This is a genomic window from Lentzea kentuckyensis (genome assembly GCF_002150765.1).
GTDB classification, from domain to species: Bacteria; Actinomycetota; Actinomycetes; order Mycobacteriales; family Pseudonocardiaceae; genus Lentzea; species Lentzea kentuckyensis.
This window is the reverse complement of sequence record NZ_MUYM01000035.1, coordinates 57672-115342: the sequence shown is the minus strand read 5'-3', so window position 1 is coordinate 115342 and position 57671 is coordinate 57672. Positions and strand designations below refer to the sequence as shown.

General features: G+C 68.9%; 53 protein-coding genes (2 of these 53 cut by a window edge). 22 read left to right on the top strand and 31 right to left on the bottom strand.

Features of this window, described 5'->3' with window-relative positions:
• Positions 1-1057: the 3' portion of an ABC transporter substrate-binding protein gene (locus tag B0F77_RS18365; RefSeq protein ID WP_086664133.1), read on the top strand. The gene continues 179 nt to the left of window position 1, outside the view; only the last 1057 of its 1236 coding nucleotides appear in the window; the start codon falls outside the window, past its left edge; the stop codon is at positions 1055-1057.
• Here B0F77_RS18365 and B0F77_RS18360 read toward each other — a convergent pair.
• From B0F77_RS18360 to B0F77_RS18350, 3 genes are read right to left on the bottom strand one after another with little or no spacing between them, the layout of a single operon-like run.
• On the bottom strand, positions 1054-1476 hold the full coding sequence (locus B0F77_RS18360; RefSeq protein ID WP_086664147.1) for a VOC family protein: 423 nt from the start codon (positions 1474-1476) through the stop codon (positions 1054-1056). The genes B0F77_RS18365 and B0F77_RS18360 overlap by 4 nt on opposite strands.
• A gap of 10 nt (positions 1477-1486) precedes the next feature.
• Complete coding sequence (locus B0F77_RS18355) at positions 1487-1933, bottom strand: helix-turn-helix transcriptional regulator (protein ID WP_211293858.1); 447 nt, start codon at positions 1931-1933, stop codon at positions 1487-1489.
• Positions 1934-1981: 48 nt separating this feature from the next.
• Positions 1982-4240, bottom strand: a complete 2259-nt coding sequence (locus B0F77_RS18350) for a glycosyl hydrolase family 18 protein (protein ID WP_245848362.1) — start codon at positions 4238-4240, stop codon at positions 1982-1984.
• A 180-nt stretch (positions 4241-4420) separates the two neighbouring features.
• On the opposite strand from B0F77_RS18350, the gene B0F77_RS18345 reads away from it, so the two are divergent.
• The gene (locus B0F77_RS18345) at positions 4421-4867 is read left to right on the top strand and encodes a hypothetical protein (protein ID WP_086664132.1); all 447 of its coding nucleotides are present in this window, start codon (positions 4421-4423) and stop codon (positions 4865-4867) included.
• Between the two features lie 4 nt (positions 4868-4871).
• Here B0F77_RS18345 and B0F77_RS18340 read toward each other — a convergent pair whose 3' ends face one another.
• On the bottom strand, positions 4872-5324 hold the full coding sequence (locus B0F77_RS18340; protein ID WP_086664131.1) for a DUF4396 domain-containing protein: 453 nt from the start codon (positions 5322-5324) through the stop codon (positions 4872-4874).
• A gap of 87 nt (positions 5325-5411) precedes the next feature.
• On the opposite strand from B0F77_RS18340, the gene B0F77_RS18335 reads away from it, so the two are divergent.
• A complete protein-coding gene (locus B0F77_RS18335; RefSeq protein ID WP_158102740.1) occupies positions 5412-6077 on the top strand; it encodes a glycosyltransferase family 2 protein in 666 nt (221 codons plus the stop codon).
• Positions 6078-6099: 22 nt separating this feature from the next.
• Here the strand turns inward: B0F77_RS18335 and B0F77_RS18330 are convergent, their stop codons facing one another.
• The 5 genes from B0F77_RS18330 to B0F77_RS18315 are packed head-to-tail and all read right to left on the bottom strand — an operon-like array spanning position 6100 to position 10644.
• Complete coding sequence (locus B0F77_RS18330) at positions 6100-7095, bottom strand: YdcF family protein (RefSeq protein WP_245848360.1); 996 nt, start codon at positions 7093-7095, stop codon at positions 6100-6102.
• 22 nt (positions 7096-7117) lie between these two features.
• Entirely contained in the window at positions 7118-7297 is a 180-nt protein-coding gene (locus B0F77_RS18325; protein ID WP_086664129.1) for a hypothetical protein, read from the bottom strand.
• A gap of 36 nt (positions 7298-7333) precedes the next feature.
• Positions 7334-7486, bottom strand: coding sequence for a hypothetical protein (locus B0F77_RS48705; protein WP_169730946.1), 153 nt, complete (start codon positions 7484-7486; stop codon positions 7334-7336).
• Positions 7487-7510: 24 nt separating this feature from the next.
• Entirely contained in the window at positions 7511-8248 is a 738-nt protein-coding gene (locus B0F77_RS18320) for a phosphotransferase (protein WP_086664128.1), read from the bottom strand.
• On the bottom strand, positions 8245-10644 hold the full coding sequence (locus B0F77_RS18315) for an ATP-binding protein (RefSeq protein WP_158102739.1): 2400 nt from the start codon (positions 10642-10644) through the stop codon (positions 8245-8247). The genes B0F77_RS18320 and B0F77_RS18315 overlap by 4 nt, the downstream gene beginning before the upstream one ends.
• Before the next feature lie 37 nt (positions 10645-10681).
• Here B0F77_RS18315 and B0F77_RS18310 point away from each other — a divergent pair, with 37 nt between their 5' ends.
• Together B0F77_RS18310 and B0F77_RS18305 are read left to right on the top strand one after the other, a co-directional pair.
• Complete coding sequence (locus tag B0F77_RS18310) at positions 10682-11434, top strand: IclR family transcriptional regulator (RefSeq protein ID WP_086664126.1); 753 nt, start codon at positions 10682-10684, stop codon at positions 11432-11434.
• Positions 11435-11473: 39 nt separating this feature from the next.
• Positions 11474-12919: an aldehyde dehydrogenase family protein gene (locus B0F77_RS18305; RefSeq protein WP_086664125.1), complete on the top strand. Its 1446-nt coding sequence runs from the start codon at positions 11474-11476 to the stop codon at positions 12917-12919.
• Between the two features lie 122 nt (positions 12920-13041).
• Here the strand turns inward: B0F77_RS18305 and B0F77_RS18300 are convergent, their stop codons facing one another.
• From B0F77_RS18300 to B0F77_RS18270, 7 genes are all read right to left on the bottom strand, one after another.
• Positions 13042-13671, bottom strand: a complete 630-nt coding sequence (locus B0F77_RS18300; RefSeq protein ID WP_086664124.1) for a response regulator — start codon at positions 13669-13671, stop codon at positions 13042-13044.
• Complete coding sequence (locus B0F77_RS18295) at positions 13668-14531, bottom strand: sensor histidine kinase (RefSeq protein ID WP_086664143.1); 864 nt, start codon at positions 14529-14531, stop codon at positions 13668-13670. The genes B0F77_RS18300 and B0F77_RS18295 overlap by 4 nt, the downstream gene beginning before the upstream one ends.
• The gene (locus B0F77_RS18290; protein ID WP_086664123.1) at positions 14528-15742 is read right to left on the bottom strand and encodes a serine hydrolase domain-containing protein; all 1215 of its coding nucleotides are present in this window, start codon (positions 15740-15742) and stop codon (positions 14528-14530) included. Before B0F77_RS18290 ends, B0F77_RS18295 begins: the two co-directional genes overlap by 4 nt.
• Before the next feature lie 96 nt (positions 15743-15838).
• The gene (locus B0F77_RS18285) at positions 15839-17383 is read right to left on the bottom strand and encodes an MDR family MFS transporter (RefSeq protein WP_086664122.1); all 1545 of its coding nucleotides are present in this window, start codon (positions 17381-17383) and stop codon (positions 15839-15841) included.
• Entirely contained in the window at positions 17380-18006 is a 627-nt protein-coding gene (locus B0F77_RS18280) for a TetR/AcrR family transcriptional regulator (RefSeq protein ID WP_158102738.1), read from the bottom strand. Before B0F77_RS18280 ends, B0F77_RS18285 begins: the two co-directional genes overlap by 4 nt.
• 73 nt (positions 18007-18079) lie before the next feature.
• A complete protein-coding gene (locus B0F77_RS18275; protein WP_211293857.1) occupies positions 18080-18847 on the bottom strand; it encodes a DUF427 domain-containing protein in 768 nt (255 codons plus the stop codon).
• A gap of 40 nt (positions 18848-18887) precedes the next feature.
• A complete protein-coding gene (locus B0F77_RS18270; protein WP_086664120.1) occupies positions 18888-19871 on the bottom strand; it encodes a ribose-phosphate diphosphokinase in 984 nt (327 codons plus the stop codon).
• Between the two features lie 423 nt (positions 19872-20294).
• Here B0F77_RS18270 and B0F77_RS18265 point away from each other — a divergent pair, with 423 nt between their 5' ends.
• Positions 20295-21779: an alpha/beta hydrolase gene (locus tag B0F77_RS18265; RefSeq protein ID WP_086664119.1), complete on the top strand. Its 1485-nt coding sequence runs from the start codon at positions 20295-20297 to the stop codon at positions 21777-21779.
• A 36-nt stretch (positions 21780-21815) separates the two neighbouring features.
• A complete protein-coding gene (locus B0F77_RS18260; RefSeq protein ID WP_086664118.1) occupies positions 21816-23321 on the top strand; it encodes an alpha/beta hydrolase in 1506 nt (501 codons plus the stop codon).
• Between the two features lie 66 nt (positions 23322-23387).
• Here B0F77_RS18260 and mmuM read toward each other — a convergent pair whose 3' ends face one another.
• From mmuM to B0F77_RS18220, 8 genes are all read right to left on the bottom strand, one after another.
• Positions 23388-24275, bottom strand: coding sequence for a homocysteine S-methyltransferase (mmuM, locus tag B0F77_RS18255; protein WP_281252525.1), 888 nt, complete (start codon positions 24273-24275; stop codon positions 23388-23390).
• Positions 24276-24333: 58 nt separating this feature from the next.
• Entirely contained in the window at positions 24334-25365 is a 1032-nt protein-coding gene (locus B0F77_RS18250; RefSeq protein ID WP_086664117.1) for a LacI family DNA-binding transcriptional regulator, read from the bottom strand.
• 237 nt (positions 25366-25602) lie between these two features.
• Positions 25603-26946, bottom strand: coding sequence for an endo-1,4-beta-xylanase (locus B0F77_RS18245; RefSeq protein ID WP_086664116.1), 1344 nt, complete (start codon positions 26944-26946; stop codon positions 25603-25605).
• 17 nt (positions 26947-26963) lie between these two features.
• On the bottom strand, positions 26964-28697 hold the full coding sequence (locus tag B0F77_RS18240; protein WP_086664115.1) for a glycoside hydrolase family 6 protein: 1734 nt from the start codon (positions 28695-28697) through the stop codon (positions 26964-26966).
• A gap of 19 nt (positions 28698-28716) precedes the next feature.
• Positions 28717-29172 (bottom strand): hypothetical protein, encoded by a 456-nt coding sequence (locus B0F77_RS18235; protein ID WP_086664114.1) that lies wholly within the window; start codon positions 29170-29172, stop codon positions 28717-28719.
• The gene (locus tag B0F77_RS18230) at positions 29169-30413 is read right to left on the bottom strand and encodes a lytic polysaccharide monooxygenase (protein ID WP_211293856.1); all 1245 of its coding nucleotides are present in this window, start codon (positions 30411-30413) and stop codon (positions 29169-29171) included. Before B0F77_RS18230 ends, B0F77_RS18235 begins: the two co-directional genes overlap by 4 nt.
• A gap of 11 nt (positions 30414-30424) precedes the next feature.
• Positions 30425-33301, bottom strand: coding sequence for a glycoside hydrolase family 48 protein (locus B0F77_RS18225; protein ID WP_086664113.1), 2877 nt, complete (start codon positions 33299-33301; stop codon positions 30425-30427).
• 256 nt (positions 33302-33557) lie between these two features.
• Positions 33558-34469 (bottom strand): pectate lyase family protein, encoded by a 912-nt coding sequence (locus B0F77_RS18220; RefSeq protein ID WP_245848358.1) that lies wholly within the window; start codon positions 34467-34469, stop codon positions 33558-33560.
• 192 nt (positions 34470-34661) lie between these two features.
• Between B0F77_RS18220 and B0F77_RS18215 the strand changes: the two genes are divergently transcribed.
• Complete coding sequence (locus tag B0F77_RS18215) at positions 34662-35426, top strand: pectate lyase (RefSeq protein WP_086664111.1); 765 nt, start codon at positions 34662-34664, stop codon at positions 35424-35426.
• A 47-nt stretch (positions 35427-35473) separates the two neighbouring features.
• Here B0F77_RS18215 and B0F77_RS18210 read toward each other — a convergent pair whose 3' ends face one another.
• From B0F77_RS18210 to B0F77_RS49840, 5 genes are read right to left on the bottom strand one after another with little or no spacing between them, the layout of a single operon-like run.
• Positions 35474-36619, bottom strand: a complete 1146-nt coding sequence (locus tag B0F77_RS18210; RefSeq protein WP_211293855.1) for an enolase C-terminal domain-like protein — start codon at positions 36617-36619, stop codon at positions 35474-35476.
• Positions 36616-37887 carry an ABC transporter substrate-binding protein gene (locus tag B0F77_RS18205; RefSeq protein ID WP_086664109.1) on the bottom strand — a complete coding sequence of 424 codons (1272 nt, stop codon included), beginning with the start codon at positions 37885-37887 and terminating at the stop codon, positions 36616-36618. The genes B0F77_RS18210 and B0F77_RS18205 overlap by 4 nt, the downstream gene beginning before the upstream one ends.
• Positions 37888-37894: 7 nt before the next feature.
• On the bottom strand, positions 37895-38776 hold the full coding sequence (locus B0F77_RS18200; protein ID WP_086664108.1) for a carbohydrate ABC transporter permease: 882 nt from the start codon (positions 38774-38776) through the stop codon (positions 37895-37897).
• Entirely contained in the window at positions 38773-39648 is an 876-nt protein-coding gene (locus tag B0F77_RS18195) for a carbohydrate ABC transporter permease (protein WP_211293854.1), read from the bottom strand. The genes B0F77_RS18200 and B0F77_RS18195 overlap by 4 nt, the downstream gene beginning before the upstream one ends.
• Positions 39645-41828 (bottom strand): pectinesterase family protein, encoded by a 2184-nt coding sequence (locus B0F77_RS49840; protein WP_245848356.1) that lies wholly within the window; start codon positions 41826-41828, stop codon positions 39645-39647. The genes B0F77_RS18195 and B0F77_RS49840 overlap by 4 nt, the downstream gene beginning before the upstream one ends.
• Before the next feature lie 404 nt (positions 41829-42232).
• Here B0F77_RS49840 and B0F77_RS18185 point away from each other — a divergent pair, with 404 nt between their 5' ends.
• The 6 genes from B0F77_RS18185 (at position 42233) to B0F77_RS18165 (ending at position 48466) form a co-directional block, all read left to right on the top strand.
• Complete coding sequence (locus B0F77_RS18185; protein WP_143466794.1) at positions 42233-43090, top strand: cellulose binding domain-containing protein; 858 nt, start codon at positions 42233-42235, stop codon at positions 43088-43090.
• Between the two features lie 40 nt (positions 43091-43130).
• Positions 43131-44129: a TerC family protein gene (locus B0F77_RS18180; protein WP_086664106.1), complete on the top strand. Its 999-nt coding sequence runs from the start codon at positions 43131-43133 to the stop codon at positions 44127-44129.
• A 97-nt stretch (positions 44130-44226) separates the two neighbouring features.
• Positions 44227-45654 carry a hypothetical protein gene (locus tag B0F77_RS47935; RefSeq protein ID WP_158102737.1) on the top strand — a complete coding sequence of 476 codons (1428 nt, stop codon included), beginning with the start codon at positions 44227-44229 and terminating at the stop codon, positions 45652-45654.
• The gene (locus B0F77_RS18175; RefSeq protein ID WP_158102736.1) at positions 45651-46262 is read left to right on the top strand and encodes a VOC family protein; all 612 of its coding nucleotides are present in this window, start codon (positions 45651-45653) and stop codon (positions 46260-46262) included. The genes B0F77_RS47935 and B0F77_RS18175 overlap by 4 nt, the downstream gene beginning before the upstream one ends.
• Before the next feature lie 42 nt (positions 46263-46304).
• Positions 46305-46883, top strand: coding sequence for a TetR/AcrR family transcriptional regulator (locus tag B0F77_RS18170; protein WP_086664104.1), 579 nt, complete (start codon positions 46305-46307; stop codon positions 46881-46883).
• Positions 46880-48466, top strand: a complete 1587-nt coding sequence (locus B0F77_RS18165; protein WP_086664103.1) for a CocE/NonD family hydrolase — start codon at positions 46880-46882, stop codon at positions 48464-48466. The genes B0F77_RS18170 and B0F77_RS18165 overlap by 4 nt, the downstream gene beginning before the upstream one ends.
• A 2-nt stretch (positions 48467-48468) precedes the next feature.
• Here the strand turns inward: B0F77_RS18165 and B0F77_RS18160 are convergent, their stop codons facing one another.
• Positions 48469-49563, bottom strand: a complete 1095-nt coding sequence (locus tag B0F77_RS18160) for a serine/threonine-protein kinase (protein ID WP_086664102.1) — start codon at positions 49561-49563, stop codon at positions 48469-48471.
• A gap of 179 nt (positions 49564-49742) precedes the next feature.
• Between B0F77_RS18160 and B0F77_RS18155 the strand changes: the two genes are divergently transcribed.
• Positions 49743-50156 carry a hypothetical protein gene (locus B0F77_RS18155; protein WP_086664101.1) on the top strand — a complete coding sequence of 138 codons (414 nt, stop codon included), beginning with the start codon at positions 49743-49745 and terminating at the stop codon, positions 50154-50156.
• Between the two features lie 15 nt (positions 50157-50171).
• On the opposite strand, the gene B0F77_RS18150 is transcribed toward B0F77_RS18155, so the two are convergent.
• Positions 50172-51179: a LacI family DNA-binding transcriptional regulator gene (locus B0F77_RS18150; RefSeq protein ID WP_245848354.1), complete on the bottom strand. Its 1008-nt coding sequence runs from the start codon at positions 51177-51179 to the stop codon at positions 50172-50174.
• A gap of 125 nt (positions 51180-51304) precedes the next feature.
• Between B0F77_RS18150 and B0F77_RS18145 the strand changes: the two genes are divergently transcribed.
• The 7 genes in view from B0F77_RS18145 to B0F77_RS18115 are tightly spaced (at most 17 nt apart) and all read left to right on the top strand, a layout consistent with a single transcriptional unit that may run on beyond the window.
• The gene (locus B0F77_RS18145) at positions 51305-52804 is read left to right on the top strand and encodes a sugar ABC transporter ATP-binding protein (protein WP_086664100.1); all 1500 of its coding nucleotides are present in this window, start codon (positions 51305-51307) and stop codon (positions 52802-52804) included.
• Complete coding sequence (locus B0F77_RS18140; RefSeq protein WP_086664099.1) at positions 52801-53835, top strand: ABC transporter permease; 1035 nt, start codon at positions 52801-52803, stop codon at positions 53833-53835. The genes B0F77_RS18145 and B0F77_RS18140 overlap by 4 nt, the downstream gene beginning before the upstream one ends.
• Entirely contained in the window at positions 53828-54787 is a 960-nt protein-coding gene (locus B0F77_RS18135; protein WP_086664098.1) for an ABC transporter permease, read from the top strand. Before B0F77_RS18140 ends, B0F77_RS18135 begins: the two co-directional genes overlap by 8 nt.
• A complete protein-coding gene (gene rhaS, locus B0F77_RS18130) occupies positions 54784-55848 on the top strand; it encodes a rhamnose ABC transporter substrate-binding protein (protein ID WP_086664097.1) in 1065 nt (354 codons plus the stop codon). Before B0F77_RS18135 ends, rhaS begins: the two co-directional genes overlap by 4 nt.
• 1 nt (position 55849) lies before the next feature.
• Positions 55850-56161 carry an L-rhamnose mutarotase gene (locus tag B0F77_RS18125; protein ID WP_086664096.1) on the top strand — a complete coding sequence of 104 codons (312 nt, stop codon included), beginning with the start codon at positions 55850-55852 and terminating at the stop codon, positions 56159-56161.
• A gap of 17 nt (positions 56162-56178) precedes the next feature.
• Positions 56179-57333: an L-rhamnose isomerase gene (gene rhaI, locus B0F77_RS18120; protein ID WP_086664095.1), complete on the top strand. Its 1155-nt coding sequence runs from the start codon at positions 56179-56181 to the stop codon at positions 57331-57333.
• 2 nt (positions 57334-57335) lie between these two features.
• Positions 57336-57671 carry the 5' portion of a bifunctional aldolase/short-chain dehydrogenase gene (locus B0F77_RS18115; protein WP_086664094.1) on the top strand. The gene runs 1689 nt beyond the window's last position, so the window shows 336 of its 2025 coding nt (coding positions 1-336); its start codon is at positions 57336-57338; its stop codon lies beyond the right edge, outside the window.

Genomic DNA, 57671 nt, shown 5'->3' with positions numbered 1-57671 from the left:
CATTCGCGGTTATGAACTTTATCTGGACTTGATCAACAAACGTGGCGGCGTGTGCGGTCGACGGGTGGAACTGAAGCAGAAAGACCACGCCTACGACGTGGAGAAGGCGCTCGCCGGCTATTTCGAGCTCGAACCGCAAGTGCTCGGTTTCATCGACGTCACCGGCCAGCCGATGACCGCGGCCATCGAGCCAGACCTGATGCAGACGCGGGCGCTGACCGTGCCCGCCTCGTGGGCCGCCTCCCTGCTCGGCAATCCGCACATGATGGTCGTCGGCACCACTTACGACCTCGACATCATCAACGGCCTCGACTACTACAAACGCAAGGGCACGCTCAACGCCGGCGACACGATCGGTCACCTGCACCTGCGCGGCAGCTTCGGCGACAACGCGCTGGAAGGCAGCAGGTTCGTCGCCGAGAACTGGGGCATGAAGATCTCCGAGCAGGCCGTCACGGAGACGACGGCCAATCTCCTCGCGCAGATCACCGCGTTGAAGGCGGCGGACGTCAAGGTGCTCACGCTGAGCCTGACCCCGCCGCAGACTGCGGCAGCGGTGGGCATCGCCGCGCAGCTCGGGTGGACCGTGCCGATCCTGACCAGCGCCGTCAGCTACGACCCGGCGATCATGGATTCACCGGTCGCGCCGGTGTTCGCCAAGCAGGTCCTGATCACCTCGCCGGTCGCGCCGTGGAACGCCGACGTGGACGGTGTCCGCGAGCTGCGCGAAGGCTTCCAGCAACGGTGGCCGAGCGAGCAGGGCTCGTTGAACACGGTGCACGGCTACACGGTGGCGACCGCGTTCGTCGCCGTGCTGGAGAAGGCGTGCGAGAAGAAGGACCTCAGCCGTGACGGCGTGTTGAGGGCGTTCCACGACACGAACGCCCTCAACACCAGGGGCCTCACCGGTCAGCTGCGGTTCTCGCTGGTGGGCCGGCCGTCGGCGACGCAGTCGTACCTGAGCAGGCCGGACCTCAAGGTGCCCGGCACGCTCAAGGTCGAGGAAGGCCTCTTCGAGTCCGAGCTGGTGAAGCTGAAGGGCACGCGAGCCCGTTAGAGCTGGTTGATGCGGACCAGGTTGCCCGCCGGGTCGCGGAACGAGCAGTCGCGCACGCCCCACGGCTGGTCCTCGGGCTCCTGCAGCACCTCGCCCACACCGGACTTCTCGACCCATGCGCGCGCACGGTCGAACGTGCCCTGCAGGTCCTTGGTGGCGAGCGAGAGTGCCGTGTAGACGCCCTTGGCCATCAGGACGGCGATCGTGCGACGCTCCTCGTCGCTCACGCCGGGGTCGGCGGCGGGCGGGTGCAGCACGATGCCGGTCTCCGGCTGGTCGGGCGGGCCCACGGTGATCCAGCGCATGGTGCCCTGCCCGACGTCCTGGCGGACCTCGAAGCCGAGCGCGTCGCGGAAGAAGCCGAGTGACTTCTCGGGGTCGTCTGCGGGCAGGAACGCCGCGGCGATGATGACTGACATGGCGGTCAACCTAATCCGACGGACCGGTCGCCGCTTCTCGATTCCTGATCGGCCGCATCACTGCCTTGGCCAGGCAGTTCGGGATGCCCTGGCCGTCGGAGGCCGCGACCTTCTTGTACTGGCTCGGCGACATGCCGACGAGCTCGGAGAAACGCGTGCTGAACGTGCCGAGCGAGGTGCAGCCGACCTCGAAGCAGACGTCGGTGACGGACATGTCGCCGCGCCGCAGCAGCGTCATGGCCCGCTCGATTCGGCGGGTCATCAGGTAGCTGTAGGGCGACTCGCCGAACGCAGCGCGGAAAGCGCGCGACAGATGCCCCGCCGACAGGTGCACGCCACGAGCCAGCGCCGCGACGTCGAGCGGTTCGCGGTACTCGCGGTCGATCCGGTCGCGCACCTTGCGGAGCAGGAGCAGCTCCTGCAGGCGCGGGTCCTGGGCGGTCACAGCGTCCTTCACACCGAACAGCCTAAGCCCCGCGCCTGACAGATCGCTGACTTACAAGGGCTAGCAGGCGCCCTGGTCGCGCCAGACGCCCCACTCACCCGTGGTGCCGGGTTCCTCGTTCTGCGTCCACCACTGGGCCTTCCACCTGCGGCCCTTGTGCGACACCTCGTTGCCACCGGTGTAGACCTTGCCGCTCTCCCACGCGGGCAGCGAGCAGACCGGCGGGTTCGAGGTGGTCGTCGTGGTGGAGGTCGTGGTCGACGTCGGCGGGTTGCCGCCGCCGATCCGCGGGTAGTCGGCCGAGATCGCGTAGGACTGACCACCGAACGTGAACACGAAGTTCGACGGCGTCGAGATCGGCAGCTGGTAGCTGACCGTCATCTCGATCGACGCGCCCGGTGCCAGCGACTGCCACGACGGCAGCGTGAGCTCCGCCTTCTGGAAGTCGCCCTTCAGACCGCCGACGTTGGACCCGCTGTGGCCCTTCGTCACGACCCTGAGCCCGAACCCGGACTGGTCGGCCATGCCGCCGGGCGCGCTGGTGCCGTAGTCGAACGCGATCTTCGTGCCACCGGGGATGGTGACGGTGGACCGGTTGGTGAACTTGATCTTCGGCGTGATCGGGTAGTTGTTGTCGCCCAACGCGAAGCCGTACACGTCCACGTCGACCGCCAGCGACTGGGTCTGCTGGGTGGAGGCCTTCGCGGCACCGTAGGGCGCGGCACCGTTGAGACCGCTGTTGATGGTCGACAGCAGCGTGTCGCCGATGAAGTACTCCTTCTTGGCGGAGTCGTACCCGTAGTCGCCGGCGAGTTCCCAGATCATGATGCCGCCGAGGCCCTTGTCTCGGACGTACCTGGCCTTCTCCGCGATCGACTGTTCGGTCTCGGTGGAGAGGAACACCTTCTTGTCGTTGTTCCACAGCCACGGCGACTTCAGCGTCGAGTCGTAGTACGGCGTGTACGTGCCGGTCAGGCGGTCCGTCGGGTCGTTGACCGGGTCGAGGCCGTACTGCGCGGAGTACGAACCGGTGACCTTGGCTTCGAGGTTCTTGGTGTGCCACAACGGGTTCACGCCGGACGGCACCTCGGCGCCACCGGCGGTGACGTCGTGCCAGATGTTGTCGACGCCGGTCGCGCCGTTGCCGCACGGCGTGGTCGAGCCGACCGACGAACCGGTGCCGGGCGGGCACTTCGACTGGTCCGGCAGCGCCGCCTTGCCCCACAACCCGTTCGTGCCACCCGTGACGCCCTGCCAGCCGCGCGAGTAGAACGGCACACCGAGGTTGATGCGTCCGGCCTGCATCGCACCGCGGTAGTAGTGGTACGCCCAGTCAGCGTTGAGGTAACCCATGCCCTCGTACTGCGGTGCCGTGTACACGCCACCGGCGGAGAGTTCGCCGTCCTTGCCGTCGTCGTAGAGAGCGGCGTTCGGGCCGACGAAGTGGTTCCACGAACCGTGCAGGTCGTAGCTCATGACGTTGAGGTAGTCGAGGTACTTGACGACCTGATAGGACTCCTGGCCGCGCAGCAACCAGCCCGACGCGGGCACGGCGGCGGTCAGCAGGTAGTGCTTGCCGTCGGCGGCACCGGCGCGGTCGAGCTTCTCCCGCAGCGTCTTCATGATCGCCTGGTAGCCGGCCCACAGCGTGCCGCGGTTGGCATTGGAGATCCAGAAGTCGTCGGGGTTGCCCGCGTGGTTGTTCGACGTCGCGTACTCGTAGTCGATGTCGGCGCCGTTGAAGCCGTACTGGCGCAGGAACGCGACGACGCTGTCCGCGAACGTGTCGATCGCGGCCTGGTTCTGGCCGAGCTTGTAGAAGCCGCCCGACGCGTTGCGCGTGCCGTCCGCGTTGAAGAAGCCACCGGTCTCCGCCCAGCCGCCGACCGAGATCAGCGTCTTGACGTCCGGGTACTGCTTCTTGAACTTCGTCAGCTGGTTGAAGTGCCCCTTGTAGGGCAGCGACGGGTCCATCTCGGCACCCGCGACGCCCGGCCACTCCATGCCGATCGACGAGTTGTTCGCGTTGTTGTCACCGACGGAGATCCTGTTCTGCCCGTCGATGTGCGCGAACGCGTAGTTCAGGTGCGTGACCTTGGTCCAGGGGATGTCCTTGGCGAGGTAGCCCGACTGGTTGTTCTTGCCGGTGCGCCAGCTGGTGAAGTACCCGATCACCCGGCGGGACTTGTCCGGACCGAGGTTCTCCCGGCCCGCGGTGTCGTACACGGTGCAGTAGGGCGACTCGACGCCCGGCGTCTTGTACAGCCCGTCCGGCCGGCAGTCCTCGTGGGCCGCGGCCGCGGTCGGCGCGGTGGTCACAGCTATCAGGGTCCCGGCTAGCAGGGCTAGTACCGGGACCACTCTGGCGAGCAGGCGCAAGGGAAGGACCTCCTGGCTAGGGCGGCGGCCCTGCCAGGAACGGTAAAATGGTCCAGACCTTTAGGTCAATAGTCGATCACTGACATTCGTTGTCAGTGATACCGGTTTAGCGTCCGTCCCATGAGTGAGAACGATTTCGACTTCTTCCACGGGCGCTGGCGAGTGGTCAACCGCAAGATCGCCGACATTCCCGGCCGCGGCACCGAGTGGGTCGAGTTCGACGCGGAGGCCGAAGTCAGGCCGATCCTGGGCGGCGCGGCGAACATCGACAGCCTGCACGCGGACGGCTGGGAGGGCATGACGCTGCGGCAGTACGACCCCGAACGTCAGGTCTGGCGGATCTGGTGGGCCTCGACCCGCGCCCCCGGCCACCTGGACCCGCCGCTGGAGGGCCGGTTCAGCGACGGGCACGGGGTGTTCCTCGGTGACGACGTGGTCGGCGGACACGCGGTGAAGGTGCGGTTCGACTGGACCGCCGGCGAGGAACCCGTCTGGCAGCAGCAGTTCTCCTACGACGACGGCGAAACGTGGGAGAAGAACTGGGAAATGCGGTTCGTGCGGGCCTGACCGGTCAGTGGTGGTGCTGGTGGACGACCGCGTGGCCCTTGCCGCGCCCGATCATCCAGCGGTTCACCGGCACCGTCACCACGAAGGCCACGGCCAGCGAGAACGCCAGCGCCACCCAGAACAGCCAGTTCGTGAGGCCGGCCTCCATGGCGCCGGGCACGAGCACCATCACAGCGTTGTCCACGACCTCCATGACCGCGATCGAGACCGTGTCCGCCGCCAGCGCGACGCCCAGTGCCGCCTTGAACGCGAGACCCGAACGCAGCACCGGGCGGATGGTCAGCGAGTAGCCGAACACGAACGCGAGCACCACGGCCAGCACGATCGTGGCGAGGTTTCCCCAGCCCAGCGCCGTGCCGATGACCATGCCGAGCACCTCGCCGATCGCGCAGCCGGTGAGGCAGTGCAGCGTCGCGGAGATCGCCTGCCTGGTCAGGCTCGTGGGAGCGTGGTCCATCTCGTCCTCCTTCAGGGTCGAGCCCGACCATACCCCTAGGGGGTATGAGCGGCAAGCGGTCCCCCGGCCCGTGCGATCATGGCGACCATGAAGCTCACGTTCGCGGTCATCCCCACCCACGACCGCCCGGCCGAGCTGCGGCAGACCATCTCGAGTCTCGCTCTCCCGCCCGAGCGGGTCCTCGTCATCGACAACGCGAGCACCCCGCCGGTGGCCGATGTCGCCGCACAGGTCGTCCGCGACGAGGAGCAGCCGCCGAACATCAGCCGGTTGTGGAACATCGGCCTGGACTGGGCGCACGAACAGGCCGCCGGCGAGAAGTACGCGGTGGCCGTGCTGAACGACGACCTGGTGCTGCCGCCGGGTTTCCTGGACGCGATGACCGGCGCGCTGGAGCGGTACGGCGCCGCGATCGCCTACCCGGACCGGTCCGGCGACAACCCCGACTGGCACAACACCGAGCAGGGCCCGGTGCTCAAGCCGCACCGGATGACCGGGTACGCGTTCGTGGTGGACGGACAGGCGAACCTGCGCGCGGACGAACGCTTCCGCTGGTGGTACGGCGACGACGACCTGGAGTGGCAGGCCCAGGCCGCCGGCGGCACCGTCCGGGTCGGTGGCGTGACCGTGGAACACCTGTACAGCAACGCTTCCACGTACGGGAACCCGGTGCTCAACGCGCAGACCGAAGTGGACGCTCAGTCGTTCATCGCGAAGTGGGGCCGGCCGTCCTGGATCTTCCCGGTCGTTTGACCGATCTGGCTGACCGATCCGGCTAACCGATCTGGGTCAACGCCAGCCCGCCCGCCATCAGCACCGCGCACGCCAGTCCGTGCACGACCGGGTTGCGGACCAGCAGCGCCACGAACTCCCGCAGGAACGCGCTCGGCACGAAGTACCAGGCCGTCGGGGCGCCGATGACCTGCAGCCGCAGGCCGGTCTTGCGCGACAGCACGGCGGTGCGGAACACGTGGTAGTTGTTGGTGACCGCGACGACCCGGCCGGTGTGCCCGCGTTCGGCCAGCAACGCCTTGCTGTAGCGGAGGTTCTCCTCGGTCGTGGTGGCCTGGTCCTCCAGCACCACGTCGGCGTCCGGCACGTCGCGTTCGAGCAGGTACTGCCGCATCGCGAACGCCTCGGAGACGTCCTCGTCAGCGCCCTGGCCGCCGGACACGACGATCACGGGTGACCGTCCCGCGGCGAGATCGCGCCGGTAGAGCCTCAGCGCGCGGTCGAGCCGTGAGGCCAGCAACGGCGGCACCCGTGAGCCGACGAGCCCGGCGCCGAGCACCACGATGCCGTCGAACCCGTGCCGGCGCCCGGTGCGGCCGTAGACCACCGAGTACAGCAACAGGCTCACGAACAGGAAGGCGATGTAGGCCGACACCAGGAACAGGCCGATCGCGCTGCCGCGGATCCAGTCGTTGGGCTGGCTGATGCCCCACGTGAAGTAGACCATCTCGCCGAGCAACGCCAGACCGGCGAGCAACGACAGCAGGTTGCCCAGCGACCGGCCCTCCCGGCGGACCATCACCAAACCGTTGGCCAGCAACGCGAGCGGGAGCAGCAGCAGGCCGACCACGGCCAGCACGAACGCCAGCAGGAGCGGCAGGCTCAGCACCGGGTTGTCGCGACCGGCCTCCGCCAGCAACAGCAGCAGCATCACCAGCGTGATGCCGAGCCAGATCGCGTTGCTCAGCCTGCGTCGGTCGCGCACCATCCCGTAGCCGAAGAAAGTGGCGGGGATCAGGCACAGCAGGGCGGCGAGCACCGGCCAAGGGTAATACCGGTGATCACTCCGTGCTGTCAGGTTCCCCAACAGGCTCCGGGGTGGGCTTCGGGCGCGGCCTCAACCGCACCGCGCCCGCCGTGAGGTCGAGCGGTCCGGTCTCCTCGTAGTCCTCACCGGTGCCGGAGTCCGTCGCCTCGCTGCGGAGTTTGCGTCCCGGGAACAACTCACCCAACTGTCCCATGTTCCCGACAGTACCCGCCCCAGCTCAGCACCCGGCTCAGAACAGGGCGATGAGCAGCAGGATCACGGCGATGGCCACGACCACGGGAATCAGGAACCCACCGGCCGGCCTGCGGTAGTGGCTGCGGACCGTGGTGGAGCGGAACCAGCTGTACGGAGCGCTGCGGCGGTGCCGGCGAACCCAGGGCATGTCTCCTCCTGACACGGGTGGCTTTCACATCGGGATTACCCCGATTCCGAGCCGCTCACGCACTCCGTCCAGTCCGTCCGCCGCCACCGCCGGGTCGCCGATGTCGTTGCCGTACAGCACTTCGTGCCACGGTCCGAGCTGATGCCAGATCAACGCCCGCTCGCGCAGTGCGTTCGTCACGCCGTACGCCTCCGCGAGAGAGTCAGCGAACTCGGGCGGTGTGGAGTGCAGCGCCCACGCCAGGTCGATCGCCACGTCGCCGACGTGCAGGTCGCCGAAGTCGATCACGCCGGTCAGCACGCCGTCGTGGCCGAGCACGTGGTCCGGGCCGAGGTCGCCGTGCACGAGCGTGTCCGCGGGCAGACCGCTGATCCTGGCGAGCAACGCCTCGCCGCCGGGCACCCGCACCTCGGCGCGGAAGCGCTCGACCGGCAGCGGCCTCCGCCCGACGCCGCGCCGCACGGCTTCCGCGACCGGCACTGCGTGCAACGCCAGCAGGAACTCCCCCAGCTGCCGGCCCTGCACCGCGTTCAACTCGTGCACTTCTTCGCCAGGTATCAGCTCGTGCCGCACCACGAGCGGTTCCCGGGACACGACAACAGGAACCGGCACGGGCAACGGCAACCGCGGCGCGAGCCAGGGCATCACCACCGACTCACGCACCAGCTGCGGGCCGATCTCCGGACGGCGCGGCCGCCGTTCCACCCACCGTTCGTCGAACAGCTCGGCCGTGCTGTCCCAGCCCTCACCCAGGTACGTCACGCACCCAGTGTTACCAGGAACGATCGTGCGTCCGAAGCGACTTTCGCCTGGCTGTGTTCCTCTGCCGTCTTGAGTGCTTCTCGTGCCGTGTCGACGTCACGCGTGATGCGCGCGCGAGCCAGCAACGCCCGTGAGTGGTCCATGAGGCTGTCGGTCTCACGGATCGTGGTGAGCACTTCGTCGATCAGCTCCACCGACTCCGTGGCCTGGGCGAGCAGGATGGACGCGGTGATCACGCCGGGTTCGTAGCCGATCTTGCGACCCAGCTCGACGGCCTCCCCCGCGTGGTGCTCCGCCTTCTCCGGCTCCAGAGCGACCATCGCGACCAGGCAGTCGATGCGCGACTTGGGATGTTCGGCCTCCCGCGCGACCTCGAAGCACCGCTGGGCCACCGCCAGCCCCTCCTCGATCTCCCCGCGTTCGGCGCGGATGCGGGCGAGGCTCGCCAGGGCGTTCGAGAGGGCCCGCTGCTGACCGTTCTCGACGTGCAGGCGGACGGACTCCAGGCTCGCGGTCAGCGCCCGGTCCAGTTCGCCCAGCTCGAAGTAGGCGACGGACAGGTTGTCCAGGACGAGCGCGCTCTGGTTGCTCATGCCGAGCCGCGAGCAGACTTCGTAGCACTCCTCGATGTACCGCGCCGCCTCACGCAGCTCTCCCTTGGCGCCGTAGGAGATGCCGAGATTCATGAGGGTGCTGGCGGCCGCGCGTTCGTCACCGATCCGCCGCCGCAGCGCGAGCGCCTCGGTGAGGTTGGCCCGCGCCTGCGCCACCTCGCCGAGCTCCAGGTACACGAGCCCGAAGTTGTTCTTGATCGCCGCGATCGCGGCGGGCTCGTCCGCCTGTTCCAACGCCGTCCCGTAGTGGTGCAACGCGTCGCGGTACTCACCGCGCCCCCACGCCGACATGCCCAGCCCGAACGACGCGGCGCACTGCCCGGCCCGGTCGCCCGCCTCCCGCGCCGCCCGCAGTCCGGCCCGGAACACCAGCGCCTTGTCGATCTCGAACCGCCCGACGTGCAGGTAGAGCCGCACGACGTCGGCGAGCTGCTGCGCGAACGGCGAGGGCGCGGCGAGCACGGCCGCGACGAGGTTCGAGTGCTCCTCCTCGAGCCACGCGGCGGCGTCGTCCCGGCCCTCGAACTCCAGGCAGGCTCCGGTGAGGTCGGGGTCGGTGATCAGGCTCAGCTCGGGGATCACCACGAGGATGGCGTTGTACGCCGTCCTCAGGTACCACGCGTAGCCGTGGAGCAGCCTCGCCCGGTCGTCGTCGTCCGCGGCGTCAGCGGCAAACAGCCTGATGAGGTCGTGCAGCTGATAGCGAACGCCGACCTGGTCGACGAGTCCGGCCCGCACCAGCTCGTCGAGCTGCGGTTCGGGGTCGCTCCCCGCGAGCGCCGTGGCCGCGTCGAGCCCGATGTCCGCGCCGGGTGGCAGTCCGAGCAGCCGGAACACGCGCCTGGCCGCGCTGCTCAACGCCCGGTAGGACAGTTCGAACGTGGCCCGCACCGCCGCGTCGCCGTCGATCTCCAGCACGTCCAGCCGGTCGCCGCGCAGCTCGTCGAGGTAGTCCTCGATGTGCCCGTGGGCCACGTTCGCTCCCGCGATGCGCAAGGCGAGCGGCAAATGCGCGCACAGGCGTACGAGCTCTGTGCGTTCGTCAGCCGTGCCTTCCACACGCATGTTCGTGAGCAACTCGTGCGCGGCATCATCGCCCAGGACGTCGAGCCTCAGCTGGCCGGGCAGGTCGTGCCGGCTGGTGACGATGGTGAGGCAGCCGGGCTGGTCCGGCACGAGCGGCTCGATCGCGTCCTCGACGGCGTTGTCGAGCACGACCAGCACCCGTTTGCCTTCGAGCTTCTTGCGGTAGAGCTCGATCTGGGCGTCCAGGCTGGCCGGAATCGCCGGCTGCGGGACACCGAGCGCCTTCAGGAAGCCGCTCAGGGCCTGTTCCGCGGTGACCGGCGGCCCGGAGGCGAACGCGCGCAGGTTCACGTAGAGCTGGCCGTCTAAGTACCGCTCCCGCAACCGGTGCGCGAGCCGCACGGCCAGCGCGGTCTTGCCCACGCCCGGCGCACCAGTGATCGCGATGACGCCCTCTTGCCGTTCGAGGCGGTCCAGCTCCTGCTCGCGGCCCACGAAGTCCGGCAGGTCCGCGGGGAGCTGGCACGGTCCGGGGGTGCGGACCTTGAGGCGGTAACCGGACGCGTCGGTGACTATCTCGTCCGGAATGGACCGCCGGAGGCGCTTCACGAGCGTGCGCAACGCCGGAAGCGGGCCCGCGGGTGGTTGCTCGCCCCAGACCGCGTTGATCAGGTCGGCGAACAGCACTGGTTGGTTGGGGTGCGCGGCGAGTGCCCGGTGCAGCGCACGGAGTCTTCCCTCTGGTGTTCCGGCCACCGCGCCGATGGTAGATCGATGTGGGCAGAATTCGTGGATGGCCGTCACCGTCTCCTCGAAGCTGCTGTCGCTGCTCGGCACCTTCGACGCCCGCCACCGCCGCCAGACGCTCAGCGGCATCGCGCGGCGCAGCGGGTTGCCGGTCAGCACGGCGCACCGGTTGCTGGCCGAACTGGCGGCGTGGGGTGCGGTGCGGCGGCTGGAGTCCGGGGAGTACGTCATCGGGCGGCGGATCTGGCGGCTCGGGCTGCTCGCCGCGGGCGAGGTGGATCTGAGCCGGGTCGCGGAGCCGTTCCTGCACGACATCCACGCCGCGACGCGGGCGGTGGTGCACCTGGCCGTGCGGGAGGGGACCGAGGTCCTGTACCTCGACCGGGTGTCGGGGCATGCGTCCGTGCCGATCGTGAGCTCCACGGGCAGCAGGTTGCCGTTGCACTCGACCGGCGTGGGCAAGGTGTTGCTCGCGCACGCACCGCCGGAGGTGCAGGAGGAGGTACTGCAACACGGTCTGACGCGGATCACGGCGTACACGGTCACCGAGCCGGGCCGGATGCGGGCTCAGCTGCACCGGATCAGGCGGGACGGGTACGCGCAGACGTTCGAGGAGATGACGCTCGGGGCGTGCAGCGTGGCGGTGCCGGTCGAGGTGGACGGGCAGGTGGTGGCGGCGCTGGGGATCGTGGTGCCGGATTTGCGCAACGTGCGGGCGCGGCTGGTGGCGGCGTTGCAGGTGGCGGCGAGCGGCATCGGCCGGACGTTGCAGCCGGGTTTCCACCCACCGGAAGCCTGACTTGGATGATTCCGGTCCGGAACGCTTGAATCTTCAACCGTGGCAACCGAAAAGCGTCAGCTATTCATCGGCGGCGAAAGCGTTCCCGCGCTGGACGGCCGCACCACCGACGACCTAAACCCGTACACGGGTGAGGTCCACGCCGTTGTCGCCGCTGCCGGCGTCGCGGACGTGACGCGCGCCGTCGACGCGGCGCAGGAGGCCTTCGCGGAGTGGTCGGCGTTCTCGCCGTCGCGGCGGCGCGGGATCCTGCTCAAGGCGGCGGACGGCCTGGAGGCCAGGACGTCCGAGGTCATCGGCCTCATGGCGGCCGAGGTCGGCGGCGTCGGCGGCTGGGCAGGGTTCAACGTCATGCTGGCGGCGAACATCCTGCGCGAGGCGGCCGCCGCGGTCACCCAGCCCGTGGGCGAGGTGCTGACGACGGAGACGCCGGGACAGCTGTCGCTCGCGGTGCGGGAACCGCTCGGCGTCGTCGCGGCGTTCGCGCCGTGGAACGCCCCCGTCATCCTCAGCACGCGGGCCGTCGCCGCGCCGCTCGCCGCCGGCAACACGGTGGTGCTCAAGCCGAGCGAGGACGCGCCGATCGCGGCCGGGCTGTTCATCGCCGACGTGCTGCACGAGGCCGGGCTGCCGGCGGGCGTGCTCAACGTCGTGACGAACGCTCCCGAGGACGCCGCCGAGATCGCCAAGGCGTTGATCACCGACACCCGCGTGCAGGCGGTGAACTTCACCGGGTCGACCGAGGTCGGGCGGATCGTCGGAACCCTTGCAGCGCAACACCTCAAGCCGGCCGTCCTGGAACTCGGCGGCAAGAACTCGCTGCTGGTCCTCGACGACGCCGACCTCGACCACGCGGTGAGCGCGGCGACGTTCAGCGCGTTCTTCAACGCGGGCCAGATCTGCATGTCGGCCGACCGCATCCTGGTGCACCAGGCGGTGGCCGAGGAGTTCACCGCGAAGCTGGCCGCGAAGGTCAACTCGCTGCCGCACGGCGACCCCGCGGACCCCGGCACCGCCATCGGCCCGGTCATCAGCCCGCGCGCCGCCGAACGCGTGGCGGCGCTCGTCGCCGAGGCGGTCACCGAGGGCGCCCAGGTCCGGGCCGGCGGCAACGGGACCGCGACCGTGCTGGACGGCGTGACGCCGCGGATGCGGATCTTCCAGGAGGAGATCTTCGGCCCGGCCGTCATGGTCATCCCGGTCGCCGACGACGACGAGGCCGTGGCCATCGCGAACGACACCGAGCACGGCCTCACCGCGGGCATCCTCACCGAGGACTCCCGCCGCGGCTTCGCCCTCGCGCGACGCATCCGCACCGGCATCGTGCACGTCGGCAACCAGACGGTCGACGACGAGCCGCAGGCGCCGTTCGGTGGCGTGAAGTCCAGCGGGTACGGCAGGTTCGGCGGCCGGTGGGGCCTGGAGGCCTTCTCCGCGACCCGCTGGGTCACCGTGGCAGGAGGCCACGGCCACTTCCCGCTCTAAACCCTCACCCGCAGCGCCGTTCACCCACACAAACCCCACCAGCCCCATTTTTCGGCACGCGGGGACCCCGCGTTTCCCTGGAGGGAACGAAGGGGCCCCGCGTGACCGCCGGCCAACGGGGGTTAGAGGGCTGCTTCGTGGGCGACGATGGCCGCTTGTACGCGGTTCTCCGCGCCGAGGCGGGTCAGGATGGCGCTCACGTGCCCCTTGACGGTGCCCTCGACCAGGTCGAGCCGCCGCGCGATCTGCGCGTTCGACAGCCCCTGGCCGAGCAACGCCAGCACGTCCCGTTCCCGCGCGGTCAGCGACGCCACGCGGGAACGGGCCTCGCTGACCCGGCCACCGCGGAACCGCGTGATCATCCGTGCTGCCACCTTGGGTGCGAGGTAGGCGCCGCCGGACGCCAGCGCGTGCACGCCCGCGATGAGTTCGCGCGGATCGCCCGACTTCAGCAGGAAGCCGCGGGCGCCGCCGTCCAGCGCCTGTTCCAGGTAGCCGTCGTCGTTGAACGTCGTCAGCATCGCGACGCCGAACCCCAGGCGCGCCAGCTCTTTCGCCGCCTCCAGGCCGTCGAGGCGGGGCATCCGGACGTCCAGCAGCACGACGTCCGGCCGGTGTTTCAACGCCAGGTCGATCGCCTCGCGACCGTCCGACGCCTCCGCCACCACCTCCAACCCGGGGTCGGAGCCGAGGATGGCGCGCACGCCCGCGCGCACCATCGCCTCGTCGTCGGCGAGCAGAACGCGAATCACAGGTCCCCCGAGTGCGGCAGCGTCGCGACCAGCTCGAACCTGCCGCCGCCACGACTGATCCGCAGCGTACCGCCCGCGAGCCGCACCCGTTCCCGCAACGCGACCAGCCCCAACCGGCTGCCCGCGCCCCGCCGCAACCCGGCGTCGTTGTGCGCCTCCACCACCGTGGTCGCGTCGGCCGTGGTCACCCTCAGCACCACCGCGGACTTCGGCGCGTGCTTGGCGGCGTTCGTCAAAGCCTCCTGCACCACGCGATGCACGGTCTGCTCCACAGTGGACGGAATCGCACCCTCCACTGTGAACTCGACCCGCAACCCGGCCGCCACCGCGCGATCCACGAGGTCCTGCAGGCCCACCACGGCCGGCGGCTCGCCGTCACGCAGCAGGAACACCAGGTCCGCCAGCCGTTCGGTGGCACCCGAGGCGGTCTCCCTGAGCTGGGCGGCGGCCGCCTGGTGCTCAGGAGGCAGGTTCATCTCCAGCGCGCCCGCCTGCAGCGCCAGCAGGCTGAGCTCGTGCCCCAGCGTGTCGTGCACCTCGTGCGCGATCCGGGTGCGTTCGCGCAGGTGAGCGGACTCAACGGAAGCCGCGGCCAGCGCGGCCTGCTGGCCCGCGACCCGGCCGAGCACCCACGGCAGGGCCGCGGCCAGCGCCACGACGATGAGCCCGGTGAGGTTGATGAGTCCCGCCGCGACGAACAGGATCACGGGCCAGCCGGGCGCCATCCGCCGCCCGAGCAGGAAGGCGGCGACGAACACCGCGGCGCACACCACGACCGTCCACGGCGGCACGGTCTCGGTCATGAAGAACGACATGCCGAAGGCGGTGGCGACACAGGCCGCGAGCGCCAGGATCCTCATCGCACCCACCTCACGACCGCCACGCTGATGTTCATCACGCTCGACACCCCCAACCACACCACAAGCGGCAACGAATAGTGCATCAGTTGGTAGAACGAGATGTCCCGCCCGCCGCCGTACAGCAGCCCGATCAACGTCGGCAACGCCACCAGCACACCCAGCGGCACGAACCTGAGCACCTGCCACGCCTTGTGCAGCTTTCGCGGCCGTCGCAACGCACGAATCCCCAGCGCCAGCGACAACAGCGTCAGCCCGGCCAGCACGAGATCCGTGATCAACCGGTACGACGTGGGCTCGGCAGGAGTCCTGCCGTCGAGCACGTCCGCGATGCCGTTCTCCAGCCCGTAGGTGCCCTCGTTGCCGAGCCCGATCCCGCTGTTCGACATGACCGCGATCCCGTAGCCGGACGAGGTCAGCAGCTGGCCGGCCGTGGCGGTGAACCAGATCCCGCTGTGCCGCAGCTGTCCCTGAGAGTCGGCCTGCCACCCCATGCCGTCCCGCGGCGCGAGCTTCGGTTGTGCCGCGAGCCATTTCGCCATGTCCGCCGCCGTGGTGATCACGCCGTCGGACCCCGTCACGAACCGGTCCGGCTCGGTCAGCGGGACCGAGAACCCGTAGGCGTACCCGTAACCCTTGCGGTAGTCCGGCGGCAGATCGCGTGGCGTCACGTCGATCGCCACGGTGTCCCGCATGCCCAACGGCTCGAAGACGTGCTTCTGCAGGTAGGAGTTGAACTTCTCACCGGACGCCAGCTCGACCAGCCGCGCGGCCAGGTGGTAGTTCGTGTTCGTGTAACGGAACTGGCCGTCGGGCACCGCGTCGCGCAACACGTCGCGAGCCCGTTCCACCGCCGCGGCAGTGCTGTCCGGCTGCGGCAGGCTCTTCTCCGGCAACGTGCGATCGCTGATCCCGGACTTGTGCTCGAGCAGCTGACGCGGCGTGATCCGCGAGTCGAACACCGGCCGGTCCAGGTCGAGCTTCCCCTCGTCGGACAGCTGCCGGACGGCGAGCGCCGTGAACGACTTGCTGACCGACGCGATCGCCATCTTCGTGTCCGCCGTGATCGGCGCGCCCGCCGAGTCGTGGCCGTACCCCTCGACCGCGATCACCTGGTCCCCCTTGGTGATCGCCACCGCCACCCCCGGATACGAGGCCTCGCCCGCGTAGGTGGAAACGAACAACGCGACTGCCGCCCCCAAGATGATGTTCATGGGAGAGAACGTAAAGAGCGCGGCGGCCGGATACCCGACCCGAAAGACAGACCGGACCCCTGACGAAAGTCAGGGGTCCGGTCAGGACGAACCGAGTCAGTGACCCGCGGCCATCTCCGCCGCCAGCCGGTCGTCGCCGCTCTGCTCCTTGAGCGGCTTCTCCTTGATGAACACCACCGCGAGCAGCGCCAGCACCGCGAACGGCGTACCCACCAGGAAGATCTCCGCGGTCGCCGTCGCGTAGATGTCGGCGATCACGGCCTTGATCTCCGGCGGCAGCACCGAGATGTCCGGCACCGCGCCGTCGCCGCCACCCATCGGGCCGAACTTCTCGGCCGCCAGCGACGACACCTTGCTCGCCAGCACCGCGCCCAGCGCCGAGACGCCGATCGCGCCGCCCAGTGAGCGGAAGAACGTCAGGGTGGACGTCGTCGCGCCCAGGTCCTTGGCCGGCACGTCGTTCTGCGCCGCCAGCACCAGGTTCTGCATCATCAGACCGACGCCGACGCCGAGCACGAACATGTGCACGGACACCATGAACACGGTCGTCTGCGCGGTGATCGTGGACAGCAGCAGCAGGCCGCCGATCATGGCCACGCCGCCGGACACCAGGAACGCCTTCCACTTGCCGTACTTCGTGATCAGCTGACCGGCGACGGTCGACGAGACCAGCAAGCCGAAGATCAGCGGCAGGCCGAGCAGGCCCGCCTGGGTCGGCGTCTTGCCGAGCGACAGCTGGAAGAACTGCGAGAGGAACACCGTGCCGCCGAACATCGCGACGCCGACCAGGGCGCTGGCGATGGTCGCCAGCGCGACCGTGCGGTTGCGGAAGATCGACAGCGGCACGATCGGATCGTGCGCGGTGGCCTCGACGCGGACGGCCGCGGCCAGCAGCAGGACGCCGAGCGTCACCAGGATCGCGGTCCAGCCCGACGCCCACTCGAACTTCTGCCCGGCCAGCGAGGACCAGATCAGCAGCGTCGAGACGCCGGACACGATCAGGATCGCGCCCAGGTAGTCGATCTTCGTGTCGGTCTTGCGCACGACCGGCAGGTGCAGGGTGCGCTGAAGCAGGTAGATCGCGGCGAGGGTGAACGGGATGCCGATGAAGAAGCACCAGCGCCAGCCCAGCCACGAGGTGTCGACGAGCAGGCCGCCGATCAGCGGGCCCGCGACGGTGCCGACGCCGAACACCGCGCCGAACATGCCGGAGAACTTGCCGAGCTCACGCGGCGGGATCATCGCGGCCATCACGACCGTCGCGAGCGCCGTGACGCCGCCGGCGCCCAGGCCCTGCACCACGCGGCTGATGATGAGCATCTCGATGTTCTGCGAGAAGCCCGCGATCAGCGAGCCGACGACGAACAGGCTCAGCGACGCCTGGATCAGCAGCTTGCGGTTGTAGAGGTCGGCGAGCTTGCCCCACAACGGCACGGTCGCCGTCATCGCGAGCAGCTCGACGGTGACGATCCAGGCGAAGATCGACTGCGAGCCCTGCAGCTCGGCGACGATCCGCGGCAGCGCGGTCGAGACGATGGTGCTGGCCAGGATCGAGACGAACATGCCCAGCATCAGGCCCCACATGGCCTGCACGACGTCGCGTCTGCTGTGGATTGGTGCCACTTCGGTCTCGGTGCTCATGATCCCCCTTCGTGGTGGTGCTGCGGCACGTGAACCAACCCGGTGCCGAACAGGTCGAGTGCGTCGCCGACCAGGTCACCCAACGCGACGTTGTCGTCGAGGGCCCAGCGAGTTACCGCACAGCGGAACGCGGCGCTGCCGGCGGCCACCAGCAGGCGCGGGTACAGGTGGGACTCGGGCAGCCCGGCCCGCTGCCCCACCGCGCTCGCGAGCAGCTGCTCGGACTCGGCGCTGTTGGCGAAGGCCCGGACCAGCAGGTCCGGCCGCTGCATCAGGACTTCCTTGCGCAGCAGCCACAGATCGCGCGCGTTGTTCAGCTCGTCGGTGATCTCGGCGAGCACCGACCGCCGGTACGCCTCGAAGGGCGAGACCTCGTCCGGCGCGGCCAGGATGCGCTCGGCCATCCGCGGCCCCGCCTCGGGGTCCGCGCCGATCAGCGCCTCGTCCTTGCTCGCGAAGTAGTTGAAGAACGTGCGCATCGAGACGTCGGCCTCGGCGGCGATCTCCTCAACGGTGACGTGGTCGTAGCCCCGCTCGGCGGAAAGACGCACGGTCGCCCGCTCGAGCGCGGCACGCGTGCGGCGCTTCTTGCGGTCGCGAAGGCTCTCCTCCGGCTGGTTCACAAGGGAAGAGTACAGGATCGTTTTGCAGTCACTGCAAGTTTGCAGATTGTGAAGTACGACTCGCTGTGAGTGGCTACGACCAGGGCGTCTTCGGCTTCGCCTGGAGCTCGCCGTCGACGAAGAGGTCGACGCGCTCGCTGTAGAAGCACGCGAGCCCCGCCACCTTCTGACTCTCCGGCAGCGGTGACCGGTAGATCCACACGAGGTCGTCGTGCACAACGCCGTTCACCTCGACCGACCAGTACGTGGCCGTGCCCTTGTAGGGACACTCCGTCCGGGTGTCAGACGGCCTGAGCAGATCGAATCGAACGTCGCTCAAGGGCAGGTAGAACCGCGGTGGAAGGCTCGTCTCGAACAGGATGCGCGGCTGCGACGACGCCGCCAGCGTCACCCCGTCGAGCGCCACGCGCACGTGCCGTGAGCTGTTCAGCACGTCGACGCGCTTGTACGGGTCACGCGGGTGGACGTAGATGGGCTCGTCCTCTTCGAGCCACTCGTCCATGGCGGCGAACTCGAACCGGACGAGGTCGCGCAGCTCCTCGATCGGCGAGTCCGGGTAGACCAGCGCCGCGCCCTCGGCCGTGCCTCCCGCCGTGACGACGTCGTGGAGCACGCCGTCGCCCCTGCTCGGCGAGTGCTTGGTCTCCCCCGTCGGCTTCAGCTCGACGCGCACGGAGGACAGCGGCAGGTAGTAGGCCGGGTAGTACGGGATCTCCCAGACGAGACGTGGCGTCGTCGCGTCCGCGACCAGTTCGCCACCGAAGTACGTGCGCACTCGCTTCGCCGAGTTCTCGACCCGAACCCGGCCACGCTGCGCGGTGTTTCCCATGTCGTCGCCCATGTCACATACCAACACGGGACGGCGGGCATCGCTTCCCGCGTCAAGCGTTGCCGTCGAACAGACTGGTCACCGACCCGTCCTCGAAGACCTCCTGGATCGCCCGCGCGAGCAGCGGTGCGATGCTCAGCACGGTCAGGCCGGGGAACCGCTTCTCGGGCGGGATCGGCAGGGTGTCGGTGAGGATCACCTCGCGCGCCTTGCTGGCGACGAGCCGGTCGTGGGCGTCGCCGGACAGCACACCGTGCGTGGCCACCAGGACGACGTCCTTCGCGCCCTGCTCCAGCAGCTGCCTCGCCGCCGTCGTGCTCGTCATCGCGGTGTCGATCATGTCGTCCACCACGACGCAGGTGCGTCCCTCGACGTCGCCCACGACCCGGTTGGCCATGATCTCGTTGGGACGCAACGGGTCCCGCGTCTTGTGGATGAAGGCGATCGGGCAGCCGCCGAGCAGGTCCGCCCACTTCTCGGCGAGCCGGGTGCGGCCAGCGTCCGGCGAGACGATCGCGAGGTTCTCGCCCTGGTAGTGCGCGCGGACGTGGTCGGTGAGCAGCCACATCGCGTGCAGGTGGTCCACCGGGCCGTCGAAGAAACCCTGCGCCTGCGCGGTGTGCAGGTCGACGGTCACGATGCGGTCGGCGCCGGCGGTCTTGAACATGTCCGCGACGAGCCGGGCCGAGACGGGTTCCCGGCCGGCGTACTTGCGGTCCTGCCGCGCGTACGGGTACGAGGGCACCACGGCGGTGATCCGCTTCGCCGAGGCGCGTTTGAGGGCGTCGACCATCAGCAGCTGTTCCATCAGCCAGTCGTTCACCGGCGCGGTGTGGCTCTGCATCACGAACGCGTCCGCGCCCCGCACCGACTCCTCGAACCGCACGAAGATCTCGCCGCTCGCGAAGTCGTAGGCCGCCTGCGGGGTGATCGCGACGCCGAGGTGCTTGGCCACCGCCTCCGCGAGTTCCGGGTGCGCCCTGCCGGTGAGCAGGATGAGCTGGCGCTTGGCCACTCCCGGTTTGCCGCTGACCATCGTCCACGCTCCAGGTTCGTCCGGCGATGAACCCGATCGTTCAGCATTGCCACGAGATCAGGCAACGGCGTGTCCGGCCGGTGAGATTCCACGTTGCTGGGGAAATTTGTGTAATCACATCGGGCACACCCACAGGTAGTCACATAGCAGGGGTTGACTCGTACCCTCGGTATAGATCGGCTGATTCCGATTCACCTCATGGGGTATGTCGAGTGTGATTTCTTGATCAGCGTGCTTGAGGGGTCAATGACCATGCCTACCCTCCTCACATGCCTGCAGACCAGGACACCCCCGGACCGACACCGCCGGTACCGCCTCCGGGCCCGATCGTGATGAGCACTCCCATCCACGACCAGATCGCCGACCGCCTGGGAGTTCGCCAAAAGCATCGACGGCCGGATTGACAGCGGATATGAAGGCCGCATGCGTCTCCCCCTGCTCGGCGCCGTGGTCGCGCTCCTGATCGTCCCCGTACCGGTGGCCCACGCGACTCCGTCGATCGAGTGGTCGACGTGCGGGCCGGAACGTCCTGACTTCGAGTGCGCGACGTTCACCGTGCCGCTCGACCACGACCAACCGGGCGGTGCGACGACCACGGTGGCGTTGACGCGCAAGCCCGCCACCGACAGGGCACGGCGCATCGGGTCGTTGCTGTTCAACCCCGGCGGGCCCGGCGCGTCCGGTGTCGAGGCCACCTGGTTCTTCGGGAACAGGATGTCGGCGGGCACACAGGGCCGGTTCGACGTCGTGGGCTTCGACCCGCGCGGGATCGGCAGATCGGATCCGTTGCGGTGCTTCGCGAACGACCAGGAACGGGCGCGGTTCCTGGCGGCCGGGCCGATCTTCCCGTACGAGGCGGCGCAGGAGCGGCCCTTCTTCGACAGGTACCGCTCGCTGGCCGCCAAGTGCGACAAGCCGATCGCACGGCACATGAGCACCGCGGACGTCGCACGCGACTTGGACCTGCTGCGCCGCGCACTCGGCGACCGCAAGATCACCTACTTCGGCCACTCGTACGGCTCGTACCTCGGCACGACGTACGCGAACATGTTCCCGAACAACATCCGCGCCCTGGTCGTCGACGGCGTGCTCAACCCCGAGCTGTGGTCGAGAGGGCGGCAGATCGAGTCGGACCGGGTCGCGGCTCGCAAGGTCCTCGACGAGTTCTTCCGGCTCTGTGACGAGGCCGCCTGCGTGTTCGGCCCGCAGTCTTCGAAGCGCTGGGACGCGTTGCTCGCCTCGGTGCGCACCAAGCCGATCACGCTCAACGGTGAGGTGTGGACCTACGACCGTGTGATCGAGGCGGGTCTCTTCGCCGGGTACGCCTCCGAGAGGTGGACCGACGTGGCTTCCTTGCTGGACCAGCTGTCCGACGCGGCCGCGGGCACGTTGGCCGCTGCTGAGCCGGTTTACGACAACTTCTTCGACGCGAACCTCGGCAACATGTGCGCGGACATCGAGTTCCCGCGCACCTTCGGCGCGTACCGGGCGGTCTCCCGGTACGCCGCAGCGGGTTCGGAGTTCGGGCCCTACTGGTGGTGGAGCACCAGTGCGTGTGCGGACTGGCCGGTGAACGAGGACCGCTACACCGGACCATGGCGTGCCCGCACTTCCGCGCCTGTACTGGTGGTGGGCACCTACTACGACGGCTCGACGGACTTCGCAGGCGCACAAGCCGTTGCTGAGCAGTTGCCGAACAGCCGTTTGCTGGCGTACGCGGGTTGGGGGCACATCGCGTACCGGCGCAGTCAGTGCTCCATCGACTACATCCACGAGTACCTGCTCAACGGCGCGTTGCCACCGGTCGGGACCGTGTGCCCGGCGAACCCGAACCCGTTCTCCGACCGTGCGTCCCATTTGGCCGAACGCGACTTTCGTCGGTCGACGCCGGGACGCGTCAGCAGGTAGGAATGGCGCGTCTGCGGACAAGAGGGGAGCTTGTCGATGCGAATCACCGTGCTCGCCGCGGCGGCCGCACTCCTGCTCACCGGTGCGCCCGTCGCGCTGGCCGACAACGGGGTGCCGCGAATCAACTGGCAGGCGTGCGGACCGGAACACCCCGGCTTCGAGTGCGCCTCCGTCGAGGTGCCGCTGGACTACGACCACCCGCGCGGCGCGACCACCTCCGTCGCGCTGGCGCGCAAACCCGCGACGGACCAGGCCCGCCGGATCGGGTCGTTGTTCCTCAACCCAGGCGGACCGGGCGGGTCCGGGGTGGACTTCGCGCTCGGCGCCGGCACCAGGCTGTCGGCGAACCTGGAAGGCCGGTTCGACATCGTCGGCTTCGACCCGCGCGGGATCGGGCGGTCGGATCCGCTGCACTGCTTCGCCAGCGAGGCGGACCTCGACAAGTTCTTCGAGGGCGTGCCCGGCTTCCCGTACCAGGCGGCGCAGGAGCGGCCGTACTTCGACCGCTACCGCTCGCTCGGCCCGGAGTGCCGCGACGACCAGCCGATCGCACAGCACATGAGCACCGCGGACGTCGTGCGGGACATGGACCTGCTGCGCCGCGCCGTCGGTGACCGCAAGATCTCGTACCTGGGCTTCTCGTACGGCTCGTTCCTCGGCGCGACCTACGCGAACATGTTCCCGAACAACATCCGCGCCCTGGTCGTCGACGGCGTGCTCAACCCCGAGCTGTGGTCGAGCGGACGGCAGATCGAGTCCGACCGGATCGCGACCAAGGAGGAGTTCCGCGAGTTCCTGCGCAACTGCGACGAGGCGGCGTGCGTGTTCGGCCCGCGGTCGGAGCAGCGCTGGGACGCGTTGCTCGCCTCTGTGCGGGCCAAGCCGATCCAGCTCGGCGACCAGGTCTACACCTACGACGCGGTGATCAACGCCGCGCTCGGCGCGATGTACTCGCCGGGCGACTGGCCGGACGCGGCGGTGCTCTTCGACCAGCTGTCCGACGCGGCCGCGGGTCTCGCGGTGGAGGGTCGTTCGGTTTCCGTTGCGGCGGAACCGGATTACCCCAACGGGTTCGACGCCTACAACGGCAACGTGTGCGCGGACATCGAGTTCCCGCGTGACTTCGGTGCGTACCGTGCGACTGCCCGTTACGCCGCAGCGGGTTCGGAGTTCGGCCCGGCGTGGTGGTGGGGCAACGCGGCGTGCGCGAACTGGCCCGTGAACCACGACCGCTACAACGGCCCGTGGCGCACCCGCACGAACGCGCCGGTTCTGGTGGTGGGCAACTACTTCGACGGCGTCACGGACTATCGCGGCGCACAGGCCGTGAACCGCCAGATCGCCGGCAGCCGCCTGCTCTCCTACGCGGGTTGGGGACACACGGCGTATGGCGTGAGCAAGTGCGCCACCGACCACACGAACGCATACCTGCTCAACGGCACGTTGCCACCCGTCGGCACCGTGTGCCCGGCGAACCCGAACCCGTTCCTGCCCGCGGTGGCTGCTTCAGCCGAACCGCTGTTCAAGCCCACGCACCGGTGACAACGTCTGCAAGTACCACCAACCCACCGGTTGGTGGTACTTGCAGACGCCCTCAGCCCCCGCTGCTCAGCTGGTGAGGGCTCGTGCGAGCACCTCGATGGCGTCCGGGCCGGTCCGGCAACATCCGCCGACCAGCCTGGCGCCGTCGCCGGCCCACTCCGCCGCCAGCGCGGTGAACCCCGTGCCGTCGCCGGTCCACGCACGCTCGTGCGCGTCCCACTCCTCGCCGCTGTTCGGGTACACCACCACAGGCAGCCCGGTCTTCCCGGCGGCGGTCACGGCGGCCGCGACGTCCTCGGGCGCGCAACAGTTCACGCCCACCGCGACCACCTCGTCGATGCCCGCGGCCACCTCGAACGCCTCCTCCAGCGACTGCCCGGCGCACGTGCGGTCGCCACGAATGCTGTAGGACAGCCACACCGGCACGCCGCTGCCCCGGACGACCTCCAGCACCGCCTCGGCCTCGTCGACATCGGGAATGGTCTCGACGGCGAGCACGTCCGGCTCCGCCTCCGCCAGCACCTCGATGCGCGGCCGGTGGAACTCCACCAGCTCCTGCTTGCTCAACCCGTAGCGGCCGCGGTACTCCGAACCGTCCGCGAGCATCGCGCCGTAGGGCCCGACCGAGGCCGCGACCCAGCGCTGTCCGTCCACATCGGAGGCAGCGGACCGAGCCAGCGACACACTGGCGCGCAACAGCCGCGCGGTCTCCTCGGCGCCGATGCCGTGCCGGGCGAACCCGTCGAACGTCACCTGGTAGCTGGCCGTGATGGCAACCTCGGCGCCGGCGCGGTAGAACGCCAGGTGCGCGTCACGCACGGCGTCCGGATCGGACAGCAGCAGCCGGCCCGACCACAACGCGTCGGACAGGTCGTGCCCGGCCAGTTCCAGTGCCGTCGACATGCCGCCGTCGAGGACGACCACTCGCTGCGCCAAGGCGTTCCTCAGTTCCACCCCGGCGATTCTACGGTCAGCCCGAAGTCGCGGCCGCCACGACCAGCGAGTTGACTGGTCAGCCCGACGCCGCGCCCAGCCGGGGCGACGGCAGTTCCGGCGTGCTCACCCGGCGCAGCAAGCGCGGCGGCAGCAACAGCAGTGGCGGCACCGCGCGTCCTTCGAGCTTGCCCACCAGGAGCTCCACCGCGTGCCGGCCCAGCTCGTCCACCGGCAGCCGCACCGAGCTCAGCGGGGGCGACACCTGCTCGGCCAGCTCGTCCGGGCAGATCGCCACCACGGCCACGTCGCCGGGCACCTTTCGGCCGGACGCGCGCAGGCAGGAGCTCACCCACGGCAGCGCGGCGTCGTTGTGCACCACCAGGGCGGTCATGGCCGGATGGGCACGGATCAGCGCCTGCACCGACCTCAGCACCGACTCGTAGTCCTCGTCCGCCGGCATGGCGGTGGTGGCGATGCCGCGGCGCATGGCCGCGGCGCTGAAGCCCGCCATCGCGCGGTGGGCGAAGCCGGTGTTGCGGCGGTACACGGCGCTCGGTGCGCCGAGGAAGCCGATCGAGCGGTGGCCCAGGTCGGCGAGGTGGTCGACGCATTTCGCGCCGGCCGCCTCGAAGTCCAGGTCCACGCAGGTGAGGCCCTTGGTGGCCGCTGGGTGTCCGATGAGGACGGACGGCTTGGCGAGCTCGCGCAGCAGTGGCACGCGGTCGTCGTCCATCTCCACGTCCATCACCAGGAAGCCGTCGGCCAGGGCACCGTCCGCGGCCTTGCGCAGGGCGGAGGCGCCGTGCTCGGCGGTCATGAGGAGCACGTCCATGTCGTGTCTGCGGGCGGCCGTGACGGCCGCGGTGACGAACCGCATCATGACCGGGAGGTGCAGGCCGGCGCGCAGAGGCAGCACCAGCCCGATCACGTTCGCCCGGCCCGCGCTGAGCGTGCGCTCACCCGCGTGCGGGTGGTAGCCCAGCGCCCTGATGCTCTCGCGCACCCTCGACTTGGTGTCCGCCGAGATCGACCGCTTGCCCGTGAGCACGTACGAGACAGTGCTCGGGGCAACACCCGCGTGTCGTGCGACGTCCGCGATGGTGACCACACCGACCCCTCTCGCGAACCCACTTCACCCGATGTGTCCCGCCACGATAGGGAGCACGTTCAGGTGAACTCAAGGGTAATGTTCGCGTTAACATTGTTTGTTTTCCGTGGTCCAGACGAATCACGGCTTTGGTAAAGTTCCTGAACAAAAGCCCTGTGCAGCTCAACGGGCCTGCGCCCACGCTCCGGGCCGGAAATCGTGGCCGACACGGAGCGTGAGCACGTTCACATCACACGGTCAACTGAAGGCCGTAACGAGCGCCTGGTAGGCCGGTTTGGGAGCGAACGCCGCGTCGAACGGCAGTGCGGCCCCCTCCCCCGGGAACACCGACGGGATCCACGAGTGCTTGTCGGAAAGCGACCACGTCGTCATCCCCACGCACCGCGCCACGGCGAGGCAGGCACGAGCCACCGCCGCGTAGTCCGTGGCCTGAACCGCGAGCTTGGCGGAGTCCGCCGGCAGGTTCATGCGCACGTCCAGCTCGGTGATCGCGACGTCCACGCCGAGGTCCGCGAACCGCTGCAGGTTCTGCTGCATCGAGGACGGCACCCCGCCCAACAGCAGATGCGCCTGGAACCCGACGCCGTCGATCGGCACGCCCTGCTGCTTGAACGACCGCACCAGCTCGTACACGGCGTCACTCTTCGCGCCGAGCCCGTCGGTGTTGTAGTCGTTGTAGTACAGCTTGGCGTCCGGATCGGCGGCCCGCGCCGCGCGGAACGCCTCGGCGATGTAACCGTCGCCGAGCTTCTGCTGCCAGAACGACTGCCGACGCGTGCCGTTGTCCTCGAACGCCTCGTTGACGACGTCCCAGGCGAACACCTTGCCCCGGTAGTGACCCGCCACGGCGCTGATGTGGTCGAGCATCGCCTGCCGCAACTGGTCCGCGGGCAGGTTCTGCACCCACTGCGGGGTTTGGTTGTGCCACACCAGGGTGTGCCCGCGCAGGCGTTGGCCGGCGGCGACCGCACCCGCCGAAATGCGGTCGCCGCCGGTGAACGTGAACTGACCACGAGAGGGTTCGGTGGCGTCCCACTTCATCTCGTTTCCGACGGTGATGACGCCGGCCTCGCGTGCGGTCAGCTCACGGTTCTGGGTGTCCTCCAGTTCGGACACGGTCATGGCACTGCCGAAGTACTTGTTCTTGGCCGCGGCCAAGTCCCGCAGCGGCTTCGCGACGGGAGCAGTCCCGTTGCACAGCTGGCCGTTGAGCCGGAACTCGGCGGGCGGGCTGTTCGTGCCGCTGTAGGTGGCGTTGAACCCGAGCCCGCTCAGCGTCGCTCCGGGTGCGATGGTCCTGTTCCAGTCGAGCGCGGTGGCCGAGGTCTGGCTCCACGTCGCGTTCCAGCCGTGGGTGATCCTCTGGTTGCCGGGGAAGGAGAACGTGAGCGTCCACCCGTTGATCGGTGTGCTGCCGGTGTTCGTGATGGACACCGCGCCGGTGAACCCGGAGTACCAGTCGCTCGGGACGCTGTAGGCGACCTTGCACGGCCCGCCCGGCTCCGCCGCCGCCGTCGCCGCCGGGGAGGCGACGACGACGGCGGACAGCAGCAGGACAAGCGCACAGAAGAGACGTTGCATGTGCGCGTCTGTCCTTTCTAGAGGGCCGGGTACGCGTTGCGCATGAGCTCCTGGAACTGCGCGGAGAACCAGTGGCCGGACAGCGGGGCGTCGGCCAGCGAGCCGGACATGCTGTTGCCGTTGCGCGGGTTGCCGGTGTACGTGGGGTCGCACATCCGGTCGAAGCCCTTGCCCTCGTTGTTCGGGATCTCCTTGCTCGCGCCGTCGGACTCACCCGGCGGCTTGATCCACACGTAGGCGTCGATGCCGCTCTCCGGCGCCGCCTTCGGGCGTTCGCCGATGCCCGCACCGGACTGGTTGCACCAGTTGCCGAGGTGGATGCGCCGGTCGAGCCGGCCGCCGTTGACGTACGCGTCCGCCGTCGTGCGCGGGCCGGGTCCGGTCGGTCGGGCCGCGCCGCCCCAGCCGTTGCGGCTGGTGTCGATCAGCATGCCGACCCCGGCGTCGAAACCCGCCTGGACCGCGCGCTGCCGGAACGCCTGCGCGTAGCCGAGCTCGTCGATGTAGCGGTTCCAGTCGACCCACTTGGCCTTCTCGCGGACGACCTCGCCGTTGATGTTGTCGTCGATCTTGAAGTACGGCTCCTTCAGGATGCCGTAGTTCGCCGTGTTGGCGATGAAGCCGTGCACGTTGGCCTTGGTGCTGCCCTGGGCGTTGGCCGCCTGGAAGAGCAGCTCGGCCGTCGGGCCGAAGTTGTCGTCCCAGCCCAGCCAGCCGTGGTGGCCGATGTCGAGGTAGTTGTAGACGTTCGGCACCGCACCGAGCTTCGCGAGCGCGTAACCGACACCGGTGATGTAGTTGCCGTTGGCCTTCATCACGTCGCACTGCGGCGTGAACGTCGGCCGCGGCGTGACGTTGGTGATCAGGTTCGGCAGCGAGTCGATCTCGACCACGTTGACGATGCGCAGGTTCGCGTAGGCGGGCCTGGCGAGGATCGCCGCGATCGGGTCGATGTACTCGGTCTTGTACCGGTCGATCTCGGTGGCCTTGAGCTCACCGTTGGACGCCAGCGCCGAGCAGTCCCGGCCCGGCAGGTTGTAGATCACCAGCTGGATGACGAGTGGTGAGCCCGCCGCCTGGCGCACCGCGTCGTCGAGGTGGGCGACCAGTCCGCGCGCGCCCGTGGTGCCGTTGATCGCCGCGATCCGGTCCAACCACACGCCGGTGGGCTGGTTCGCGATCCGCGAGCCACCCGGTTCGGCATTCGCCTTCGCCGACCAGTCCGCGTTCACGTAGACCTTCGCGTTCGCGTACGGGTTGTCGACGCGGTTGCCGGGGTTCGGAGGGTTGCCCGTGGTGGTGGTCGTCGTGGTCGAGGTCGGCGGTTGCTGACCCGTGCACACCGTGCCGTTCAAGGAGAACGACGCCGGGTCGGTGTTGGTGGAACCCGTGTAGCTGCCGTTGAAGCCGATCTCGGTCGACCCGCCGGTGCCCAGGTTGCCGTTCCACGACATGCTCGTGGCGGTCACGTCCGCGCCCGACTGGGACCAGTTGGCGCTCCAGCCCTGGGACACCTTCTGCGTCCCCGGGAACGTGAACTTCAGGGTCCACGAGGACACCGCGTCACCGAGGTTGGTGATCTTCACCTTGCCGCCGAAGCCACCACCACCCCAGTTGCTCGCGGTGTAGTCCACGCGACAGCCGGGTGCGGCGCCGGCGGAGGGCGCGCTCAGCGCGATCCCCGCTGTGGCGACGGCAGTGGCGGCCACCACTCCCGCAGTGGCCCACCGCCTTCGTCCGATGAACGTCATTGTCCCGGATCTCCTTCTGTTAATGGTGTTCTATCTGGACGAACGAGCACGCACCAGCTGTGCACTCGAGCCGTCGCAGTCCTAGGTGTTCCATGCCGATCGAGCCGGTGAGGGCGAACCCGTCGCCGAACGCGAGGTCCGGATCTCCCCGGACCTCGCCGTTCGTCAACGCCCTGAGCCAGGCCTCGTCGATCCCGGGGCGCAGCACGATGAGTCCCAACCGCTGGTAGGGCTCCTTCGTGCACGTGCCCCACTCCGCGACGAACGGCTCGTAGACCTTCGCCCTGACCGGTCCGGCGAACGACGTGAAGTCGTTGTCCCGCTGGACTTTCACGCATTCACCGGTCAGGTCGTTGAGCCACGCCGCGATCCCGTCGACGCCCTTGGTCAGGTCCGGGGCGGGGTCGGCGCGTGCGACGAGGAGGGCGCACGCGACCGAACCCACCACCAGGAGGGCGATCAGTGCCCTCTTCACCCTGTGGAACAGGCCGAGCCGTTGAGCGTGAACGACGCCGGGTCCGTCACCGCACCGGTGGTGTTGACGTTGAACCCGAAGTTCACCGACCCACCGGCCGGCACGTCGGCGTTGTACGACGCGCCCTTCGCGGTCGCTTTGCCGTCGGCCACGGTGACCGTCGACGACCAGGCCTGCGCGAGGGTCTGCCCGGCTGGGAAGTCCCAGACGAGCTGCCAGGCGGAGATCGCGGACGTACCGGCGTTGGTGATCTTCACGTTCGCCGTGAAGCCACCGTTCCACGTGCTCGGTTTGGTGTACGCCACCGAACACGTCCCGACGGTGCCGGTTCTCACCGCCACGCTCGGCGATGCCGGTGAGACGTTGCCCGCCGCGTCCACCGCGACCACGTTCAGGCTGTAGTCGGTGTTCGCGGTGAGCCCGGTGACCGTCGCGGAGTTGGTGCCCGAGGTCGCCACCACCTGGCTGCCGTTCTGCACGCGGTAGCTCGTGACTCCCACGTTGTCCGTGGCCGCCGGCCAGTCGAGCTTCACGGAACTGCCGGTGATCGCGGACGCGACCGGTGTCCCCGGCGCGGTGGGCGGCTGCGCGTCCGGCACGCCGCCGCCGAACATGACGTCGGAACAGCTGTAGAAGGCCTCCGGGCTGTCCGAACGCGTCCAGGTCGAGTAGATGATGTGCCGGCCGGACTTGTTCGGCAGCCTGACCTGCCAGCTGTACTCACCGTTCGCCAGCGGCGGGTTGGTGATCTTGTCGAAGGGCTCCAGATCGGACCACTTCAACGGTTTCGTGACGTCGAAACCGTCCTTGGTCACGTACTGCTCCCAGGTGCCGGGGTGCGGCGCCCACGCGTTGTACCGGAAGGTCACCGTCGAGTTGGCGGTGAGCTGCGTGACCGGCCAGTCCGCGCGGGGGAGGTTGTAGGCGTCGTACTTCGTGGTGGGACCGCACAGCTTGCCGTCCGGGATGATCTCCCGGTGCCGGCCGGCCGCGTTGCTGATCAGGTTGCCGAACCAGTCCCACAACGGCTGCTTCCCGCCCTGGGCGACCGCCGCGATGCACGCGGGGTTGGTGGGCTGGATGTCGCCGCCACCGCTACCGGCGCGGCCGTCCTCGTAGCAGCGGTAGGTGCGGCTGCCGGGCCACGTCATCGAACCGTGCGCCACCGCGGTGCCGCCGGTGTTCACCAGGACCGCGGCCGTACAGGCGGCCACCGTCAGGAAGGCCAAGCGTTTCCTCATGTCGGTACTCCTCAGCCGAAGAGCTCGGTGTGCAGGGAGAATGCGGTGGCGATCTCCGCCTGGGCCCAGAACCGGTGGTAGGTGAACGTCGGTGCCGGACCACCGTCCAGATAGGACTGGACCTTGGGCCACTGCGGGTCGTTGCGGAACATCGACCGCATCGACAGGAACGTGCTGCCCTGGCCGATCTGGTCGCCGTTGGGCATCTTCCCGGTCCAGCCCGGCGGCACGTACGGGCCTTCGCCGTTCGACGCGTTGTAGACGTCGTCGAAGCGGTTGTAGTCCGTGCGGGTCTCCGGCGTGGCGATGCCGACGCTGTCCTGGTGCGACAGCAACGCGGTGAGAAGCGCTTCACCGGTGGCCTTCGCCTGGGCGTGCCCGGACTTGGCCGCGTAGTTCAGCAGCACCTTGGCGTAGGACGCGGCCACACCGACGTCCTGGTTCTTGTTGACCACGCGCACCCGCAGGTTCGCGTTCGCGCCGGGGTTGGTCGCGTTCCACGTGTCCGGCACGCCCGTCCACTCCAGGTCCGCGGGGATCTGGAAGTTCGTGCCCGTCGTGGTGTTCGCGAGCGCCCAGGTGACCCACTTGTCGAGGATCTTCTTCGCGCGGGCGTCCCCGGTCATCCGGTAGAGCGCCGCCGTGCGCTCGAGACCCCACACCTGGAAGCCGAACCAGCGGTTCGACGGCGGGTCGCGCCACACCGGGTGGGCGTCGTAGAACATGCCGTAGAACGTCGGCGTGCCCGCGGGAGGCGCGGCGTACTGGCCCTCCCAGGAGTTCGTGACACCACCGGCGAGGCCACCGTCCGCCGACTGGAGCCACTGCAGCAGCTCCATCTGCCGGTTCAGGCTGGTGGTCCAGTCCTGTTGTCCCGTTGCGGAGAGCGGTTTGAGCGCCGGGACGTTCGACAGCGCGTACGCCGCGAGCGGGTTCTGGTAGCCCTGGTGCGAGGCACCGTCACCGATGCGCCACGCCCAGCCGGCGCTCGTGTCGGTCGCGCCGCCCCACGCGTAGTACCAGGACATCAGGTAGTGCTCGCTGCTCTTGCCCGTGCCGCCGGGGCAGGAACTCGGGCTCGTGCAGTTGCCGATGCGCTTGAAGTACTTGTCGAACATGGCGTAGCGCAGGTAGTCGCCCATCTTCGCGGCCTTGGCGATCTCGGGCGCGATCTGAGCACCCTTGCCCTGCGCCGTGGCCCACTGCTGGGCCAGCAGCGCCACCTGCACCGCGCGGGCGTCCGCGTCCGGCGCGTTGGTGTACTTCCACTGCTTGGCGTAGGAGGAGTCCTTGGTGAACAGGTCGAGGAACCCGTTGGGGCCACCGTGCTTGAACGTGTCGCAGGACGGCTGCGGGATGGTCTCCCACACCGACTCCGACGAACCGCGCTGGTAGGTGTTGATGTACGCCGGTGCCGTGGTGCCGTCGCCGCAGCGGCCGAAGCCGTAGGTGTTGTCGACGTCGAGCAGCCAGTGCATGCCGTAGATGTCATCCGTGCCGTACGCGGACTTCAGCTCGGCCGCGATCGGGTCGGAGCCGACCGGGGTGCCCGAGTCCAGCTGCGACGGGTAGCGGTCCATCCGCGGGTGCTCCGGCGCGTAGGTCGCGGGCTTCGAGGCGTTGTACTTGTCGTTGGTGGGCTGGTCGGCCTTGGCCGGGATGATGAACTTCTCCATCGACGCCCACGCGGACTTGAACGGCGCCCAGTCGCCGGTGTGGCGGCCGTAGCTCGCCTCCAGCCACAGGTAGTAGCTGAACGCCTCGGACGTGGTCTGGTGACCGTGGTCCGGTGCCTCGACCATCAGCGTCTCGACCGAGTGGTACGGCACGAGCAGATCACCGAACTTGCGGAAGTAGCCGCTCGCCGGATCCTTGATCTTGGCGTACTGGTCGAGGAACGCCTTGCTGAAGTCCGATGTGGACGACGAGATCTCCCGGACCGCGACCGAGGCAGGGGTGTGTCCGGTCGCGGTGGCGGTGAACGTGGCCGTCGCGAGGTCGCCGCCGTTGTTCGCCGACGTGACCGTGACGGTCTGCTTCGCCGTGCCGCTGAACGTCAGCGTGGTGGGAGTCACCGTGAGATCGGCGCTGCCGCTGCTACCGATCGTCACGGTGACGGGCTGGGACGGCGCGGTCGCCAGTGAGACGTCGAAGGTGGCGGTCTGGCCCTGCCGGACGGTCAGGGTGCTCGGCGTGGCCAGCACCGCCGGTCCCGCCAGCACCTTGATCCCCGCCGGCGCGGATGTCGTGACGGCGCCGCGGTTGTCGTACGCCCTCGCGGTGATGCTGTGGTCACCGGCCGGTGCCGTGGTCCAGCTGCCGTCGAACGGAGCCGAGGTGTCCGTCGCGATCAGCTGGTCGCCCGCGTAGAACTCGACCTTGGCGATGGTGCCGTCAGTGTCCTGCGCGGTCGCCGCCAGCGGGATCGTGGCGGGCAGGGTGTAGGTGCCGCCCGTGGCAGGCGCGGTCAGCGCCACGGACGGCGGCTGGTTGGGGCCGGTGCACGCCACGCCGTTGACCGCGAAGTCGGTCGGTGGCCGGTTCGCCGAGCCCTTGCTGCCGTTGAAGCCGACCTGCGCCGTGCCACCCGCCGGGATCGTGCGCGCCCAGTCCGGATTGGTCACGCTCACCACCGCGCCGGTCTGGCTGAAGACGCCGTTCCAGCCCTGCGTCACCCGTTGGCCGTCGGGGAACGTCCAGGTGAGTTTCCATCCGTTCAGCACGTCACCGTCGTTGCGGATCGTCGCCGAGGCGCCGAAACCGCTGTCCCACTCGTTGGTGACTTGGTAGGCGACGGTGCAGGCGATCGCTTGGGGTGCCGCCACCGCGGGCACCCCACCGATCATCATCACCGCCGCAGCCGTCAATGCCGTTGTTCGCCGAGTCATGCCGCCGCCCTCTCGACACCTGGGAGCGCTCCCAGATTTCACGGCACTGTAACGTGGGTCACGTGGGCCAAGTGGAGGCACGGAGCGTAATCGTTCCGCCACCCAGCGCTCGGCACTAGGCCGTGAAGGCCAGGGAGTGTTCGCCCGCTCGTTCCTAATACCACCCTCTTACTGCTCCCTTCGAGTGGAATCCTGGGAACGCTCCCAGATACGAGATGGGGGCGTCCCACGCCACTGGGAACGCCCCCTGGCCGCGTCAGCCGCGACCGGCACCCGCACCTGCCGTGACCACGCCTTTCACGCCGCTAGCGGCGTCCAGCGGGTAGGCGTACGGGATGCTTTTCACGGAGCCGCCCTGCTGCCCCGAACCGGAGTTCACGAAGTGGTTGTTGCGGGCCACCAGTGCGCCAGCGGGCGAACTGCCCTCACCCCGGTGGAACGTGTCCGAGGTGTTCTCGAAGTAGTTGCCCTCGACCAGGACACCGGCTTCCATCGTCGACGCGACGCCGTACGAGGTAACGCCGCCGTAATAGTTGTTGTAGACGTGCACCGGGTTGCCGAACCGCACCCGCGGGTGCCGCTGGTTGGTGCCCGCGAACCAGTTGTGGTGGTAGGTCACCCGGAGCTTGCCCCGGTCCTCTGACCCGTTGTCGTCGCTGTGGCCCAGCAGCATCGTCTTGTCGTGGCTGGAGAACTTGTTCCACGACACCGTGACGTAGTCGGACGCCCGCTTGACGTCGACCGCGCCGTCGTAGCCACTCGAGAAGCTGTTGTGGTCGATCCACACGCGGGTGGAGTACTGGACGTTGATCGCGTCGTCGCCCCAGTTGCGGAAGTTGAGGTTCCGCACGATCACGTTCGAGGCGTTGGCGATGTTGAGACCCTGCCCGGTGATCGCCGAGGACGAGCCGACACCCTCGATGGTCTTGTTCGAGGCGACCTTCGTCATGCTCGGCAACGAGATCGTGCCGGAGACGCGGATCACCGCCGAGCCAGAGGCCTTCGCGGCCGCGACGAACGCGGACGCCGTGGTGACGGTGACCGGTGAGGCGCTGCCGCCACCGGTCGTGCCGCCACCCTGAGTGGCCCAGCCGACCAGCCCGAACGGTGCCGCGACGGCCTGCGGAACAGAAACGGCACCGGCGACCAGTGCCACTGCGGAAATCAATGCTGCACGTTTTGGAATCATTCCAAGCCTTCCAAGTTGTGTAGCGGCGGTGCATCGAAGGTAGCGAGTTCAGAACAAAACGGTCAACCAATTCGACAATATTCGAATCGAATCATCGACAATAGTTGACAGAAAAAGCTTCCGCCCTACGATCGAAATTACCGCCGCGCATCCCCTGCATGCGGAGCGCACATGAAGAAACTGGCAACAACGGTGTTGGCCGTGGCATTGACCGCGTTTCTCGCACCCCAGGCCCAGGCCGCGGGCAGCACCTTTCCGACACCGACCGGACCCAAACCCGTCAGTGCGACCATCAAGGTGCCCGCTGGCTCCTACGACGGTGGCATGAAGCGGTTCTACGGCACCGGCAACCTCGGTTCCGGCGGCCAGAACGAGAACCAGGACCCGATCTTCCAGCTCGCCGACGGCGCGACGCTGAAGAACGTGGTGCTCGGTGCTCCGGCCGCCGACGGAGTGCACTGCCTCGGCACCTGCACGCTCACCAACGTGTGGTGGGAGGACGTCGGCGAGGACGCGGCCACGTTCAAGGGCACGTCCTCCGGGCAGACCATGACCGTCAACGGTGGTGGCGCGCGCAAGGCGTCGGACAAGGTGTTCCAGCACAACGGACCGGGCACGATGATCATCCGCAACTTCCAGGTGGACGATTTCGGCAAGCTCTACCGGTCCTGCGGCAACTGCAAGACCCAGCACAAGCGCAACGTCGTCCTGGAGAACATCACCGCGTTCTCCCCCGGCAAGTCCCTGGTGGGCATCAACACCAACTACGGGGACACCGCGCGACTGTCGAAAATCACGATCGTCGGCGACACGAACAAGAAGATCGTCGCCTGCGAGAAGTACAAGGGCGTCACGAGCGGTGAGCCGACGAAGGTCGGCAGCGGCCCGGACAGCACGAACTGCCTGTACAAAACATCGGATGTCACCTACCGGTAGTGAATCAGTACTGAAAAGGCCCCGGGACAGCGGTCCGGGGCCTTTTCTCACCAGGATTCGACGGTATGCGAACCCACGTGGTCGAAATTCCAGTCGTCCCCGATTCCAGGCTGGAGCGAAAACGTGACGTGCCCGTTCTCGTCGAGCGGGTCGGCGATGGAGTTCCGGTGCGGCGGCACCCGGTCGAAGTCGACGTGCGGGTGCAGCAGACCCCGTTCGTACCACCGGCCCGCGTCGGTCGCGCCGAGCACCGTCAGGCTGGCGGAGCCGTTGCCGTGGATCTCGCAGTCCATGTTGAACGACTCCGCGAGGTGCACGGTCTTGAGCACCGGCGTGATCCCGCCGGCTCCGACCGGTCCGGCGCGCAGGACGTCGCACGCGCCGGCGGTGATCCACTCGGCGCGGGTCAGGTGCTTGCCCCACGCCACCTCCGGCCCGATCACGGGGATCGCCAGCTGTTCGGCGAGCCACCGGTAGGAGCTGATCGAGGCCTCCTCCATCGGCTCCTCGAACCAGTAGAAGTCCAGTTCCTCCAACGCTTTGCCGAGCCGGAGCGCTTCGGTCCTGGAATACCAGTGGCTCGCGTCCAGCATCAGCTCCACGTCCGGCCCGACGGCCTCGCGCACCGCCTGGCAGGCCTCGATGTCCCGTGACACGCTGGGCGCGCCCGGCACCGGCGGCATCCAGGTGTGCAGCTTGATCGCCCGATAGCCGATCGACACGAGGTGCTTGGCGAAGTCCGCGTAGTCACCCGGTGTCGCGAGGCCGTCGGTGTCCCCGCACATCGTGCTGCCGTAGGCCGGGATCCGGTCGCGGGCGCCGCCGGCGAGCTTCCACGCGGGCAGCCCTGCCTTGCGCGCGACCAGATCCCACAGCGCGGTGTCGACGAACCCGAGCGCACGGTCGGTGAACCCGCCGCCGGAGCCGCGTTGCCGGCGGCCGAGCAGGCGCCACAGCCGTTCGCGGTCCCACGGGTCCTGCCCGAGCAGCACCGGCCGCACGTGCTTGTCCAGCACGGCGGGCCGGAGGTGGTCGGCCTGGATCTGGCAGTACCCGGTGGCGCCGTCGGTGTCGGTGATCTCCAGCAGTGCCTCGGTCACCTCGTGCTCGGGCGCGGGATGCCGGTGCCCCTCGGGGTCCACGGCCGTGCACGCGGTCGTGGTGAACGTGCGCACGGCGACGCGTTCGATCACTTCCGCTTCTCCCATTCCTGCTGGGCCGCGGTGAGCTTGCCCGCGAGCTGGTCGAGGAAGTCCTTCGCGGACATCTGACCGAGCAACACCTTCTGGTACAGCGGTTCGGTGTCGGTCTTGGTGATCGACGAGTACTCCGGCAGGTAGACCGGTGCGGGCACGAGCACCGTCGCCGGGTCCTCCAGCACGCCGAGCGCCATCTTCACGGCCGCGTTCTTCTGGATCCACTCGGCGCCGCGCACGTCGGTGTTGGCGGGGATCTGGCCGACCTTCTCGTTCCAGTACCCGTTGCTCTCGGCCGAGGTCAGGAACTCGACGAACTTCCAGGCCGCGTCCGGGTTCTTGCTGCCCTTGAAGACCGCGAACCCGTCGGTGGGGTTCGGCACGACGGTGCGCTTGCCGGACGGGCCCTTCGGCAACGGCATGGCGCTCACCTTCTGGGCGCCGAGAGCCTTCATCACGTCGGCGGTGGAGCCCAGGTTGTGGTGCATCATCGCCACCGTGCCGCCGGTGAACTGGGCGACCATCTGCGTGTAGCTGTTGTTGACGTCCGCTTCCGGAGTGGACTTCTTGTAGAGTCCCGCGACCTTGCTGACCAGCTCGGCGTTGCGCGGGTCGGAGACCGTGCTCTTGCCGCCGTCGTAGAACTTGTCCACGCCCGAGTAGGAGTAGGCCTCGGCGAGCAGTTGGAAGACCGAGCCGGCGCCACCGCGGATGGTGAACCCGTACTTGTTGTCCGCCGGTTTGGTCAGCTTGGCGGCCGCGTCGACCAGCTGGTCCCAGGTGTCCGGGACGGCGATCTTCTGCTCGGCGAACAGGTCCGAGCGGTACCAGATGACGTCGAGGTTGCCCGACGCGGGCGCGGCGTAGAGCTTGCCGTCCATCGCGGTCTGGCGCACCGTCTCCAGCAGGCCGGGCAGCAGCTTTCCCTTCAGCGGCCCCGACTCCACCCGCTCGTCCAGCGGCTCCAGCGCCTCCTGTCCCACCAGGTGCGCGAGGTAGGAGGTCGTGACGCCGCCGACGTCCGGGGTGGACCCGCCCGCGATGGCCGTGTCGTACTTCTGCTGCACGGACGAGCTCGGGATGCCGACGTACTCGACCTTGATGTTCGGGTTCGCCGCCTCGAACCGCTTGATCAGCTCCTCGTAGATGGGCGTGCGGCCGGGGCCGCCGTTGTTGTCCCAGAACGTGATCGTCGCGGGACCGTCCTGTCCCCCGGCGGAGCAGGCGCTCAGCACGAGTGCCAGCGCGACCAGCAGTCTCCTCATGTCTCCCTCATCCCTTGACGGCGCCCGCGCTCAGTCCCTGCACGAGGAACCGCTGCACCACGGCGAAAACCAGCACGACCGGCACCGCGGCGACGACTCCACCCGCCGCGAGCGCCCCGAAGTCGGTGTTGAACTCGCCCAGCGCGTAGCTCAACCCCACCGGCAATGTGAACTTGTCCTGCCTGCTCGCGAACATCAGCGCGAAGAGGAAGTTGTTCCAGGCCCCGATGAACGCGAACGAACCGACGGCCACGAGCGCGGGCCGCAGCTGGGGCAGCGTCACCGCGAAGAACGCCCGCAGCCGCGAGCAGCCGTCGACCATCGCGGCCTCTTCGAGCTCCACCGGCACGTTGCGCACGAACCCGCTCATCAGGATCAACGCGAGCGGCAGCTGGAACGCGGTGTCCGCGATGACCAGACCGGTGAGGCTGTTCAGCAGCCCGGCGCTCTTGAAGATCACGAACAGCGGGATCAGCATCATCGCGCCGGGGATGAACTGCGTGCACAGCAACGCCAGCAGGAACACCCGCTGACCGCGGAACTTGAAGCGCGCCAGCGCGTATCCGCCCATGAGCGCGAACACCGTGACGGTGATCAGCGTGCCGATCCCGATGATCAGGCTGTTCTGGAAGAACAACCCGAAGCCGATGCCGTTCCACACCGTGTCGAAGTGTTCGAACGTGATCGGCCACGGGATCAGCGCGGTCTCTCCCGTCGGCCGGAACGCGAAGACCAGCATCCAGTAGAACGGGATCAGCGTGAACAGCAGGTAGAGCGCCAACGGCAGGTGCAGGCGCACGAACCTGCTGGGATCACGGTGTTTCTTGCGGCGCGGCGGCGCCGGCGGTGGCGACGTCACGGTGGCCGGGCGGGTGAGGGTCTGGGTCATGCCCGGCTCCCGAACTTGGACAGCCTCAGGTAGAGGATCGAGAAGAACAGCAGGATCGCGAAGCCGGCCATCGTCAGCGCCGAGCCGTAACCGAAGTCGTGCGAGTCCACGGCTTTGCGCGCCACGTACAACGGCAGCGTCGTGGTCTGGTTCGCCGGCCCGCCGCCGGTCAGCGTGTAGATCAGGTCGACGTTGTTGAACTCCCACACCGCACGCAGCAGCGTCGACAGCACGATCGCGTCGCGCAGGTGCGGCAGGGTGACGCTGACGAACCGGCGCCACCGTCCGGCGCCGTCGACCGACGCGGCCTCGTACAGGTCGTTGGGGATGGTCTGCAGGTCGGCGAGCAACAGGATCGCGAAGAACGGCACGCCGCGCCACAGCTCGGTGACCACGGTGGCCGGGAAGACCGTCGCCGGGTCGCCGAGCACCGACGTGCCGGGATCGCCGATGCCCCACTGCGCGAGCTGCTGGAAGATGCCCGTGGACGGGTTGTAGAGCAGGATCCAGATGCCGGTGGTGAGCACACCGGACACCGCCCACGGCGAGAACACCAGCGACCGCGCCATCGCCCGGCCGACGAACGTCTCGTTGACGATCAGCGCGAGACACAGGCCCAGCACGAGCTGCAGACCGACCTCGACGACGACCCACTTCGCGCTGAACATCAGGCTCTGCCAGAACAACGGGTCGTCGAAGAGCATCCGGCGGAAGTTCTCGAACCCGATGAAGCCGTTCTTCCAGGGCTGGGTGACGGTGTGCTGGCGCAGGCTGAACCACCCGACCGAGGCGATCGGGTAGACCAGGAACACCGCCATCAACGCCAGCGTCGGTGCGATGAGCGCGTACGGCGCCCAGGTGCGGGTCCTCACGCGGGGTTCCACCCGTCCAGGTAGGCGCTCTTGGTGTACTGCCTCGCCTGCTCGTCGGTCAGCTGCGGCCGGTCCGCGCCGGTGCCCGCGCCCGGTCCGGTGTTGCGGTACTCCGCGAACCTGGCGCCACGCCACGGGAAGCCGGACATGTCGGTCCACGGCGCCGCCTTGATCGCGGCGGGCAGCTTGGTGTTCCTGATGACGACCTGCGCGATCGCCTCCGGGTCACCGCCGGGGTGCCAGGGCCTGCCCAGGAAGTACGTGCCGGCCGGGGCGTCGCTGCGGACCTCCGAGTTCACGATCAGGAAGCCGTGCGGGTTGGCGCGCTGGGTGCTGGCGGCGGTCAGGTAGCCGTTGGGGTCACCGCCGCGGTTCAAAGCGGTGATCGTGGCCCGTTCGAAGACCGCGGTGGCGCGGCCGAACAGGAAGTCGACGTCGCCGGTGATCGCGCAGTCCCGGTAGTACTGGCGGGAACGCGTGGTCACGTTCGGCGAGTCGGCGTACAGGGTGTCCTGGTGTCCCTCGAAGTGCACGCGGTCGAAGAACATCCGGTCGCCGGTGGCCTTCACCGCGACCGCCTGGGTGTTGGTGATCTCCGGGTGCTTCTTGCGGTCGAACGAGTTGCGGAACGTGAGGTCGCGCGCCTTGAAGTCGTCCGCGGCGATGGTCGCGGTGGCGCTGCCGGACGTGCCGTAGGTGGTGCCGTCGGGTTTCTTGGTGCCGTTGGCGTTGTCGAAGTCGATCACGACGTCCTGCGCGCGTCCGGTGGCGCCGCGCAGGGTCAGCCCCTTCTTGCTCGCCGGGATCTTGACGACCTCGCGGTACACGCCCTTCGCCAGCGTGATCACGGCACCGGCGGGTGCCGCGTCGATCGCGGACTGCACGGTCGCGAAGTCCGCGCCGACCCTCAGGTGCCGGCCCGCCGGTGGCGCCCCGGCCTTCAGGTGCGCCACGCGGTGGGCGGGTTCGAGCCCGCGGTTGAGCGTGGGAGTCCAGCCTGCGTCCGTGCCGAGCTTCTTCTCCGGGAACGCGGTGTTGAACGCGTCGACCAGGCTGACCGGCTTGCCGTCGACCAGGTTGCCGGTGTCGGTGATCGCCGTGCCGCCCCAGTTGTAGACGACCTTCTCCGGCGCGATGCCGCGGAGGTAGTTGTTCTGCGCGTAGATCTGGGACTTCACGCCGACGCCCCAGCTGTACACCTGCGTGCCCTCGTACAGGTTGTTGTAGACGTGCACCTGGCCGAACCGGACCCGCGGCGCGCGTTCCTGCGAGTTGCGGAAGACGTTGTGGTGCACCGAGACCCGCAGCTTGCCGGGGTCGGTCGTCGAGGTGTTGGATCCGCCGATCAGCATGGTCTTGCCGTGGTCGGCGAAGACGTTGCGCGACACGGTGACCAGGTCGGAGGCCGCGGTGATGTCGAGCTGGCCGTCATGCACCTGGTAGGGCCTGCCGAAGTAGAGCGGCTGGGTGCTGTCGGGGTTCGGTTCGTCGGTGAACGTGTTGTGGTCGACCCACACGTTCTCGGACTTCTGCAACGACACCGAGTCCCAGAGGGAGTTCCAGTTGCCGGGCAGGGCGCCGGGGCTGTTGTCGGTCGGGTCCCAGGCGGGGAAGCAGTCGCTGGTGTCGCGGAAGGTCAGGTTGCGCACGATCACGTTGCGCGCGCCGTGGATGCGGACGCTGCCGCCGGTGATCCCAGCGCCGGGAGTGACGCCGATGATCGTCGTGTCCGAGCCGACCTCGAACCCGATCGTCGCCAGCTGGTTGCGCGCGGAGGCCGCCCGTGCGTCTTCGAGGGGTCCTTGCGGCTTGCGGTCACGACCCCAGACGGCGGGGTCGTAGGCGGCGAGGTACGCGGGCAGCGTGTAGCCGTCGGTCGCGTAGTCGGTGCAGCTCAACGGCTTTCCGTCGGGCCCGGTGTTCGCGTCGATCACGCCCCTGACCCGGATGATCCGCGGGGCGGGCGCGGCCAGCGCGGCGACGAGCTCGGCGCGGGTGCGCACGGTGTGCACGTGATCGGCCGGCGCGGCCGAGCCACCGGTCGTCCCCGGTCCGCTCGACGCCCATCCGTCCCCGGCGGGCAGCACCTGCCGCGCGGGGTCGTGGCCGGCGAGCGCGGGTGCGCTCGCCAGCCCCGTGCAGGCACAGGCCAGCACTAGCGCACGTACGAACAATCGCATGGCGCAATACCCTTCGAATGGTTGTTCATATTCGTGAACACCGTCCACGAGCGTGAACCGGATATTACGAACGAGTGCGCCGGGCGTCAACGAAATGAATTTGTTCGACAATTCGACGTGGAATTCGACTGGGGTTCGATTCGAACGGATCGAATTCGTTTTCCGGGCCACGAGGTAGCAGCGGTGTGACGTACGCATTACGATCCGACCGCTCGTCGAACGACGTTTCGACGCCATGACCAGGTCGTTCGATGCTCTTCGACACCCGGTTCATCGAACGAGACTGATCAGTCTCGTATTGACCGCAGCCGCCGTTTGGTCTAGCTTTCCCCGCCATTGCCCAGCTCCACTCGTACTACCGCAGTACCGGGGGAACAATGAGATCCAGATCGACCGTTCAGGTGATGACCGCGATATTCCTGCTCACCGGATGCACCGGCACGCCCACGCCGATCGCGTCCGGTCCGCCGTCGGAGCACCGCCTCGTCGCGCCGCCGACCCTGACCAACACGCTGACCGTCCAGGGCGTGGAGGACGGCCGCACCGTCCTGCTGTCCGACGGCACGCGCGTCCGGATGGCCGGGCTCGCCGCTCCGGAGGAATGCTGGGCGGGCGCCGCCACCGCGTTCGCCAAGGCGTTCCTGCTCGACAAACAGGTCAAGGTCGATCCGGGTGACCCGACGGTCGTCGACGACGCGCCGCTGTGGCTCGAGGACGGCACCGAGTACGCGTTGCTCGCGGTCAGCCAGGGGATACTGCGCGGCGACGCACCGCACGATCCCGCCTTCGTCGAAGCCGAGGCCGCCGCCACCAGGGCGGGACTCGGGCTGTGGGGCGCACCCTGCAAGGGGCAGGCCAAGCCGTCCGCCTCGACCACGACACCACCACCCGCCGCCGCGGTGCCCTCGCCCGTTGCGACGACGACCACACCTCCCCTGGTGTTCGGGTGCGCCGTGAACTACCGCGTGACCCATCGCTGGGACATCGGCTTCAACGCCGACATCACGATCACCAACACGGGCACGGCGCCGATCTCCGGGTGGACGCTGCGCTGGAAGTTCACCGGTGGCCAGGTGATGACCGACATCTGGAACGCGACGGGTCAGCAGTCCGGCCAGGACGTGCGGGCCACGAACGTCTCCTACACCGCGGACATCCCCGCCGGAGCCACCCAGGTGGTCGGCTTCACCGCCTCCTACCGGATGATCAACCCGGCGCCGACGGGGTTCTCCGTGAACGATCACCCGTGCCCGGTCCGGTAACGTCCTTTTAAGACGGACAGGACTTCTGGAGGAGGACTCCGTGCTGGAGATCAGCGGACTGACGTGGGCGATCACGATCGGGGTGATCGTGGCACTGCTGGCGGTCGATCTGGTGCTCGCCGCCTGGCGACCGCACCGGATCGGCTTCCGCGAAGCCAGTCTGTGGTCGGTGTTCTACATCCTCGTCGCCATCGCGTTCGGCGTGTGGTTCGCCAGCGCGCACGGCGGCGAGTTCGGCACGGAGTACTTCGCCGGGTACATCGTCGAGAAGAGCCTCTCGGTCGACAACCTGTTCGTGTTCGTGATCATCATGACCACGTTCCTGGTGCCTGAGGAACACCAGCACAAGGTGCTGACCTTCGGCATCGTGCTGGCGTTGATCATGCGCGGCATCTTCATCGCCGTCGGCGCCACGCTGCTGTCGTTGTTCTCGTTCATGTTCCTGCTGTTCGGCCTGCTGCTGATCTACACCGCCGTGCAGCTGTTCCGGCACCGCAACGAGGACCCCGACGTCGAGAACAACGTCGTCGTGAAGACCGCGCGCAAGCTCCTCCCGGTCACCGACGACTACGTCGGCGGCAAGATCTTCACCCGGATCGACGACAAGCGGATGGCCACTCCCCTGTTCGTCGTGCTGGTGGCCATCGGCGGCGTGGACCTGCTGTTCGCGCTCGACTCGATCCCCGCGGTGTTCGGCGTGACCGAGGAGCCCTACATCGTCTTCACCGCCAACGCGTTCGCGCTGCTCGGCCTGCGCGCGTTGTTCTTCCTCGTCAAGGGCCTGCTCGACCGGCTGGTCTACCTGTCGGCCGGCCTCGCGGTCATCCTGGCGTTCATCGGCGTGAAGCTGATCCTGCACTGGGCGCACGTCGACATCTCCGCGAGCGTGCCCGAGGTGCCGACCCCGCTCAGCCTCGGCGTGATCATCGGCATCCTGGTGATCGTCACGGTCGCGAGCCTGATCAAGACCCGCAACGACCCAACGGCAAAGGCACACCCCGGCTCTCTGCACGCCCACAAGGAGGACGAAAAGCCATGAACGGCGCTTTCGTGGACCCCAGGTCCACGAAAGCGCCGTTCATGGCAAGCGGTTGTGGGACGCTGCCCACGCGAACCGCCGATCTTGGAGGTGCACCTTGGGTGCCGGCACGTACGGAGACGCTGCCTACCGCTTCCTCGTTCCCGATGCGCCGCACCACAAGCGCACGGACCGGGACCTGTTCCCCGCCCTGGACTCCACCCGTGCCGCCACGCTGAACGTGTTCCGCGCCAGGCCCGGTGTGCAGCGCCCCAGCCTGATCTCGTCGTGGTCGGGGACGATCGACAGCTTGCTGCTCTCGTTCCCGTCCTACGGGGTGCGCACACCGGAGCTGACGGCGGGCTATCGCTCGGTGATCGACGCGATGCGTCCCGGGACCCGGTTCGTCGTGGTGCACCACGAGAGCGACCGGCAGACGGTCGAGGGGTGGTTCGGCGAGCATCCGGCCGGGAACGTGTCGTACGTGCCGATGCCGGACTACGTCGACTTCACCGACTGGGCCGAGGACGGCTACGTGGCGCTGGTGGACGCGGCCGACGCCGGGGAGAGCCCGACCTACCTGGTGGAGCCGTGGTCGTTCCCCCGCTCGGGCGACTCGCTGATCGCGGACAACGTCGAGGAGTACAGCTCGGTGCGGGCGAGTCAGGCCCCGCTCGTGTTCCAGGGCGGGAACTGCCTGATCGGCGACGACTTCTGGCTGCTGGGCACGGACTACTTCCTCGACACCCTGGAGCTGATCCGCAGCGGTGAGCTCCCGGTCAGCGTGCCGGAGGGCCGGACGGAGACCGAGTTCGTGCGGGAGTTGTTCGGCAGGTACGTCGACAGCGCGCGTGAGCTCCAGCTCGTCGGCACGAAACGGCCGTTGGGCCTCAAGCGGTACTACGCGACCGTGGAGGGCGGCGAGTACCTGCTCGACCTGCCCGGTGGCGGCACCGGCGACCTCCAGCCGATCTTCCACATCGACATGTTCGTGACGCTGGCCGGTCCGGGCGACGACGGCCGGTTCCGCGTGCTGGTGGGCAGCCCCCAGCTCGCCGACGACGCGTTGGGCACCAAGTCGCCGTTCGCCCTGCAGACCGCGTACGACGAGATCGCGGCCGAGTTCGACCGGCGTGGTTTCGCCGTCGAACGCAACCCGCTCGTCCATCGGCCCCAGATCACCCAGCGGCTCACGCTGGCGGCGTTGCGCGATTTCGCCGGCACCCCGGACGGCGCCGAACTGCGCGAGGTGGTCGCCGAGTTCACGGCGGCGGGCGCACAACCCGAGTCCGTCATCCAGGTCCGGTCGTGGCACCACATCACCTGGAACAACTGCCTGGTGGAGAACAGCTCCAGCGGCCGCACCGTCTACCTGCCCACGTTCGGGCACGGTCCGGAAGCCGACCTCGCCGTGATCGACGACTCGATGGAACGGCTGTGGACCGGCCTCGGGTTCTCGGTGGTCCGGCTCGCCGACTTCAACGCCTTCGCCAGCCGTCTCGGTGTCGTCCACTGCATCAAGAAGTACCTGGGACGCGGCGCGTGATCGATCACCTGGTCTACGCCGCGCCGGAGCTCGACGCGGCGGTGAACGCGTTCGAGGAACGGTTCGGCGTGCGGGCCGCGGGCGGTGGTCAGCACGTCGGTCTGGGCACGCACAACAGGTTGCTGGCACTTGGGCCCCGGACGTACCTGGAGATCATCGCCCCGGATCCGGGCCAGCCGGCGCCGGCCGCGCCCCGTCCGTTCGGAGTGGACGGTGTGGCGGAACCGCGCCTGGTCGGCTGGGCGGTCGCGCACGACGACATCGACGGGGCCCGAGCCGCGGCGGTCGCCCAGGGCTTCGACCCCGGTGACGTGATCGACGGACAGCGGCAGACGGCGTCCGGCGAGGTGGTGCGGTGGCGGCTGACCAGCAACGCCCTGCGCGGCGGCGTGGTGCCGTTCCTGATCAGCTGGGGCGGCACGCCGTCGCCGGCGCTGTCGGCGCCGACCGGTCTCATCCTGGAGTCGTTGCACGTCGAGCACCCCGATCCGGCCCTGATCACGCCACGTCTGCGGGCACTCGGTACCGAGGTCGAGGTGCGGCACGCACCCGAACCCGCCCTCGTGGCCTGGATCACCGCGCCGAACGGTCGTCATCTCCTCAGATAAGTAACAGTTGTGCACTTAGTAACACGTGTGCATAATCTGGGCATGGACCTGCATCAGGACGAGCCCGCGCGCGACCCCAGGGTGCGCCGCACCCGTGCGGCCGTGCTGCGGGCGGCGTTCGACCTGGTCACCGCGCGCGGCACGACGGCGGTCACGATCTCCGAGATCGCCGAGGCCGCGGACGTCAGCCGCCGGGTCATCTACCAGCACTTCACCGACCTCGACACGGTGCTGCTGGAGGCCGGGCTGGACCTCGCGCGACGTGAGCTGCTGCCCTGCCTGGCAGACCTCCGCGAACCCGTGGACGGGCGGGCGGAGACGCTCGTCATGACCCGGCACTTCGCCGACAACCGGGTGTTCTACCGCGCCCTGCTGACCGGATCCTGCGCGTTCGCCCTGGACCGCGGCCTGATCAGCCTGATGCTGCCGGTCAACCGGCAGGCCATCGCCCACCGGTACGGCGACCGGCTCTCTCCCCAGGCCATCGACGACCTCGCCGCCTTCGTCACCGGCGGCGCGGGCTCGTTCGTCACGACCTGGGTGGTCGACGGCGCACCCGAGCCGGAGGCCTTCACCGACCGGCTGCTGAGCGTGATCTCACTGATGATGGAGCTCCGATGATCAGCTATCTCATCCAGCGCATGATGAAGCTCTCCCCGCCGCTGACCCGCAGCGTCGTGGTGCAGAAGGGTCTGCGGGTGCCGATGCCGGACGGCGTCGAGCTGCTGGCGGACCGGTGGCTGCCGCGGTCCGGTGGCGACGGGTTGCCGACCGCGTTGATCCGAACGCCTTACGGCCGCGGGATGTTCGGCCAGATCTTCGCGAGGCCGCTGGCCGAGCGCGGGTACCAGGTGGTGATCCAGAGCGTCCGCGGCGGGTTCGGTTCCGGTGGCACGTTCGACCCGATGCGGCAGGAACGCGCGGACGGGCTCGCGACCCTCGACTGGCTGGTGTCCCAGCCGTGGAGCGACGCCATCGTGCTGTACGGGCTGAGCTACCTCGGGCACGTGCAGTGGGCGGTCGCCGATCAGCTGCCGCCGCAGGTCAAGGCGATGATCCCGATCGTCACCGAGTCCGCGCTGACCCTGGAGTTCCTGCGCCCCGACGGCATGTCGCTGGAGACGCCGTTCGGATGGGGCGTGCTGGTCGGCACGCAGGAGCGTCCGCTCGCGACGCTGCGCCAAGCCGTTCAGGGCAAGAAGACCGCGCGGGCGCTGCACACGCTTCCGTTGGTGGACGCCGATGTCGCCGCGTTCGGCGAACGGTCGGACTACATCCAGGACATCCTCGCCCACGATGCTGATTCGGAGCGGTGGGAGGGGTTCGACCACAGCCATCGCGTCGCCGACGTGACGGTGCCGGTGAGCTCGATCGGCGGCTGGTACGACATCTTCCTGCCGGGCCAGCTCCGCGACTTCCAGGTGTTGCAGAAGAACGGACGCTCCGCGCGGCTGACCGTCGGCCCGTGGACGCACACGGACTTCAGCGCCACGCTGGTCGAGGAGGCCGTCGGGTTCGGGCTCGCCCACGCCAACGGCACGGAGCCGCCGCACCGCGAGCCGGTCCGGCTGTACGTGATGGGCGAGGAGGCCTGGCGCGAGTTCCCGTCGTGGCCGCCCCCTGGCCACTCCCCTCGGCGCTTCCACCTCGGCACCGCGGGAACGCTGACGCCCGAGCCGCCCGAGTCCTCAGTGGACACCTACCGCTACGACCCGGCCGATCCGACTCCGGCACAGGGCGGGGTGCGCCTGTCCGGGACCGCGGGCCGCGTCGACAACACCGCGCTCGAGGCCAGGGCCGACGTGCTCACCTACACCACCCCGGTGCTCGACCAGGACGTCGACGTGATCGGCGAGGTCAGCGCGGAGATCTGGTTCTCCTCCAGCCTGCCGCACGCCGACGTGTTCGTCCGGCTCTGTGACGTCGATCCGGACGGCAAGTCGTGGAACATCTGCGACGGGCTGGTGAGCCTGACCGGTGCCGACGAACCGCAGTGCGCCACCGTGCGGTTGTGGCCGACCGCCTACCGCTTCAAGCGTGGTCATCGCATCCGCGTGCAGGTGTCGAGTGGCGCTTTCCCGCGCTACGCCCGCAATCCCGGCACCGGTGAGTCGCGCGCCACCGCGACGAAGCTGCTCGCCGCCGACCAGACCGTCCACTTCGGACCGGACCGTCCGTCGGCGATCGTGCTGCCCGTGGGCTGAGCTCAGGGGCCGTTCTTGCCCTTGTTCTTGCCGGACTTCCCCTTGCCCTGCTTCTCGGCCTGAACCGGTGGCTGTACAGCGACCTGCGGCTGGGTCTGGACCACGGGTGCCGGGGTCCACTCGGCGGTGCGTTGCTGGATCGGGGTGGTGGGTGCGGTCGTGGCCGGGGGCGCCGACTCGGCCGGGGTCGCGTTGTCGTGGTGTGTCAGGAGCCCGGTGCCGACGGCGGCGAGCACCACCGCGGTCGTGGTCGCGGCGAGCAGTCCGTGCGAACGGCGCGGGCGCGGGCGCGGTGCGACGAGCGTGGGCGGGTCCGCCGCGAGCAACGCCCTGGCGCACTCGCTCGCGGTCGGACGGCGGGTGGCGGACAGCGAGGTCATCAACGTCAGCAGCCGCCTGAGGTCGGACGGCAGACCGTTCGGGACCTCGGGCGCCCGGTGCAGGCGCGCGACCGCCGCCTCGATCTCCGCGCCCTCGTACTCGCGGCGTCCGCTCAGGCATTCCAGCAACACCAGCCCGAGCGCGTAGACGTCCACCGCCGGGGTGATCTCGGCGCCGCGCACCTGTTCCGGTGCCAGGTAGGCGGCCGTGCCGACGACCTGGTCGGCCCTCGTCAGGCGGGCGCTGTCGGTCAGCCGTGCGAGGCCGAAGTCGGCCAGCCGCGGCACGTCCTCCTCGCCCAGCAGGATGTTGGCGGGCTTGACGTCGCGGTGGATGAACCCGTGCGCGTGGACGTGCGCCAGCGCGTCGGCCAGGGCCGCGCCCAGTCGGCGCACGTCCTCGACGTCCATCGGCCCGTCGGCGAGACGTCCGCGCAGCGTGCGGCCCTCGACCAGCTCCAGCACCATGTACGGGGGCTCGCCGGCCGGATCCGCGTCGTAGACCGCCACCAGCCCCGGATGCGACAACCCCGCGAGCGTGCGGATCTCGTTGTCGAACCGCTGCGCGTCCGCCGGGTCGTGGCCGGGCTGGAACAGCTTGATCGCGACGTCGCGCGCGAGCAGGGTGTCCCTGCCGCGGCGGACCTCGGCCATGCCGCCCGAGCCCAGCAGTTCACCCACCCGGTAGCGGTTGGCGAGCAGACGTGTGTCCGGCATGGTCTGGGGTGCCCGCCGAACGGGTGACCCAACCGTCAGCCGCCGTCCGGGAATCGCGGACCACGATGGTTCGATGAATCCTGAATTCGTCCCATCATTTGGCCCCTCGCCCGGTTGATCACCTCGTGGCTAATGTCGGCGTGCGGCCGCAACCGCCAACAACAACGAGGTGGAGAATCATGCGTGCGATTTCTACGTTCGTGCTGACCGCAGCCGCGATAGTGGCCACCGCATTGCCCGCGGCGGCCACCCCGCCGCTCGAGGCCTCGGTGGTCATTCAGCCGCAGGGACGGTTGGAGGCGCGCGGCGCCGCTGTGACCGTGCCGACGCGGGTGATGTGCCAGAACGGCGCGACCGGGTCGTTGTGGGTGCAGGTCACCCAGAACGTGCGGGGCGAGCTCGCGATCGGCGAGAAATACGCGCCGAGTGTTCCGTGCACCGGTAAATTCCACAAGGTCGACATGACCGTCGTGTCCCGCACCAAAGCGTTTCGTCCGGGCGTCGCATTCACGTCGGCCACGCTGAACGTCTACCTTCCGCCGGACAATTCGAGCACCGTCGAAGAAGCACGGGAAATGATGCTCGTCCGTTAGCAGGCGGGCGGCGGACTAACGCTGCGTCCTGGTCGACGCGCGGACCACGAGCTCCGGCTGGAACCGCACGTGCCGGTGCTCGTGGTCCGGGTCGTTCTCCGAGAGCAGCAGCTGGGCGGCGGTGCGGCCCAGCTGCTCGCGCGGCTGGCGCACCGACGTCAGCGGCACGGCCGCGGCCGCGGCGAACTCGATGTCGTCGTAGCCGACCACGGCGAGGTCGTCCGGCACCTTCAGCCCCTGCTGCGTCATCGACTGCAGCAGGCCCAGCGCGAGCAGGTCGTTGGCGCAGAACGCCGCCGTGGGACGGCGCGACGCCGGCAGGCCCACCAGCCGCTCCCCCGCGCCGCGACCTTCCGCCACCTGCAGGCCCTTCGTCTCCAGGAACGTCATCGCCTCCGGCGGCAGACCCGCGTTCGCCAGGGCACGCGACGCCCCCTCGCGGCGGTCCCGCACCTGGGGGATCGACAGCGGGCCGCCGATCATCGCGATCCGGGTGTGGCCGCTCTCGATCAGGTGGGTCATCGCGAGCTCGCCGCCGAGCACGTCGTCGACCGCCACCGAGCAGCGCGTTCCGTCCAGCGCCTCGCGGTCGACCAGCACCACCGGGGTACCGCGTTCGGCGATCTGCGCGCACTCGTCGTCGACCGGGGTGATCAGGATGCCCTCGACGCGCTGCTCGTGCAGCAGCTCCAGGTACTCGCGTTCGCGGCCGTCGTCGGAGGCGCTGTTGCACAGGAACAGCGCGAAGCCCGCTTCCCTGGCCGCGTCCTCGACGCCGCGCGCCACGTCGGTGAAGAACGGGTTCGCCGCGTCCAGCACGACGTAGGCGAGCACCCTGCTGCGGCCCGCCCGCAGCTGACGTGCGGACTCGTTGCGCACGAAGCCGAGTTCCGCGATCGCGGCGAGGACCCGCTGGCGCGTCGCGGGTGCGACGACGTCCGGGCGGTTCAGCACGTTCGAGACGGTCGCGTTCGACACGCCGGCGTGCTGCGCGACGTCGCGGATGCCCACTGACGGCCTCACGGGCGGCTCCTTTGTTGAAACGTGACAACGAATCGTACCCCGCACATCTTGACACGCAGCCGCAACGCACCCAGAGTGCACGTAACTCAGCCGTTAAAACGTTTCAACATCGAGGAGACGGAACTGTGGACCGACCTCCCGTGGTGGCCCTGGACGAGGTGAGCAAGTCCTTCGGCGCCGTCCGGGCGTTGTCCGGGGTGTCGTTGCGGTTGCTGCCCGGCGAGGCCCACGCGCTGCTCGGCGAGAACGGCGCGGGCAAGTCGACGCTGATCAAGACGCTCGCCGGGGTGCATCGCCCGGACGCGGGCCAGGTGCTGGTCGACGGCTCGCCGCAGCGGTTCACCGGCCCCGCGGACGCGTTGGCCGCGGGAATCGCGATCATCTACCAGGAGCCGACGCTGTTCGGTGACCTGTCGGTGGCGGAGAACGTGTTCATGGGCCGCCAGCCGCTCGGGCTCGGCCGCCGCATCGACGTCGCCGCGATGCACGCGCGCACCTCGGAGCTGTTCGCCCGGCTGGGCGTCCGGCTCGACCCGGCCCGTCCGGCGCGCGGACTGTCCATTGCGGACCAGCAGCTCGTGGAGATCGCCAAGGCGCTGTCGTTCGACGCCAGGGTGATCGTCATGGACGAGCCGACGGCCGCGTTGTCCGCGCACGAGGTCCAGCGGCTCTTCGGTGTGGTGCGGGCGTTGCGCGAACACGACGCCGCCGTGCTGTTCGTCTCGCACCGGCTCGACGAGGTGTTCGAGCTGTGCCAGCGGGCCACGGTGCTGCGCGACGGCGAGTTCGTGTGGTCCGGCGAGCTGTCCGGCGAAACGCCGGACTCCCTGGTACGGCGGATGGTCGGCCGCGAGCTGTCGCAGTTGTTCCCCAAGCAGGACACCACCGCGGGCGAGGTGCTGCTCTCCGTGCGGCGGCTGACCCGTGAAGGCGTGTTCACCGACGTGTCGTTCGAGGTCCGGGCGGGCGAGATCGTGGCGCTGTCCGGACTCGTCGGCGCCGGCCGCAGCGAGGTCGCGCGGGCGGTGTTCGGCATCGACCGGCCCGACGGCGGTGCCGTGACGGTGCGCGGGCGGAAGCTGAAGTACGGCTCCCCCACAGCCGCGATGGCCGCGGGCATCGGGTTCGTGCCGGAGGACCGTCGCCAGCAGGGGCTGGTGATGGACGCGTCGATCGAACGCAACACCGCGCTCGCCTCGCTGGGCCGCCTGTCGACGTTCGGGCTGCTGCGGCGTCGCAGCGAACGCGCGCTGGCCCAGGACTGGGCGGTCAAGCTGCGGCTGAAGTTCGCGAAGCTGAGCGACCCGGTCGGCGTGCTGTCCGGCGGCAACCAGCAGAAGGTCGTGCTGGCCAAGTGGCTGGCCCGCAAGCCGTCCGTGCTGATCGTCGACGAACCGACGCGCGGCATCGACGTCGGCACGAAAGCCGAGGTGCACCGGTTGTTGTCGGAACTCGCGGGCCAGGGCGTGGCGGTGCTGATGATCTCGTCGGAACTGCCGGAGGTGCTCGGGATGGCCGACCGCGTGCTCGTGATGCACGAGGGCCGGCTGGTCGAGGAGCTGTCGCGGGCGGACGCGACCGAGGAACGGGTCGCGCTCGCGGCCGCCGGGCAGGTGGCCCGATGACCGCAACCGCCGTCGCTCCCGCGCGCCGCACCGCGGCCCGCCGCCTGAGCAACAAGGTCGGCCGGGTCCGCGAACTCGGCATCGTCGTGGCCCTCGCCCTGGTCGTGATCCCCACCGCGGTCGTGAACCCGCGGTTCATCCAGCCGCAGAGCCTGCGCGACCTCCTCCTCAACGCCTCGATCGTCGCCCTGCTGGCCGTCGGTCAGACCCTCGTCGTGGTGACGAGGAACGTCGACCTGTCCGTGGGTTCGGTCCTCGGCCTGTCCGCTTTCCTGACCGCGCAACAGTTCGCCGACCACCCCGGTACCCCGCTCATCGCCGGCATCGGGTTCGGCGTCGCGGTCGGGCTGGCATGCGGCCTGCTCAACGGCCTGCTGGTGGCACTCGGCAACGTCCCCAGCCTCGTGGTCACCCTCGGCACCCTCTACGTGTTCCGCGGCATCGACTACGCGCTGGCGCAGGGCAAGCAGGTCAACGCGGCGAACCTCCCCGACGCGTTGCTGGACCTGGGCAGCAGCCGCGTCCTCGGCATCCCGATCCTCGTGCTGATCACGATCGTGGTCATCGCGGTGGCGGCGGTCTACCTCCGCTCCTACCGGTCCGGCCGCGAGCTGTACGCGATCGGCTCGAACCCGGAAGCCGCCACCCTCGCGGGCATCCCGGTCGCCAGGCGCACGCTGACCACGTTCGTCCTTTCCGGACTGATCGCCGGACTGGCCGGTGCGTTGTGGGTGGCGCGCTACGGCACGGTCGACGCGGCGGCGGGCACCGGCCTCGAACTCCAGGTCGTCGCCGCGGTCGTCGTCGGCGGTGTGGCGATCTTCGGTGGTTCCGGCACCGTGGCGGGTGCGGCGCTCGGCGCGTTGCTGCTGGGCACGATCACCAGTTGCCTGGTGGTGCTGCAGATCCCCGCGTTCTGGCAGCAGGCGATCGCCGGCGCGCTGCTGCTCAGCGCCATCACCGTCGACCGGCTCCTGGCGCTGCGGCTCGCGAAGGCCCTGCGCAAGACCGAAGGGACCAGCCATGCGTAACCTCCTGCGGTGGGAGACCGCGCTGGTGTTCCTGCTGATCGTCGTGGCACTGACCGGCCAGGTCAGCACGGACGGCTCGTTCCTGTCCGGCGGCAACCTCTTCTACCTCGGCCTCGACATCGGCGAAATCGCGTTGATCGCGCTGCCGCTGACGCTGGTGATCGTCGCGGGCGAGATCGATCTTTCGGTGGCGTCGGTGCTCGGCCTGTCCAGCGCGTTGATCGGCTGGCTGTGGAACGCCGGCTGGTCGCTCGAAACGATCCTGCCGACCGTCATCGTGGTGGGCGCGCTCTGCGGGGCGTTCAACGGACTGCTCGTGACCAGGCTCGGCCTGCCCAGCCTCGCGGTCACCATCGGCACGCTCGCGCTCTACCGCGGTCTCGCGCTGGTGGTGCTCGGCGACACGGCGGTCGCGGACTTCCCGGCGAGCTACACGTCGTTCGGGACGACCCCGGTGCCCGGCACCAACATCCCGTACCCGATCGTGCTGGCCGCGATCCTGGCGATCCTGTTCGGCATCGCCCTGCACGCCAGTTCGTTCGGCCGCTCGGTCTACGCGATCGGCGCCAACGAAGAGGGTGCCCGCTTCTCCGGCATCAGGGTCAAGCGGATCAAGCTGTCCCTCTTCGTCCTCGCCGGGGCGGTGGCCGCGATCGCGGGCATCGTCTACACGTTCCGCTTCTCCAGTGCCCGCGCGGACAACGGCGTGGGGCTCGAACTGGCCGTCGTCGCCGCCGTCCTGCTCGGTGGCGTGTCCATCTTCGGCGGCAAGGGATCGCTCTTCGGCGTGCTCGCGGGCGTGCTGTTGCTGGGCGGTCTGCGCAACCTGCTGATCCTGCAGGACACCTCCACCGAGGTGCTCACCATCGTCACCGGCCTCCTGCTGCTGGTGAGCGTTCTCGCCCCCTCGATCACCCAACGCGTCGCCACCCTACGAAAGGCCGCCTCATGAACACACGTCTAGTGCTCGCTCTGGTGGTGTCCGGAGCCGTCGCGCTCACCGCCTGTGGTGGTGGCACCACGAAGGACAGCGCGGGCCAGCAGACCGGCGGCGCGACCAACGCCGCCAAGGCCGACCCGAACGCGCCGTTGAAGGAAGGCCTGAAGATCACCTTCCTGCCCAAGCAGGTCAACAACCCGTACTTCACGGTGGCGCAGAAGGGCGCCGAGCAGGCGGGTACGGCGATCAAGGCCGAGGTCAAGGCGACCGGGCCGTCCGACGCCGCCGCCTCCTCGCAGGTCACCTACATCAACACCGCCGCGCAGCAGAAGCAGGACGCGCTGGTGATCGCCGCCAACGACGCCAACGCCGTCGCGCCCGCGCTGAAGTCGGCTCGTGGCCAGGGCCTGAAGGTCGTCTCGTTCGACTCCGACGCCGCGCCGGACGCGCGCGACGTCTTCATCAACCAGGCCAACCCGAACGAGATCGCCACCGGCCAGGTGAAGCTGATCTCCGAGGCGATCGGCGGCAGCGGTGAGATCGCGATCCTGTCCGCGACCCCCAACGCCACCAACCAGAACGCGTGGATCGAGGTCATGAAGACCGAGCTCGCGAAGCCCGAGTACTCCGGCCTCAAGCTCGTGGAGACCGCGTACGGCAACGACGACGACCAGACGTCGTTCCAGAAGACCCAGGGTCTGCTGCAGGCGCACCCGAACCTCAAGGGCATCATCTCGCCGACCACCGTCGGCATCGCGGCGGCCGCCCGCTACCTCAGCTCGTCGGAGTACAAGGGCAAGGTCCAGCTGACCGGTCTGGGCACGCCGAACCAGATGCGCAAGTTCGTCCAGGACGGCACGGTGAAGTCGTTCGCACTGTGGGACCCGAGCAAGCTCGGCTACCTCGCCACCTACACCGCCGCCGCGCTCGCGTCCGGGCAGATCACCGGTGCGGAGGGCGAGAAGTACAAGGCCGGTGACCTCGGCGACTACACGATCGGCGCCAAGGGCGAGGTCATCCTCGGCCCGCCGACCGTGTTCACCAAGGACAACATCGACAAGTTCGACTTCTGACATGCGCGTCTGCTTCACCTTGCGGGTCCGCCCGGATCGTCTCGACTCCTACCGGGCGCGACACCGCGAGGTGTGGCCGGAGATGCGGGCTGCCCTCAGCGAGGCGGGTTGGCACAACTACTCACTCTTCCTCGCCGAGGACGGCCTGCTCATCGGCTACCTGGAATGCGACGACTTCGACGCGGCGCTCGCGGAGATGGCGCGCACCGAGGTGAACGCGCGCTGGCAGGCCGAGATGGCTGAGTTCTTCGTCGGTGACGGCAACGCCGACGAACGGATGCGGCCCCTCGACGAGGTTTTCCACCTCGACTGAGTTTTTGGGGAGAACAGATGAGCGTGAAGGACGCGTTGCGCGAGCAGCGGATCGAGACGCCGTCGTGGGCGTACGGCAACTCGGGCACCAGGTTCAAGGTGTTCGCGCAGCAGGGAGTTCCGCGCACGCCGTACGAGAAGATCGACGACGCGGCGGTGGTGCACCGGCTCACCGGCGTCGCGCCGACGGTCGCGTTGCACATCCCGTGGGACAAGGTCGACGACTACGGCAAGCTGGCCTCCTACGCGCGTGATCGCGGGGTCGCGCTCGGTGCCATCAACTCGAACGTGTTCCAGGACGACGACTACAAGCTCGGCAGCGTGTGCCACCCGGATGCCTCCGTGCGGCGCAAGGCGATCGGGCACCTCCTCGAGTGCGTCGACATCATGGACGCCACGGGGTCGCGCGATCTCAAGCTGTGGTTCGCCGACGGGCTCAACTACCCCGGCCAGGACAACATCCGCGCCCGTCAGGACCGGCTTGCCGAGGCGTTGCAGCAAACGTACAACCGGCTCGGCGCCGACCAGCGGATGTTGCTGGAGTACAAGCTCTTCGAGCCGGCGTTCTACACGACCGACGTGCCGGACTGGGGCACCGCGTACGCGCACTGCCTGCAGCTCGGCGAGAACGCCCAGGTCGTGATCGACACCGGGCACCACGCACCGGGCACGAACATCGAGTTCATCGTGTCGTTCCTGTTGCGGGCGAACAAGCTCGGCGCGTTCGACTTCAACTCGCGGTTCTACGCCGACGACGACCTGATGGTCGGGTCGGCGGACCCGTTCCAGCTGTTCCGGATCATGCACGAGATCGTGCTCGCCGACGCGCTGACGCCGGCGGCGGGGATCGCGTTCATGCTGGACCAGTGCCACAACCTGGAGCCGAAGATCCCGGCGATCATCCGTTCGGTGCTCAACGTCCAGGAAGCCACCGCGAAGGCGCTGCTGGTCGACCACCAGGAACTCGACCAGGCGCAGCAGGCCGGTGACGTGCTCGGCGCGAACGCCGTGCTGATGGACGCCTACAACACCGATGTGCGGCCGCTCCTGCGTGAACTGCGCGAGGAGATGGGGCTCGATCCCGACCCGATGGCCGCGTACCGGCGATCCGGGTACGCCGAGCAGATCGTTCGTGAGCGAGTCGGTGGCGAGGCCGCCGGATGGGGTGCCTGAGAATGAGTCACGTCGAAGCACTGCTGGGACGGAGCAACCGGCTGGGTGCCGACCCGCGCAACACCAACTACGCGGGCGGCAACACCTCCGCCAAGGGTGAGGAGCTCGACCCCGTCACCGGCCAGCCGGTGGAACTGGTGTGGGTCAAGGGTTCCGGCGGTGACCTGGGCACGTTGACCGAGGCCGGGCTCGCGGTGCTGCGGCTCGACCGGCTGCGCGCGTTGACGTCCGTGTATCCGGGGGTCGAGCGCGAGGACGAGATGGTCGCCGCGTTCGACTTCTGCCTGCACGGCAAGGGAGGCGCGGCGCCGTCCATCGACACGGCGATGCACGGTCTC

What these genes read in the sequence shown, in the direction of transcription:
- B0F77_RS18155 (WP_086664101.1), top strand. Translation starts at nt 49,743, where the DNA reads ATGCGTGCGATTTCTACGTTCGTGCTGACCGCAGCCGCGATAGTGGCC.
- B0F77_RS18245 (WP_086664116.1), bottom strand. Translation starts at nt 26,946, where the DNA reads ATGCAACGTCTCTTCTGTGCGCTTGTCCTGCTGCTGTCCGCCGTCGTC.
- B0F77_RS18225 (WP_086664113.1), bottom strand. Translation starts at nt 33,301, where the DNA reads ATGACTCGGCGAACAACGGCATTGACGGCTGCGGCGGTGATGATGATC.
- B0F77_RS18125 (WP_086664096.1), top strand. Translation starts at nt 55,850, where the DNA reads ATGCGCGTCTGCTTCACCTTGCGGGTCCGCCCGGATCGTCTCGACTCC.
- B0F77_RS18170 (WP_086664104.1), top strand. Translation starts at nt 46,305, where the DNA reads ATGGACCTGCATCAGGACGAGCCCGCGCGCGACCCCAGGGTGCGCCGC.
- B0F77_RS18285 (WP_086664122.1), bottom strand. Translation starts at nt 17,383, where the DNA reads ATGAGCACCGAGACCGAAGTGGCACCAATCCACAGCAGACGCGACGTC.
- B0F77_RS18165 (WP_086664103.1), top strand. Translation starts at nt 46,880, where the DNA reads ATGATCAGCTATCTCATCCAGCGCATGATGAAGCTCTCCCCGCCGCTG.
- B0F77_RS18205 (WP_086664109.1), bottom strand. Translation starts at nt 37,887, where the DNA reads ATGAGGAGACTGCTGGTCGCGCTGGCACTCGTGCTGAGCGCCTGCTCC.
- B0F77_RS18240 (WP_086664115.1), bottom strand. Translation starts at nt 28,697, where the DNA reads ATGACGTTCATCGGACGAAGGCGGTGGGCCACTGCGGGAGTGGTGGCC.
- B0F77_RS18185 (WP_143466794.1), top strand. Translation starts at nt 42,233, where the DNA reads ATGACCGCGATATTCCTGCTCACCGGATGCACCGGCACGCCCACGCCG.
- B0F77_RS48705 (WP_169730946.1), bottom strand. Translation starts at nt 7,486, where the DNA reads ATGCCCTGGGTTCGCCGGCACCGCCGCAGCGCTCCGTACAGCTGGTTC.
- B0F77_RS18230 (WP_211293856.1), bottom strand. Translation starts at nt 30,413, where the DNA reads ATGAGGAAACGCTTGGCCTTCCTGACGGTGGCCGCCTGTACGGCCGCG.
- B0F77_RS18345 (WP_086664132.1), top strand. Translation starts at nt 4,421, where the DNA reads ATGAGTGAGAACGATTTCGACTTCTTCCACGGGCGCTGGCGAGTGGTC.
- B0F77_RS18270 (WP_086664120.1), bottom strand. Translation starts at nt 19,871, where the DNA reads ATGGTCAGCGGCAAACCGGGAGTGGCCAAGCGCCAGCTCATCCTGCTC.
- rhaI (WP_086664095.1), top strand. Translation starts at nt 56,179, where the DNA reads ATGAGCGTGAAGGACGCGTTGCGCGAGCAGCGGATCGAGACGCCGTCG.
- B0F77_RS18265 (WP_086664119.1), top strand. Translation starts at nt 20,295, where the DNA reads ATGCGTCTCCCCCTGCTCGGCGCCGTGGTCGCGCTCCTGATCGTCCCC.
- B0F77_RS18275 (WP_211293857.1), bottom strand. Translation starts at nt 18,847, where the DNA reads ATGGGCGACGACATGGGAAACACCGCGCAGCGTGGCCGGGTTCGGGTC.
- B0F77_RS18360 (WP_086664147.1), bottom strand. Translation starts at nt 1,476, where the DNA reads ATGTCAGTCATCATCGCCGCGGCGTTCCTGCCCGCAGACGACCCCGAG.
- B0F77_RS18335 (WP_158102740.1), top strand. Translation starts at nt 5,412, where the DNA reads ATGAAGCTCACGTTCGCGGTCATCCCCACCCACGACCGCCCGGCCGAG.
- B0F77_RS18310 (WP_086664126.1), top strand. Translation starts at nt 10,682, where the DNA reads ATGGCCGTCACCGTCTCCTCGAAGCTGCTGTCGCTGCTCGGCACCTTC.
- B0F77_RS18135 (WP_086664098.1), top strand. Translation starts at nt 53,828, where the DNA reads ATGCGTAACCTCCTGCGGTGGGAGACCGCGCTGGTGTTCCTGCTGATC.
- B0F77_RS18140 (WP_086664099.1), top strand. Translation starts at nt 52,801, where the DNA reads ATGACCGCAACCGCCGTCGCTCCCGCGCGCCGCACCGCGGCCCGCCGC.
- B0F77_RS18200 (WP_086664108.1), bottom strand. Translation starts at nt 38,776, where the DNA reads ATGACCCAGACCCTCACCCGCCCGGCCACCGTGACGTCGCCACCGCCG.
- rhaS (WP_086664097.1), top strand. Translation starts at nt 54,784, where the DNA reads ATGAACACACGTCTAGTGCTCGCTCTGGTGGTGTCCGGAGCCGTCGCG.
- B0F77_RS49840 (WP_245848356.1), bottom strand. Translation starts at nt 41,828, where the DNA reads ATGCGATTGTTCGTACGTGCGCTAGTGCTGGCCTGTGCCTGCACGGGG.
- B0F77_RS18340 (WP_086664131.1), bottom strand. Translation starts at nt 5,324, where the DNA reads ATGGACCACGCTCCCACGAGCCTGACCAGGCAGGCGATCTCCGCGACG.
- B0F77_RS18260 (WP_086664118.1), top strand. Translation starts at nt 21,816, where the DNA reads ATGCGAATCACCGTGCTCGCCGCGGCGGCCGCACTCCTGCTCACCGGT.
- B0F77_RS18215 (WP_086664111.1), top strand. Translation starts at nt 34,662, where the DNA reads ATGAAGAAACTGGCAACAACGGTGTTGGCCGTGGCATTGACCGCGTTT.
- B0F77_RS18325 (WP_086664129.1), bottom strand. Translation starts at nt 7,297, where the DNA reads ATGGGACAGTTGGGTGAGTTGTTCCCGGGACGCAAACTCCGCAGCGAG.
- B0F77_RS18160 (WP_086664102.1), bottom strand. Translation starts at nt 49,563, where the DNA reads ATGCCGGACACACGTCTGCTCGCCAACCGCTACCGGGTGGGTGAACTG.
- B0F77_RS18295 (WP_086664143.1), bottom strand. Translation starts at nt 14,531, where the DNA reads ATGAGGATCCTGGCGCTCGCGGCCTGTGTCGCCACCGCCTTCGGCATG.
- B0F77_RS18290 (WP_086664123.1), bottom strand. Translation starts at nt 15,742, where the DNA reads ATGAACATCATCTTGGGGGCGGCAGTCGCGTTGTTCGTTTCCACCTAC.